The sequence below is a fragment of the Streptomyces sp. C10-9-1 genome (genome assembly GCF_024497955.1).
GTDB lineage: Bacteria > Actinomycetota > Actinomycetes > Streptomycetales > Streptomycetaceae > Streptomyces > Streptomyces sanyensis.
In genome coordinates, this window is record NZ_JANHKP010000005.1 from 114,191 (window position 1) to 170,564 (window position 56,374).

Genomic DNA, 56,374 nt, shown 5'->3' on the forward strand with positions numbered 1-56,374 from the left:
CGAGGTCGACGCCCCCGGGGAGCGGCAGCGTCGCCCGCCCGGTGGGCCCGAGGACGCCGACGGCGATGACGCGGGTGCCGGTGCGGTCCGTCAGCCAGACCTCGTAGTAGCCGTCGGTGGGCGGGAGCCGCTCGACCGCGAGGCGCATCCGCCGGTCCGGGCCCGGGCCCGTCTCCACGGTGACGGTGCCCGCGGCCCGGGTGCCGGACACCGCGGCCAGCACGTGGACGTCCCCGGGCTCCGCGGCCCTCTCCCCGCCACCGGCGGTCCAGCGCGCCGCCGCGCCGCCCGCCGCCGCACCCGCGGCGAGGCACACCGCGGCCAGGGCGAGCGCGCTGCGGCGCCGCCAGGTCCGCCCGGCCCGGGCCGCGCCCGGAGGCGGGCCGGGGGCGCGGGCGGGACCCGTCCCGGCGTCCTGCTCCGCGGCACCGGAAAGGCCCAGGTCGCGGGCGAGCGCGTCCCAGACACGGGGCGGCGGGGCGGTCAGGAGGTCCTCCAGCGTGGCGGCCCGGGCCGCCGAGGTCACCCGGCGCAGCCCGTCCAGCTCCGCGCGGCACCGGGCGCAGGTGCCCAGGTGCGCGCGGTCCTCGGGGGCAAGGGCCTCGGCCGCCCCCGGCCCGCCGAGGGCCAGTTCGAGGAGGACGCCCGGGTCCGGGTGGTCAGCCACGGCCCGTCTCCGCCGACGGCACCGGGCGCCGCACCGCCGCCGGGGGCCGGGCCGCGCCGGGGGCCGGCGGGCGCGGGCCCGCGGCCGGGGCGGCGGCCGCACCGTCCGGCTCAGCGGAGCGCATGCGCGCGGGGGCGCGGGGCCGGACCGGCCGGCCGGCCGGGGGCCGCGGTCCGGGGTTGCGCGGCCGGGCGGCGGCCGCCCGGGAGCGCCGCCGGGGTGCGGGGGTTCATCGCGTGACGTCCCTTCGTGGCCTACGGGCCCGGTCACGGGTCCTGCCACCTTCTTCCGCCGGGGGACGGCGGAAGGATGCGCCACGAGGCCGCGGAAGCGGCCCGACGGCAGCGGCGCGGCGCACCCGGCGGGTGCGCCGCGCCGCCCTCGGCGGGCTTCAGAGGTCGATCATGCGGAACACGAAGAACGCCCCGAAGAGCACGGCCCCGAGAGCGATGATCCCCAGCCAGAACCAGGGGTGCTCCCAGATGCCGCCGTCGCGCGGCTCCTCGTGCACCTCGGCGGTCGATCCCTCGGCGGGCGGCGTCTCCTCCGGCGGTACGAGCGGTTCTGTCATGGCCCCAGGATTGGGCCTCCGCAGCGGTCGCGCACCTCGGGCGCCGCCCCCGGCCGGTGGTCCGGTTCCGGAGCGCCGCGTTTGCCGGAGGGGGCGTCGGACACGGTCGGCGCGCACCGCGGGGAAAAACGACGCACTAACAGTGCAAGTTGTGCGGCGCGTCCGGTCACAGGACGGTGGAGGCGAACGCGAGGACCTGCCGGGTCCCGCCCGTCGCACGAGGAGCCACGCCATGGACCGGCACCGAACCGGACCGGCTCGACGGTCCGACGCCCGCACCGCCCCGGCCGCCGCCGGGCCCGGGAGCGCCCGCCCGGACGACGCCGCCGACGCGGCCCTGGTCCACGGGTTCGTGAGCGGCGACGAGGCCAGCATCGAGGCCGTGTACCGGCGCTGGAGCCCGCTCGTCCACACGATCGCCCGGCGCACGCTGGGCGACGACCGCGAGGCCGAGGACGTGACCCAGCAGGTGTTCCTGGCCGCGTGGAAGGGCCGCGGCGGCTACCGGCCCGGGCGCGGGGGCCTGCCCGGCTGGCTCGTGGGCATCACCCGCCACAAGATCGCCGACGCCCTCGCCGCCCGCACGCGGCGCACCGAGATCGCCCTGGCCAGCGCCCGCCGCGAGCAGGGGCCGTCCGGTGCGGCCCCCGGCGGCGCGGACGAGGCGGTCGACCGGGTACTCCTGCTCCAGGCGCTGGAGACCCTGCCCGCCGCGCAGCGCCGGGTCGTCGGACTGGCTTTCTACGGGGACCTCACCCAGACCCAGATCGCCGCGCAGACCGGTCTGCCGCTCGGCACCGTCAAGAGCCACGTCCGCCGGGCCATGCAGGTGCTGCGGAGGGCCCTGGAGGCCGGCACCGAGGGCACACCCGGTCCTCCGGTTCCGCGCTCCGCCGCCCCGGCGGGGACGGGGAACCGCACGGCGGCGCGCACCCACCGCACGGCCCGCGCCGCCTGACCGCCGCCGCAGCGCCGGGCCCCCGCGCAACCGCGGGGGCCCGGCGCTGCGGCGTCCCGGGGCGTGGCGCCGGTCCCCGGCGGTCGGCCCGGGACCGGCGCTCCCCCGCCCGCGGGCGGTCGGAGGCGGCGCACGGTCGACCGTGCGCCGCCGATCGGATAAGGGGTCAGGACGGCGAGGAGGCGGGCTCGGGAGGCAGCAGCACCGTGTCGACGAGGTGCACGGTGGCGTTCCCGGTCTCCAGGTCGCCGCAGACGACCTTGGCGGAGTCGTTCACGATGTAGGCCCCGTCCACCTCGTCGGTGGTCAGGTCCTCGCCCTGGAGCGTCTCGAAGGTGCCGTCGGCCAGGTCGCCGGGGGCGACCTCCTCGCCCACCACGTGGTAGGTGAGGACCTCGGTCAGCTGGTCCTTGTCGGCCAGCAGCGCGTCGAGATCGGCCTGCGGGACCTTCTCGAACGCCTCGTCGGTCGGGGCGAAGACCGTGATGTTCTCCGCGTCGTTCAGCGTGTCGGCCAGACCGGCCTGCTCGATCGCCGCGGTGAGGGTGGAGAGCTCGGGGTTGTTGGACGCGGCGGTGGCGACCGGGTCGTCGACCATGCCCTCGGCGCTGCCCTCGCCCTCCTGGGGAAGCGACGCGCAGGCGGGACCGACCGGCTCCGCGCGGACGTCTGCCTGTGCGGGCGTACCGAGCATCAGTGCCAGCGGGATCAGCAGGGTGCCGACACCCGCGGCCACGGTGCCGCGGCGGGTGAGGTTGGTGTTCATGGTTCCGCCCTTCCGGATCGCTGGAGCGGGCGCGGTACGCGGTGCGCCCGTCATGAGAGGTTCGCGGCCACCCGCGGCAACGGATGCCCTGTATGTTCGATTTCTTCCCTTCTCCTGCGATGCGGGGCCGGGGCCCGCCTCAGGAGCGCATCAGCGCCTCAAGCGAACCGACCGCCGAGCGCAGCCCCTGGAGGCGGCCGGTGCCCGGCGGCACCGCGGTTCCCGACCAGCCCGGGCCCGCCAGCAGCAGCGCAGGGCTCTCCCGCGCCCCGCGCACACCCCACTCCATGCCGGCCACCCACTGGACCAGCGCCCGGTCCGCCGTCGAGCGGGACTGGGCCCAGAGCACCACCGCCGACGGCCCCGTGCGGCGGACCGCCTCCAGCAGGGCCTCGGCCGGGAGCGCGGCCCCGTACATCCGGGCGGGCAGGCGCCGTTCGGCGAGGGCCGCGGCGAGGGCCTCCAGGGGAAGGCTGTGCTCCTCCCCGGGGACGCAGGCCAGCAGCGCGGGGGCGAGCGGGAGGGCGCCGCGGGTGCTGTGCGCACGCCGCACGGCGCTGGAGACGTGCCAGGAGAGCAGGTGCTCGACCTCGACGTAGCGCTCCCCCGACGTCGCCCACTTGCGGCCCACGGCGTGCAGGGTCGGGGCCAGCACCTCCTCCCAGGCGGTGACGATCCCGTACTCGGCGATGGCCGCCTCCAGGATCTCCTCCACCGCCGGCGCGTCGAGGCGCAGCGCGGCGCGGGCGAGACCGCGGCACTCCTGGCGGACGTTCCCGAGGGGGAGGGCGTTGCGTCCTCCGGGGCCGCCCGAGCGGATGGGCGCTCCCCCGGCGGGCGGCCCGCCCGCGGCGGCGGGCCCCGGCTCCCCGGCGGGCGCGGTGTCCTGGGCGAGCACGGTGTCCCCGGCGGGCGTGGCGGACCGCAGGACGGCGCGCGCCGCCTCGGCCGGGGGGACGCCCTGGGCGGTGAGCCGGCACATCTCCTCGATCCGGCCGATGTCCTGCGGCGTCCAGCGGCGGTGCCGGCCGTCCTGCCGGGTCGCGGGGCCGATGCCGTAACGCCGCTCCCAGGACCGCAGGGTGGTCGCGGCGACGCCGAGCCGCCGGGCCACGGCCCCGGTACTCAGCGAGAGGTCCCGGCCCGCGGGGTCGTCGGTGCCCATGGGACCAGCTTACGACGCAGCACCGCTGCAAACCGGCCGGTCCGCCCCGGCGGGAGCCGGGGCGGACCGCACGGCGCCGCTCAGCAGATGCGCGGCAGCTGCTCGCCCAGCGGCATGTCGACCACCCGCGTCCCGCCGAGACCGGTACGGGCGACGACCATGCCCGGGTGGTCCTCGACGGCCTCGCCGATCACCGCCGCCTCCCGCCCCAGCGGGTGGGACCGCATCGCGTCGAGGACCGCGTCGGCGTGCTCCCGGGGAACGAAGGCCACCAGCTTGCCCTCGTTGGCGACGAGCAGCGGGTCGAGCCCGAGGAAGGCGCACGCGGCGGCGACCGGTTCGGGCACGGGTACGGCCCGCTCCTCGATCACCACGCCGGTGCCCGAGGCCGCGGCGATCTCGTTGAGCGAGGCCGCCAGGCCGCCCCGGGTGGGGTCGCGCAGGACGTGGAGATCCGGTGTGACGGCCAGCATGGCGTCCACCAGACCACCGAGCGGCGCACAGTCGCTCTCGACGCCCACGCCGAACTCCATCCCCTCCCGGACGCTGAGGATGGCGATGCCGTGGGCGCCGACGGCGCCGCTGACCAGCACCGCGTCACCCGGCCGGACCCGCTGCGGACGGAGGTCCACCCCGGCCGGGATGAGGCCGACCGCCGAGGTGTTGATGTAGACGCCGTCTCCGTGGCCGGCCTCCACGACCTTGGTGTCGCCGGTCGCCACCTCGACTCCCGCGGCCCGCGCGGCGGCGCCCATGGCCCCGGCCACACGGCCGAGGACCTCCATCTCGACTCCCTCCTCCAGGATGAAGCCGCAGGAGAGGTAGGCCGCTCTGGCCCCTCGCATGGCGAGGTCGTTCACGGTGCCGTTCACGGCGAGGTCCCCGATGCTGCCCCCGGGGAAGAACAGCGGCCGCACCACGAAGGAGTCAGTGGAGAAGGCCAGCCGCGCACCGCCGAGCTCGACGGCGGCGCTGTCGCCGAGGCGGTCCAGCGCGGGGCCCCCGAACGCGGGGGCGAAGACGTGCTCGACGAGTTCGGCCGACATCGCCCCGCCGCCGCCGTGGCCCATCACCACGCGCGGCTGGTCGCGCAGGGGCGCCGGGCAGGTCCACCCGATCAGGTCGGGCCCGGCGTCCGGGGCCGCCGGAGCGTCCGGGGCCCGCGTCGCGTCCGCCGGGTCGCGCGGGGTCCGTGTCGTGGTCTCAGCCAACGGGGGCCTCCTCGGAGGGTGCGGTCGGCGGCACGGTCTCCAGCCGCCGGTACAGGTAGTAGGCGGCACACGCCCCCTCGCTGGAGACCATGGTGGCGCCGAGCGGGGTGCGCGGGGTGCAGGTGGTGCCGAAGGCCTCGCACTCGTGGGGCCTGAGCTTGCCCTGGAGCACCTCGCCGCTGCGGCAGGCGGCCGGTTCCCGGGTGTCGATGCCGGTGACGCTGAAGCGGTGCTCGGCGTCGTACGCGCGGTAGCGCTCGGACAGCCGCCAGCCGCTGGACGGGATCACCCCGATGCCCCGCCACGCGCGGTCGGTGACCTCGAAGACGTCGTCCAGCATGGCCCGCGCCGCGGGGTTGCCCTCGGGACGCACGGCGCGCGGGTAGGCGTTGTCGACGGTGTGCTCCCCGCGCTCCAGCTGGCGGACGGTGCGGCGCACCCCTTCGAGGATGTCCAGGGGTTCGAAGCCGGTCACCACGATGGGCACGCCGAAGCGGTCGGCCAGGTCCGGGTACTCCGCGGTGCCCATCACGCTGCACACGTGCCCGGCCGCCAGGAAGGCCTGCACCCGGCAGTCGGGCGACTGCATGACCGCCTCGATGGCCGGAGGCACCCGCACGTGGGAGACGAGGAGGCTGAAGTTGCCGATGCCCAGCCGCCGGGCCTGGTGGACCGCCATCGCGTTGGGCGGGGCCGTGGTCTCGAAGCCGATGCCGAAGAAGACCACCTCGCGGTCGGGGTTCTCCCGCGCGATCCGCAGGGCGTCCAGGGGCGAGTAGACGACGCGCACGTCGCCGCCGGCGCCGCGCACCTGGAACAGGTCCCGGCCGGTACCCGGGACCCGCAGCATGTCGCCGAAGGAGCAGAAGACGACCCCCGGCCGGGAGGCGATCTCCAGGGCCTTGTCGATGACCTCCAGCGGCGTGACGCAGACCGGGCAGCCGGGCCCGTGGATCAGCTCGACCTCCGGGGGCAGGAGCTGGTCGATCCCGTGGCGGATGATGGTGTGGGTCTGGCCTCCGCAGACCTCCATCAGGGCCCACGGCCGGGTCACGGCGGCCCTGATGTCGTCGAGGAGCCGACGGGCGAGGGCGGGGTCCTGGAACTCGTCGATGTACTTCACCGGCCCGCCTCGCCTTCGGCGGGCCGCGCGGCGGGAGCGGCCCCGGGAGTGGGCCCACCGGTGAGTCCGGCCTCGGCCCGGGCGTTCTCCCAGGGGTCGCCGAACTCCTCCTGGAGCAGGCCGAGGTTCTCGAAGAGGGCCAGCGTCTGCCGTGCGGACTCCTCGTCGAGCCGCTGCAGGGCGAACCCCACGTGGACGATGGCGTACTCGCCGACCCTCAGGTCGGGCAGGTACTCCAGGCAGACCTCCTTCACGACGCCGCCGAAGTCGACGGTCGCCATGCGGGTGCCGTCCCGTTCCTCGATGCCCAGCACTCTGCCGGGTACCGCCAGGCACATGTGCCTCTCCTCGCTCTCGCCTTGCGTGGGATGCCGTCAGCCGCCGCCGGTGGGCCCGAGGGCGGCCACGGCGAGCTGGCCGAGGGCCAGTCCGCCGTCGTTCGGGGGGACGCGCCGGTGGCGCAGGACGGTGAAGCCGTCCTGTTCCAGGCGGTGTGCGCAGGCAGAGCTGAGCACCGCGTTGGCGAACACCCCTCCGCTCAGGACGACGGTCCGGAGCCGGTACCGCTCGCGGGCCGCGCGGCAGGTGTCGCGCACCAGCTCGGCGACGGCCGCGTGGAAGCGCGCGGCGATCAGGCGGGGCGGGGCCGCGGCGCGCAGGTCGCGGACCACGCCCGCCAGGACGGGGCCCGGGTCCGCGGTGAGCGCGTCCCCCTCGCGGCGGGCGGGGCGCAGGGCGAAGGCGTAGGGGTCCGCGTCCGCCGCCGGCCCGGGCAGGCCCCCGTCGCACGCCGCGGCCTCCAGCTCGATCGCCGCCTGGGCCTCGTACCCCGCGCTCTGGCAGACGCCCGCAAGCGCGGACACCGCGTCGAAGAGCCGGCCCATGCTGGAGGTGGGGACGCAGGCCACGCCGCGCTCCAGCTGGCGTGCCAGCAGCTTCAGTTCTCCGGGCGGGCAGGCGGCCACCGGGGGCAGGTCCGCGTCCCACGGGATACCGGCGGCCCGCAGGTGTGCCAGTGCCATCCGGTAGGGGCGCCGCACCGCCGTGTCCCCGCCGGGCAGGGGCACGTAGCCGAGGTGCGCGTGGCGGGTGAAGCCGCCGTAGCCCGCGATCAGGAACTCCCCGCCCCACACGGCCCCGTCCGTGCCGTAGCCCGTGCCGTCGAAGGCGACGCCGATGACCCGGCTGCCCGGTGGGAGCCGGTGCTCGGCCATCGCGGAGGCGACGTGGGCGTGGTGGTGCTGGACCCTGGTGACGGGGCGGCCCGCCGCGTGGCGCACCGACCAGCGGGCCGAGCGGTAGGCGGGGTGGAGGTCGGCGGCCAGCGCGGTCGGACGGACGCCGGTGAGGTCCTCCAGAGTCGCCTCGGCCCTCTCGAACACGCGCTGGGTGCCGAGGTCGTCCATGTCCCCGACGTGGGCGGAGAGCCAGGCCCGCTCGCCGGCCCCCAGGCAGAAGGTGTTCTTCAGGTCGCCGCCGACCGCGAGGGAGGGGGGCACGGGCGCGGGCAGCTCCACCGGGAGCGGCGCAAGGCCGCGCGAGCGCCGCAGCACCGTCTCCCGGCCGTCCACGACCCGGACGACGGAGTCGTCGCAGGGCACCTGGATGGGGCGGTCGTGGGTCAGCCAGGCGTCGGCCAGGCCGACGAGGCGGTCCAGGGCCTCGCGGTCGCCGGTGACGATGGGCTCTCCCGCGAGGTTGCCGCTCGTCATCACCAGCAGCCGCGGCCCGGGCGGGTCGCCCGGGAGGCCGAGCAGCAGGTGGTGCACGGGCGTGTAGGGCAGCATCACGCCGAGGTCGGGACTGCCCGGGGCGACGCCGCCGGCCGGCTCGGGGGCGTCGCCCCGGGCGCGCACGGCGGGGGTCCTGTGCCGGCGCAGCAGCACGATCGGACGGACGGCCCCGGTGAGCACCCGGCGCTCCTCGGGACCGAGGCGGACCAGGTGCGCGACGTCCTCGGGTGTCCGGGCCATCAGGGCGAAGGGCTTGCCGCCCCGCTCCTTGCGCCGGCGCAGTTCGGCGACGGCCGCCGCGTTGGCGGCGTCGCACGCCAGGTGGTAGCCGCCGAGGCCCTTGACGGCGAGCAGGCCCCCGGCGGCGAGCAGCCGGCGGGCCGCGGCGACGGCGGCCTCGCCGGCCGCCGCGGCCGGGGCCCCCGGCCCGGTGAGCAGCACGAGCCGGGGGCCGCAGGCGGGGCAGGCCACGGGCTGGGCGTGGAAGCGGCGGTCCCCGGGGTCGGCGTACTCGCGGGCGCAGTCGGCGCACATCGGGAAGCGGGCCATGGTGGTGTGCTGCCGGTCGTAGGGCAGACCGGTGACGATGGTGTAGCGCGGGCCGCAGTTGGTGCAGGTGATGAAGGGGTGGCGGTGGCGCCGGTCCCCCGGGTCGGCCAGCTCGGCGAGGCAGTCGGCGCAGGTGGCCGTGTCCGGGGGGACCAGGGTGCGCACGGACGCGGTCCGCGGCGAGGGGCCGATCGCGAACCCGGCGCCGCCCGTCGGGGCGATCGCCACCTGGTCCACCCGTTCCACCAGGGCGAGCGGCGGGGCGTCGGAGACCAGGCGCTCGCAGAACCGGGCCACCGCCTCCGGGGCGCCCTCGACCTCGGCGACGACCCCGTCACCGGTGTTGGCGACGTGCCCGGTCAGCTCCAGCGACACGGCGAGGGTGTGGACGAACGGGCGGAAGCCGACGCCCTGGACGACGCCGCGCACGGTCACCCGCCGGCGCTCCGCCTCCGGGCCCGTGGCGGTGGTGGGGGACGCGGGAGTCACGCGTGCTGGTGGGCGTGGCCGTGGGCGCGCGGGGCCTCGTCGTCGGCGTGCCCGTGGCCGCGCCCGTCGGCGTGTTCGTGGCCGTGCCCGTCGGCGTGTTCGTGGCCGTGCCCGTGGCCGTGCCCGTCGGCTTGCCCGTGGTCGGCCCGCGTGCGGGCCATCACGGGCGTGTGGACGGGCGCGCCCCCGGCGGCCGCGAGGGCGCGCTCCAGCAGGGTGCCGATCCCGGACCCGGTGCGGGCGGAGGTCAGCCGCACCTCGACCCCGGGGTTGACCCGCTCCACATGGGCGCGGAAGGCCGCCTCGTCGAAGCCCACGGCCTCGGCGATGTCGGTCTTGGTCACCAGGACGAGGTGGGCGAGGCCGAAGGCCGTGGGGTACTTGAGGGGCTTGTCCTCCCCCTCGGTGACGGAGGCGAGGACCACGCGCAGGCTCTCCCCGAGGTCGTAGGAGGCCGGGCAGACGAGGTTGCCGACGTTCTCGACGAACAGCAGCCGCGTGTCCGCCGGAAGCCACCCCTCCAGGTGGCCGCCGAGCATGGCCGCCTCCAGGTGGCACAGGCCGTCCGTGAGGACCTGCCTGACCGGCGCGCCGGAGCGGGCGAGGCGGGTGGCGTCGTTCTCGGTGGCGAGGTCGGCCGTCAGGGCGGCGACGGGAACACCGCGCTCCCCTGCCAGTGCGAGTTCGGCCTCCAGCAGCTCCGTCTTGCCGCTGCCCGGACTGGAGAGCAGGTTGACGACGGTGGTGCCGCGCGCGGTGAGCCGGGCGCGCAGCCGCTCGGCGGTGGCGTCGTTCTTGGCCAGGACCTGTGTGCGCAGGTCGACGGATCGGCACATGGTTCAGCTCTCCTCGGGAACCCGGGGGCGGCCGGTGGCCGCAGGGCGGGGCGCGCCCCAGTGGACGTCGGCGATGCGCAGCTCGCGGCCGGACAGCAGGTCCTCGGCCGGTGTGCCGCAGTCGGGGCAGCAGAGGTCGGGGGGCATGCCCACGGCCCACTCGCCCCCGCAGGGAGTGCAGCGTGCCCGCCCCGGGACGGTCTCGGCGATCAGCTCGGCGCCCTCCAGCACGGTGCCGGCGCAGGCGAGGCCGAAGCAGAAGGACAGGGCGTCGGGGACCACGCCGGCGAGCTCGCCCACGTGCAGGCGCACGGATGCCACGCTCTCCGCGCCGTGGGAGCGCGCGGCCTCCTCGACCTGGTCGACGACCGCGAGCGCGAGGGACATCTCGTGCATCGGGGGTGCTCCTGTCCGTGGGGGCGCCCGCTCCGCCGCGCAGCGGGCGGGCGGGCGCGCCCCATTCAAGGGCGGGCGGGGCCGGGCGGTCTGCCCGGCGCACCGGCGGGGGCCGGGGAGCTACCCGTTCGGAGCAGGCGGGGCGTCGGCCGCGTTCGGCTTCACATGCGGCTGATGCGCAGGTAGCGCCTGATGTCGGGCAGGTTCGCGGCGACGAGCGCGGCGAGGGCGGCCGCGGCCGCCGCGGCGATGACGCTTCTGTTCACGGTTCCTCCTCAGGGGGCGGCCGGGCCGGCCGCGGGCAGGGTGGTGGCGGTGTCGACGAGCTCGCGGACCGTGCGCACGGCGCGGGGCACGGCTGCGCGTACCGCCTCGCTGAGGCCGATCCCCTCGTCGAGGCAGGCGGGTTCGCAGCCCACGACGAGGATGCGGGCCGGGGGCGCCGTGCCGGTCCCGGCGCCGAGGGTGCCGAGCAGGGCGAGGACGGTGCCGGGGGTCATGCGGTGCCCGTCCAGGGGCGCGCCGCCGGGCGGGGTGTCGGCCTCGGCGTCCTCGATGACGTAGAGCGTGCCGGGGGCGCCGCCGCGCGCGGTGGCGTCGAGGAGGACGGCGGTGTCGTAGCCCTCCAGGAGCTGGTAGGCGAGGTGGACGCCGCGGACGCCGGCGTCGACGGCCTCCACGTGCGGGGGCAGGGGCCCCGCGGACAGCTGCCGCACGGCCTCGACGCCGAAGCCGTCGTCGCCGAGGAAGATGTTCCCGATGCCCGCGACCAGGGTCCGGGGGGCCGGTGCGCTCATGCGTCCTCCTGCTCGGGGTGGGCGACCTCGTCCGGCTGGAAGTACAGGTACCGGCCCTGCTCGCGCCGGATGTCGGCACCGGGGTCGCCCTCCACGGTGACCGCGAGGTGGACTCCCCCGTCGACGTCGTGGACGACGGCCTCCACCAGGGCGGTGCGGCCGTGCAGGAACGCGTCCTGCGCGTCGGTGCGGCGGCGTCCGGGGCGCAGGACCACGCGGTTTCCGGCCCGCACGGGGCGGTCGCCGACGAGCACCTCGTCCGTCGCGGGGTCGACGCCCGCATCGCTGCCGGGGTCCCACCAGGGCGTGTCCGGCCGGGCGGTGCCCGGCGGGGCGAAGGGGTCCTCGGCGGCCTGCGGCGGTCCGGGAGCGGGGCCGAGGGTGCGGACGGCACCGTGCAGCCGGTCGAGGACCTCGGGCGGCAGGGAGTCGGCGAGGTCGATGACCGCGGCCGCCCGGGCGTCGGTACCGCGCGCCTCGCGCTTCTCCCGGTCGGTCAGGGCCGCGGTGCGCAGGGCGAGGATCTCGTCGATCTCGGTGGCGTCGTAGAGGGCGCCGGGGCTCTCCGGCGCGATGGCCGGGTGGTCGTCCAGGATGATCGGCGAGGACAGCACGAGGTCCGCGCGCCCGGGCTCGCCCGCGAGGACGGGCCAGGTGTGCAGGTTCCGGCAGGCGGCCACCGCCGCGCCCGCCCACTGCGGCGGGTCGGTCATGGAGAGGAACGCGCCGCGGTCGAGGTGGAGCAGGAGGTGGGCGGCGATCAGGGAGTGCGGCAGGGCCGCGTCGCGCGCCTCGGCGGAGTGCGGCGACCAGCCGCTGGTGTTCTCGACCAGGGCGGTGAGCCTCAGCACCCGGTAGGGGCCGGGGAGTTCCTCCGCGGTGAGCCGCAGCCGCGCGCTGACGGCCTCGCGGCGGCGCAGCAGGCGCCCGGCCTCGGTGCCGTCCTCGGCGCGGACGGTCTCGGTCTCCTCCTCGGCGGGCCGTGCGACGGGGACCTCCAGCCCCCCGCCGGTGAGGTCGCCGACGGGGATGGTGACGTCGACCCGCTCCTCGACGCCCTCGTCCCAGGCCGTCAGCACCCGGTCGGCAAGGGCGAGTTCGGGGACGGTCTCGTACCGGCCGCCGCCCGCGGCGCGCTGGACCGTGCGGCGCTGGGCGCGCAGGAAGCGCAGCTGGACGGCGAGCCGGGCGCCGGGCCGGGGCTCCATCAGGCACTCGGTGTGCTGGAACTCGTACTCGTCGCCGCGGGCCGCCCACGCGGGCGGGACCAGGACCCCGAACTGCCAGCGCAGGCGGTTCTTCGCCGCGGAGGCGCGGTAGGGGTAGAGGACGTAGCCCTCGAACAGGACGGCGTCGGCGACCTGGCGGGCGTGGGCGAGCCGGGCCTCGGTCTCCTCGGCGAAGGCGGCGGTCGTCATCGTGCCGGGGTCCTTTCGTACCGGGCCGGTGCGGCGCCCTCCGAGGGGGGCGCCGTGGCCGGCGGGGCGCCCGGGGCGGGAGCCTCCAGCAGGTCGCGGACGGCGGCCTCGGCGGACGGCAGTGCGCGCCGGGAGCGGTGGGCGAGGAGGGCGGCCATGGTGTCGGAGGACAGCCGGATCCAGCCGCAGCCGGGGAAGTGCTGCTCGATCATCTCCCGCCAGGTGGCGGCCGGCAGGGCGAAGGCGGCCTCCCGGTCCCAGGGCACGGGTTCGACCCGGAACCCGGCCGCCCCGGTGAAGGCGGTGCCCGAGAACAGCATCAGCAGGGGTACCTCGCCGCCCTCCAGGGCGTCCGCGTACCGGGTCGCGGCGACGTCCATGTCGTAGGTGCAGGGCACCACGAGGTCGGTCTCGGTCTCCCCGGTGAAGCCGGGGACCATCAGCGACACCTGGGCGAACTGGAGGGGGTTGAGGGTGGTGCCCCAGCGGGAGCGCTCGCCGAAGAGGTCGGTCAGCCCACCGGTCGCCTCCCCCTCGCCGTAGGCGCGCCGGGACGGTTCGATGCGGATCTGGCAGCGCAGGGCGAGGGCGTGGACGGGGGACGGTCCGTCGGCGGTGATGCGCAGCCGGAACACCAGGGTCGGCCCGGCGGCGTAGCGGTCCGCACGGGCTCCGGTGCAGGTGAAGGTGAAGGCGGTCATGGGCGGGGCGCCCCCAGGGTGCGGGCCGTGCGTCGCACCTCGGCGAACAGGCCGTCGACGGCGGCGCGGGCCTCCGCGCCGCCGTCGAAGCCCCGCCACAGCATCCGCATCCGGCCGGTGAGTTCGTAGGCGAGGTCGACGGGGACGAGGTGGCACTCGGTGTGCCCGTCGGTGCGGCGGACCAGTACCGCCTCGGTGTCGGGGGCGAGTTCGCCCGCCAGGCGGGTGGCGTCCAGGACGGCCCGTTCCCCCTCCGGCTCCAGCTGGTGCTCGGTGGCACCCGCGGGGCTCGGGTAGAGGGCGACCAGGCGGTCGAGCGCGGTGTTGCGGAAGAAGAACACCATCCCCACCGGGATGCCGAGGCGGTCCCACAGGCCGTCGTCGAAACCGTGGCCGGGATCGCTGAGCCGGCGGTCGGGCACGGCGCGGAAGCGGCCCCCGGCGGCGCCCGGGCGGTCCATCAGCAGGGCGCAGTCGGCGCAGGCGCAGGCCAGGGAGCGCCGGTCGGTGTCGACGAGGTGGCGGTGGTCCTCGGGGACGGCGCCGCCGCACAGCTCGCAGGTCTCGGGGGCGGGGGGCCGCGGTGCGGTGAACCGGCGCAGGCCGCGCGGCTGCCGGGCCGCCGCCCCGGCGGCGGCCCGGAGGGGGTGCGGCGCGGTCACCGGGCCGGTCCCGGGGAGCCGCCGCCGGGGCGGGTGCCGATCTGGAGGAGGGGCGTCTGCCGCGGCGTCTCGGCGATCTCGACCCCCGCCACCTCCGGGGCGAAGCAGGACAGGGCGTCGGCGGCGGCGCGGTGCGCGGCCTCCCGGGTGGAACCGCAGCCGCAGCCGCCCTCCCCCGCGGGCTTCAGCCGCAGCACGCCGGTGGCCGGGTCGTGGCCGTCGACGGCCAGCGGGCGTCCCGGGAGGGTGTCCAGGGCCCGCTCGACGCGGGCGGCCAGGTCCTCGGGGTGGAGGTCGTGCAGCACGAGCATCCCGGCCACGAGCCCGTCGCCCAGGAGCGGTTCGAGGGGGCCGGGACCGGCGTCGGGGCCGGTGCGGCGCAGCAGGTCCACGGCGCGGGCCAGGCCCGTGCCGTAGAAGTCCATGAGCACGCGGACGAGTTCCTCGGCGGCGGCGCGGGCCTGCTCGTCGCCCGAGGCGGCGAGGCGTTCGAGGACCTCGTCCACGCGGCGTCCCGCCTCCTCCGCGGAGAGGGCGGGTGCGGCGGAGGGCGCCGGTGCCGTCTGCGCGGGGGCGCTCATCCGCCCAGTCCGCTCAGACCGGTGGGGACGTGCATGGTCTTGACGGTCCTGCCGCCGCCGACGTACATGTGCACGCCGCAGGGCAGGCACGGGTCGAAGCTGCGCACCGCGCGCATGATGTCGATGCCCTTGAAGTTCTCCGGGGTGTTCTCCTCGAAGATGGGCGTGTTCTGCACGGCGTCCTCGTAGGGGCCGGGGGTGCCGTAGGTGTCGCGGGTGCTGGCGTTCCAGGGGGTCGGCGGGTACGGGTGGTAGTTGGCGATCTTCCCGTCCCGGATGACCATGTGGTGCGAGAGCACGCCGCGGACGGCCTCGGTGAAGCCGCAGCCGATGGACTCGTCGGGGACCTCGAACTTCTCCCAGGTCTGGGTGCGCCCGGCGCGGACCTCCTCCAGTCCCTTCTCGGCGCAGTGCAGGGCGACGGCCGCGGCGTACGCCTGGAAGTAGGTGCGGGCGCGGTTGCGTTCGAGGGCGTTGGACCACTGGGGGATCCGCCACTCGAAGCTGGTCTCCGGCTTGGTCATGGTGCGCGGCAGGTTGATGACGACGCTGTGCCCGGTGGCCTTGACGTAGCCGACGTCCACGAGCCCGGACAGGGCGGTGGACCACAGGCGGGCGAGGGGGCCGCCCCCGGTGTCGAGGGGCAGGTGGTCCTTGCCGTCGAACCAGCGGGGGGACATCACCCAGCTGTACTTGTCCTGGAAGTCGCGCTTCTGGGGGGCCGGGATGGTGTGCTGGTTCCAGGGGTGGCGCGGGTCGACCGGGTTGCCGAGCGGGTCGTGGGTGACGAACTGCTCCTGCCCGGCCCAGTCCTCGTAGTACGAGGACCCGAGGAGGATCCGGATGCCGAGGTTGATCTCGGTGAGGTCGTTGGTGACCAGCCTGCCGTCGACGACGACTCCCGGGGTGACGAGCATGCGCCGTCCCCAGTCGCTCATGTTGGCGTAGGTGAAGTCGCAGTGCTCGGGGTCGTTGAGGGCTCCCCAGCAGCCGAGCAGCACACGGCGGCGGCCGACCTCCTCGTAGCCGGGCAGGGCCTCGTAGAAGAAGTCGAACAGGTCGTCGTGGAGCGGGACGACGCGCTTCATGAACTCGACGTAGCGCATCAGTCGGCTCATGTAGTCCGTGAACAGCTGCACGGAGGCGACGGTGCCGGTGCCCCCGGGGTAGAGCGTGGAGGGATGCACATGGCGGCCCTCCATCAGGCAGAACATCTCCCGGGTGTAGCGGCTGACCTGGAGGGCCTCCCGGTAGAACTCGCCTTCCAGCGGGTTGAGCGAGCGCATGATGTCGGCGATGGTGCGGTAGCCGTGCTCGGCCGCGTGGGGGGCCTCGGTCCGCTCGGCGAGTTCGAGGACCCCCGGGTTGGTCTCGCGGACCATGCGCTCGCAGTAGTCGACCCCGACCAGGTTCTCCTGGAAGATGTTGTGGTCGAACATGTACTCGGCGGCCTCGCCGAGGTTGATGATCCACTCCCCCAGGTGCGGGGGCTTCACGCCGTACGCCATGTTCTGCGCGTACACCGAGCAGGTGGCGTGGTTGTCCCCGCAAATCCCGCAGATGCGGCTGGTGATGAAGTGGGCGTCGCGCGGGTCCTTCCCGCGCATGAAGACGCTGTATCCGCGGAAGACCGAGGACGTGCTGTAGCACTCGGCGACCCGCTTCTGCTTGAAGTCGATCTTCGTGTGGATGCCGAGACTGCCCACGATCCGGGTGATCGGATCCCAGGACATCTCCACCAGGCCGCTCGGGTCGCCGGCCGCTTTCGTCGTCGGTGCCATCGTGCGCTGTGCCCTTCGTCAGGAGGCGGGGTGGGGGGAGGGGGACGGGGTGCGTCGGGGGGCGGTCACCACGGGGGGCGGTAGCCGGTGGTGAGGCGTTCGCCGGTGTGGCGCCACCTGGGCTCCTGGTCGACGGTCCGCGCAGTGAGGGACCGCAGGCGCCGGATGACCGCGCCGTAGGCGCCGCTGGCCGTGCTGGAGACCTTGCCGCCGGGCGGCTCGTCCATGAACGGCATGAACTTGTCGGGGAAGCCGGGCATGGTGCAGGCGATGCAGATGCCGCCGACGTTGGGGCAGCCTCCGACGCCGTTGATCCAGCCCCGCTTGGGGACGTTGCACTTCACGACCGGGCCCCAGCAGCCGAGTTTGACCAGGCACTGCGGGGAGTCGTACGCGTGGGCGAACTGGCCCTGCTCGTAGTACCCGGCGCGGTCGCAGCCCTCGTGGACGGTGGCGCCGAACAGCCAGGTGGGGCGCAGCTTGTCGTCCAGCGGGATCATCGGGGCGGCGCCGGTGGCCTGGTAGAGCAGGTAGGTGAGCGTCTCGGCGAAGTTGTCGGGCTGGATCGGGCAGCCCGGCACGCACACGATCGGGATGCCGGCCTGCGACTTCCAGTCCCAGCCGAGGTAGTCGGGCACGCCCATCGCTCCGGTCGGGTTGCCGGACATGGCGTGGATGCCGCCGTAGGTGGCGCAGGTGCCGATCGCGACCACGGCGAGGGCCTTGGGGGCGAGCCGGTCGATCCACTCGCTGGTGGTGATGGGCTGGCCGGTGCCGGGGTCGTCGCCGAAGCCGCACCAGTAGCCCTCCGGCTTGATGGACTCGTTGGGGATCGAGCCCTCGACGACGAGGACGAACGGTTCGATCTCGCCGCGCTCGGCCTTGAAGAACCACTCGATGAAGGTGTCGGCGCCGCCGACCGGACCGCACTCGAAGTCGATGAGGGGCCAGTGGACCTGCACCTCCGGCAGGCCGGGCAGCGCACCGAGGACGATCTCCTCGATGCTGGGCTGCATGGCGGCGGTCAGGGCGACGGAGTCACCGTCGCAGCTGAGGCCGGCGTTGATCCAGAGGATGTGGACGGGCGGCTGCCCGTCCGCGGAGGCCGACGACTCCGCTCCGGTCGTGGTCGTGGTTTCAGCGTGCATGGACGCCTCCTGGCGCGGCTGTGACGCCCCCCTCCAGCGGTTGGTCATCTCTCTTGCTAACAGCCGCCCTCCGCTCGGGCCACCGCAGCGGCGGGCGGCCGCTCGCCCCGGACGAAGGCCCTCCGCAGTGCGTGGTAGGGGGCGTGCGGGTCGTCGAAGACGCGGTTCATCCGGGCGGACTCCTCTTCCCGGAAGGCGGCGAGGGGCTTCGCGGCCTCCTGCGCCTCGCGGTCCGCCTTCTTCGCGACGATGCGCCGCCGGGTGGCCGGGAGGGTGGCCAGGCGCGCGGCCGATCGGGTGATCCGGGCGGGGAAGGCGCCCGGCCCGCAGTCGAACACCTGGTCCACCAGGCCCATGTCCCGTGCCGCGGCGGCGGTCACCGGCTCGGCGCGGCCGGTGAGGCGCTCGGCGCGCTCCGGGCCCACCCGGCGCGGCAGGGAGTAGGTCCAGTACTCCGAGCCGTACAGGCCCATGCGGCGGTAGTGGGGGTTCAGGACGGCCCCGGAGCGGCACCAGACCTCGTCGGCGGCCAGCGCGAGCATCACTCCCCCGGCGGCCGCGTTGCCGCCGAGAGCCGCCACGACCAGCCGGTCGGTGGTGGTCAGCACCGCCTCGACCAGGTCGTTCATGGCGTCGAGGTTCTCCCGGGAGGCCGCCGCGGGATCGGCCGCGGCCTCGATGACGCCGAGGTGGATGCCGTTGGAGAAGAAGTCCCGCCCGCCCCCCAGGACCAGCACCGCGGTCGGCCGTTCGCAGGCGGCGCGGTAGGCGGCGAGCAGGCGGCGGCACTGGCCGGTGCCCATCGCGCCGCCGGCGAACGAGAACTCCAGCCGTCCGACGGGGCCGTCCTCGTGGTAGGCGATCTCCCTCCAGGTGCGGCCCGGTCCCGGCCGCAGGGGCGCGGGCACCTCCGGCAGCGGGGGCAGCCGGTCACCCAGGGCGAGCACCGCGGGCAGCTTCAGGCCCGCGGGGCCGCCGGGCAGGCGCCTGGGCCGCAACTGCGGGATCCAGACGGCCCCGTCGCGGGTGGCCCGGCAGACGGCACCGCAGCGGGTGGCGAGCAGCTCGCCCGGGCGGCCGCGGAGGGTGTCCTCCGGGTGGCCCCCGTGGAGGTACCACTCGCCGCCCAGCAGGCTGTCCAGCACACCGGGACGGGAGTCGGCGGCGCGCAGGGCCCGCACCACGGACTCGGTGCCGTCGGCGGCCCAGTCGATCGCCCGGCGCTCCTGGCGGAGGTAGGGCCGGGTGCGGTGGCCCGAGGGCTGCCGCGGGAGGGGGCGGTGGGAGGGGGAGGCCGCGCGCTCCACGGCGGCGAGGACGGCCGCGACGGCCGCGTCCGCCACCTCGCCCCGGTAGAGGTCGCTCTTGGCCAGCGGGGGCAGCGGGCACGGGGCCCAGGCCCACACCGTCCCCGCGTCCATCTCCCCGGAGGCCTCCAGCACGGTGGCGCCCCAGGTGCGGGCGCGGTCGTGGACGGCCCAGTCGAGGCTGGAGGGGCCCCGGTCGCCCGGGGGTCCGGGGTGCACCACCAGGCAGCGGTGGCGGCTCCACACCGCGCGCGGGATGCGCACGGTCAGCATGGGCGCCAGGACGAGTTCGGGGCCGTGGTCCCGCACGGCGCGCTCGATGTCCGCACCGTCGCGGACGACCTCGACGGCCGTGCGGTGCCCGCGGTCGCGCAACTCGGCGTGGACGCGCTGGGAGAGGCTGTTGTAGGCGTTGGCGACGAGCAGGATGCGCATGGCCCCTCCGGCTCCGGCGGAACCGGCCGGAGGGCTCCGGCCGGCCACCGCGATGGTGGGGCACGGGCCGCGCCGCCTGCGGGACACACGTCGGACGGTTCACCCGTTCGTGGACGACGGAGGCCCGTATTCCGTCATGTGCCGCAATCCGGGGCCGCTGCGCGCCGGGGCGGCGCGACCGGAGCGCCGGCGCCCCAGGACCGCACGGGACACGTCTCCCGGCGCTGCGGGGACGGCCGCCCCCGGGCGGGCGCACTCAGGCCGGCCACCCGCCGGTTCGTACGCCCTCCCCCGAGCGACCTGCCGGGCCGCTGCTCAGAGCGGACTGTCGGCCGTCAGGCGGTGCGTCGCGTCGAGGCACCACCGGCGCACCGAGGGCCACGGTCCGTACCCGTCCGCCACGGCGAGGTGCCCGGCACCCGGCAGCAGGTCCACCTCGCAGCCGAGCGGGCCCGCGTAGGCCTCCGCCGCCCCCTCGGGCGCGTACGGGTCGTCGTCGGAGCACACCAGGCGCGGCGGCGCGGCGGAGAGCCCGAGGGAGGCGAGGTCCAGCACACCGGGGGTGAACGGCGCGATGGCGTCCCAGGAGAAGGCCGACGGGCCCGGCGGTGCGACGAGCAGCAGCCGGTCGGCGGGCGGACCGCCGGGGCGGCCGGCCGCGAGGTGGAGCCAGGCGAGGCAGCCGAGGCTGTGGCACACCACGACCCGCTCCCCCCGCATCATCCCCAGTTCGGCCTCCACGGCCTCCGTCCAGGCGGCGGGCGAGGGCCGGTCGGGGTCCGGGAGCTGGGGGTAGAAGACCTGCTCGCCGCGGCCGCGCAGCCACTGCGCGAGGTCGTGCTGCCAGTGGTCCTCGGGGCGGCGGTTCTCGACGCCGTGCAGGATGAGGAAGGTGCGCTGCCACATGCGCCGCACTCTACAAACACCTGCCCGCCCCCCGGCGCGCGGGGCGCGCACGCGGCCGCCCGGGGGCGGGGCCGTGCGGCTGACATCGACGCGGTGCGCCTCAAGAGAGCACCGCCCCGGGCCGAACCAAGGGGTGACGACGATGGAGCCGCCGGACAGCGAGGAGCAGAGCACATGGCGGAAGCAGCACAGGGAACACCGGTCTGGGCCGACGCGACCTTCCCCGACCTCCGGGCCGCCAAGGAGTTCTACGGCCGGGTCCTGGGATGGACCTTCGGCGAGCCCGCCCCGGAGTACGGGGGCTACACGCAGGCCTACGCGGACGGGCGTGCCGTCGCGGCGCTGGCGCCCCCGATGGAGGGCCAGGACACGGCGGCGCCGCCGCTGTGGACGCTGTACCTGGCGTCCCCGGACGTGGCCGCGACCGCCGAGGACATCCGGCGCAACGGGGGCCACGTGGTCCTCGACCCCATGGCGGTCGGCGAGTTCGGCTCGATGTGCCTGGCCACCGACCCGGGCGGGGCGCTGTTCGGCGTCTGGCAGCCGGGCACGCACCGGGGCTTCGAGGCACGGGAGGTCCCGGGCGCCTACGCCTGGGCCGAGGTCTTCACGCGCACCCCGGAGCAGTCGGACGCCTTCTTCACCGGGGTCTTCGGGTACACCCGGAGGGTCATGCAGGACCCGCAGGTCGACTTCGCCGTCTACGGTCCCGGCGAGGGCGACCCGGTGCTCGGCCGCATGACCATGGGCGAGGGCGCCTTCCCGCCGGAGGTGCCGTCCTACGTGCAGGTGTACTTCGCCGTGCAGGACTGCGACGCCGCCGTCGCCGCGGCCGAGGAGGCGGGCGGACGCATGGTGTTCGGGCCGCTCACCACGCCCTTCGGGCGGTTCGCCGCCCTCCTCGACCCGCAGGGCGCCGCGTTCGCCGTCATCGACCTCGCGGCGGCGGACGGGGAGCGGCCCGCGTTCGGCTGAGGGGCCCCGGGCCCGCTCCGCGGCCGGCGCGTCCCGCGGCGGGCGGGGGCGCGGGCTCAGCCTGTTCGGGTGGCAGCGGCCGGGCGAGGTGAACCGCCCCCGCCGCCGTGGCAGTCATGCACCAGGCGCTTGCCGCCGTGGCGCAGTGGAACACGGCGGCACGGCGGACCTGACACACAGAAGGAGCTTCTCCATGGGCCACGGTGGCGACGTGATCGACGAGCTGTCTGCCGACCTGCGGGAAATCGAGGACCTGTTCACCCGGATCGGCGGCCTCGCGCCCGGCGACGAGCGCCTGCGCGGGCTCGCGGACCGGCTCACCGGCGAACTGGTGCGGTACGCCGTGACGGAGGAGGAGTACCTGTTCCCGGCGGTGCGCCGGTTCGTGGACGACGGCGACGACATGGCCGACCAGGAGCTCGCCGACCGCGCGGAGACCGACCGGCTGATCCGGGAGCTGGAGAGCTGCCCGCCCGCCGACGCCCGCTTCACGGCCCTGGTCGCCTCGCTCGGGGCCGCCACCGAGCGCCTGGCCTCGGAGCGCGCGGGCCGGCTCTTCCCGCTGCTCTCGGAGTCCTGCCCGCCCCGGATCCTCGGGGAACTCGGGGAGCGGGTGCGCGCCTCCCGCGAGCGGCCCGGGCAGTCGCCGGTCCCCCGCCCGGTGGGTGTGCTGCTGGGCGCCGGAGCGGGCGCCGTCGTCCCGCTCCCGGAGGGCGGGGAGCCGGACGTCCGCGACTGACCGGACCGCGGGCCCGGGGAACCGGGGCGGCACCCGGCCCCGGGGCCCGCTCCGCCCCGGGCGAACAGGCGTGCCCCGGACATGCGGGCGTGCTTGGCTGCGCTCATGAGGATCCTGGTACTGGGCGGCACGGCATGGCTGGGCCGCGAGATCTCCCGGCAGGCCGTCGACCGGGGGCACGAGGTGGTCTGCCTCGCGCGCGGCGCGAGCGGCGCGGTGGCCGAGGGCGCCACCCTGCACGGCGCGGACCGGGGGGTGCCGGGTGCCTACGCGGCCCTGGCCGCGAGGCGCTGGGACGCGGTGGTGGAGGTGTCCTGGCAGCCGGCCTTCGTCCGGGAGGCGCTGGAGGCCCTGGCCGCGCAGGCGTCCCACTGGACCTACGTCTCCTCGTGCAGCGCCTACGCCTCGCACGCCCAGCCCGGCGCCGACGAGTCCGGCGCGCTCCTCCCGGCCACCGGGCGGGACCGCGTCGGGCGGGAGCTGTACGGGGAGGCGAAGGTCGCCTGCGAGCAGGCGTGCGCCGAGGCGGTGGGCGACAGGCTCCTGGTCGCCCGGTCCGGGCTGATCGGCGGTCCGGGCGATCCGAGCGACCGCTGCGGGCACTGGGTGGCACGCGCCGCGCGCGGCCCCCGGGAGCCCCTCCTCGTCCCCGACGCGCCCCGGTCACCGACCCAGGTGGTGGACGTGCGGGATCTGGCGGCCTGGCTCCTCGACTCCGCCGAGGGCGGACGCACCGGGGTGTACGACGCCGTGGGCCCGGTGGTGCCTTTCGGCGAGTGGCTGGATCTCGCGCGGAGCGTCGGCGGGCACACCGGGCCGGTGGTCCCCGCGCCCGCAGCCTGGCTCAGGGAGCAGGGGGTCGCCGGGTACATGGGACCGGAGTCGATGACGATGTGGCTGGACGAGCCGGGCTGGGAGGGCTGGTCCGCCCGCAGCGGTGCCGCCGCTCTCGCCGCGGGCCTGCGCCACCGGCCCCGCGGGGAGCTCGTCGCCGACACGCTGGGGTGGGAGCGGGCCCAGGGGCTCGGCCGGGAGCGCCGGGCGGGCCTGAGCCCGGGCCGGGAGCGGGAGCTGCTGGCCGCACTGGGCCGCTGAGGGGCCTCGCCCCGGCGGGGTGCCGGTCAGCGGGCGGACGGCGGGGCCGGAAGCGGCTGCTCGGTCCAGATGGTCTTGCCGGACGCCGTGTAGCGGGTGCCCCAGCGCTCGACGAGCCGGGCCACGATCAGCAGCCCGCGGCCGCCCTCGTCCTCGGCCGAGCTGTGGCGCAGGTGCGGGGAGGTGTGCGTGGTGTCCGCGACCTCGCACAGCAGGGCGCGGTCCCGGATCAGGCGCAGCTGGAGGGGGCCCCCGGCGTGGCGCACGGCGTTGGTCACCAGCTCGCTGACCACGAGTGCGGAGGCGGGGGCCAGTTCCGCGAGGCCCCAGCGGGTGAGCCGGGCGGTGACCAGCGAGCGCGCACGGCCGGCGGAGGCGGGCTCCGCGGGCAGGTCCCAGACGGCGACCCGGCCGGCGTCCAGCTCCCTGGTGCGGACCAGCAGCAGAGCCGTGTCGTCGGCGGTCCTGCCGCCGGGCCGCAGCTCGTCCAGGGCCCGGTCGCAGAGTTCGCCCAGGTCGGCCGAGGGGTCGCCGAGGACCCGGCCCAGGGCTCGCAGACCCTGCTCGATGTCGCGGTCGCGGACCTCGACCAGTCCGTCGGTGAACAGCGCGAGGAGGCTGCCGGCCGGAAGCTCGAAGGAGGCGGCCTCGAACGGCAGGCCGCCCAGGCCCAGCGGGGGGCCGGCCGGCAGGTCGGGGAAGCGGTAGGAACCGTCCCGGTGGACGATCACCGGCGGCAGGTGACCGGCGCGGGCCATGGTGCAGCGCCGCGACACGGGGTCGTAGACGGCGTACAGGCACGTCGCCCCCGTGGTGACGTCCGGGTACGGCACGTCGGCCGCCGCGCCCGCGCCCGCGCCGGTCCCGCGGCCCAGCAGGTCGTCCAGCCGGGTGAGCACCTCGTCGGGTGCCAGGTCCAGGGTGGCGAGGGCCTCCACGGCCGTGCGCAGGCGCCCCATGGTGGCCGCGGCCGGCAGGCCGTGCCCGACCACGTCGCCGACGACGAGCCCGACCCGCGCGCCGGAGAGCGGGATCACGTCGAACCAGTCGCCGCCCACGCCCGCGACGTCGTCCGCGGGCAGGTAGCGACCGGCGACGTCGACCGCCGACTGGTCCGGCAGCCGCTGCGGCAGCAGCTGGCGCTGGAGGGCCAGGGCGGCGGCGCGCTCGCCGGTGAAGCGCCGCGCGTTGTCGATGCCGAGGGCCGCCCGCGAGGCGAGCTCGTCGGCGAGTCCGACGGCGTCGGTGTCGAAGAACCGCAGGCTGCCGGAGCGCAGGAAGGTGACGAGGCCGAGCAGCGTGCCGCCCCTGCGCAGCGGCACCACGAGGGTGTCCTCGGCGAGGACGTGGCCGCCCGAGGCCAGGCAGCGCCGTTGCGGCGAGCCCTCGGGGTAGGAGACGCGGCGCGGGGGCCCGGTGCCGGCGGAGGCCGCCGCGGACGGCGTCTCGGAGCGGGCGGCGACGCGTACCCACGTTCCGCCGGCTCCCGGTGCGGGCGCCCCGCCCGCGAGGACGGCCCCGTCGAGGTCGACGGTGACGGTGGAGGCGAATCCGGGGACGGCCACGTCCGCGACCGCGCGGGCGGTGGAGGCCACGTCCAGGGAGGTGCCGATGCGCCGCCCCGCCTCGGCGAGCAGCGCGAGCCGGTTCTGCGCCTCGTAGCGGGGGGTGATGTCGAAGGCGTCCTCGCACACGCCCAGCACCCTGCCCTCGGCGTCCTGGAGCCGGTAGTAGGAGCAGGACCAGACCCGGTGGGTGTCGGGGTCGCTCGGCAGCCGGGAGCGGAAGTGGAGGTCGACGAAGACCTCGCCGTCGTCGATGACGCGCCGCATGGCCTCGGTCAGGGTGCGCGGGCCCCGGGAGCCGAGGAAGGCGCCGTCGGGGTAGAGGTCCTCGGCGTGCATGCCCCGGTAGTCGGCGAGCGGACGCCCCACCTCCCGGTCGTGCGCGGCGTTGGCCCACGCCAGGCGCAGCCCGCGGTCGTAGACGGCGAGGCCCAGGGGCGACTGCGTCGCGAGTCCGTCGAGCAGGGCGAGGCGCGCCTGGGACAGGCGCCGCTGCCGGTACTCCTCGACCAGCAGGACGCGGGAGGCGGGGCCCGGCCCGCTGAGCGGGAACTCCGTGGCGGCCACCCGCACGGTGCGCCCGTCGCGGTGGTGCGCCGCGCGCGGCGTGCGGCCCTCCCCGGCGGCGGGTTCCCCGCCCGGGGGGTCGAGGAAGGCGGAGACGGGGCGGCCCACCGCCTCGGCGGCGGTGTGGCCGAGCAGGTCCTCGGCGGCCGGGCTCCAGCCGATGACGCGGCCCCGGGCGTCCAGGACGAGGGCGGCCGCCGCGGGGGGCGCGACGGGGTCGCGCGGCTCCGCGCCCGGCGGCGCGGCCCGCGCGGTCCGCACGCCCGCCGCGGGCCGGGGGTCGGCCGGTGCGGGCCCGGAGCGCTTCACCCACCCAGAATCCGCCCCGTCCGCACCACCGCACAAGCCGTGCCGGTGCGGTCTGCGGGGCAGCGGCTCACCCGGGCACGCCGCGTCGCCCGCAGCGGCTCCCCGGGCGGGCCCGCAGGCGGCGCCGGGCGGGCCGGGCCCGCGCGGGCGGCGGCGTCCGCCCCGCCGGGGACCGCGCGCCCCGCGCCGGCCGCGCCCTCCGGTGTGCGGAGCACCGGTCCCGCCGCCGCAGGCGGCCCGCTCCGGTACGCCCACGAGGGTGAACCCGGCGGCGCCGGAGCGCGGAGCGCCGTGCCCGGCCGCGGACCGGGGGCCTTCGGAGCACCGCCGCGGCGCGCACCCGGCCGGGACGGGCACGCGGCCAGGGTGTCGTGGTCCGGGCCCGACCGGGGCGGCGGGCGGCGGGCCCGGCGGGGCGGGTCAGGCTCCCGGCAGCGCCTGCTCCGCCCAGATGGTCTTGCCGGTGGGGCCGTAGCGCGTTCCCCAGCACTCGGTCAGGGAGGCCACGAGCAGCAGCCCGCGACCGCCCTCGTCGTAGATCCGCGCCCGGCGCAGATGGGGTGCGGTGCTGCTGCCGTCGGACACCTCGCACACCAGGGAGGTGTCCCGGATCAACCGCAGCCGAATGGGCGAGCCACCGTAGCGGATGGCGTTGGTGACCAGTTCGCTGACGACGAGTTCGGTCGTGAACACCGCGTCCCCGAGTCCCCATTCCTCCAGCTTGGCGGCGGCGAGGTGGCGCGCCCGGGAGACCACCGAGGGGTCGGAGGCGAGCTCCCAGGAGGCGTGGCGGTCGCCCCCGAGCCGGTTCGTGCGGGCGAGGAGGAGGGCCACGTCGTCGTCCGGGCGCTCCGGCAGCAGCGCCTTGACCACGGCGTCGCAGGTGTCGTCGAGCGATCCCGCGGGCCGGGCGAGGGTGTCGCACAGCAGCTCCAGCGCCGTGTCCCTCTCCCGTTCCGGCGCCTCGAGCAGGCCGTCGGTGTACAGGGCGAGCAGACTGCGCTCGGGCAGCTCCAGCTCCACCGACTCGAAGGGCAGGCCCCCGACGCCCAGCGGCGGTCCGCCCGGCAGCGCGACCGGGGAGGTCGTGCCGTCGGGCCGCACCAGCACGGGCTCGGGGTGCCCGGCCCGGGCCAGGGCGCAGTGCCCGCTGACGGGGTCGTAGGTCACGTAGAGGCAGGTGGCGCCGGCGACCGAGGAGCCCTCGGCGTCCACGGCCTCCTCGCGGTCCAGCTTCAGGACGAGGTCGTCCAGCTGGGTCAGCAGCTCGTCGGGCGCGAGGTCGACGTCCGCCAGGGTCCGCACCGCGGTCCGCAGCCGCCCCATGGTCGCGGACGCCTGGACCCCGTGGCCGACCACGTCGCCGACGACCAGGGCGACCCGGGCCCCGGAGAGCGGGATCACGTCGAACCAGTCGCCGCCGATTCCCGCACCGGTGGTGTTGGGCAGGTAGCGGGAGGCGACGTCGACGGCCTGCTGGCGGGCCGCCCGGCGGGGCAGCAGGCTGCGCTGGAGGGCGAGGGCGGTGGCGTGCTCCCGGGTGTAGCGCCGGGCGTTGTCGACCGCCACGGCGGAGCGCGCGGCGAGGTCCCCGGCGAGCAGGACGTCGTCGTCGTCGAAGGGGTCGGGGTTGCGGTGCCGGGAGAAGACCGCCACGCCGAGGGTGACGCCCCGGGCGGTCAGCGGGGCCGCCACGGTGGCGTGGATGCCGTGGGTGAGCATGCTGGCGTAGCGCTCGGGCTCGGTCTGCTCCCACAGCCGCAGCGCCTCCTCGCCGAGGTCCCAGCGGCGCGCCTCGCCCTGGAGCAGGATGCGGCCGAGGACGGAGTTGCGGTCGTGCTCGTGGTGCTCGCCGAGGGTGACGACCGCCTCGGGGCAGCCCGGCAGCACGGACTCCTGCGCGACCCTGCGGAAGACGAGGGCGGAGCCCGGGGCGGGTGGCCGCGGCTCCTCCCCCGCGAGGACCGGCGCGAGCAGGTCGACGGTGACGAAGTCGGCGAAGCTCTCGGTCGCCAGCTCGGCCAGCTCCTCCGCCGTCCGGCCGACGTCCAGGGTGGTGCCGATGCGGACGCTCGCCTCGTCGAGCGCGGTCAGGCGCTGGCGTGCGCGGTACTGCTCGGTGGTGTCCAGGGTCACCACCGAGCAGCCGTGGACGCGCCCCGTGTCGTCGGAGACCGGGGAGAGCACGGCGACCCACACGCGCTCGCCGGCGCCGTTGCGCCCCAGGTAGGTCTCGAAGGAGAGGGTCTCGCCGGACTCCATCACCTGCAGCATGGCGGCCTGGAGGCCCCCGCCCGCGCCGCCGACGACCTCGGGGCCCATCTCGCCGGGGGTCAGGCCCACGAGGTCGGCGAGTTCCCGGTCCACCACCCGCAGGGCGGCGGGGTTGGCGGTGACCAGGCGGCAGCCCCGGTCGAAGTAGGAGACGGGCACGGGCAGCTGCTCCAGGATCGAGCGGGGCAGCGCGGCGGCGTCGGCGGCGCCGCCCGCCGGGTCGCCGGTGAGACCGCTTCCCGGTCCGTCCATCGGAGCCACCTTTCGCCCTTCGCCGCCGGGAGCGCCCTCGCCCGGGGCCGGTCGCGGCCCGTTTCCCAGCATGCGCCCCGCCCCGGGGAGGCTCAACCAGTCCGCGCGGCGGCGGGTCGCGGGGATCAGCGGCGCAGGTCGGCCTCCGGGCCCATGACGATCACCGGGAGCCCGGCCGGGTCCAGGGCCCGCAGCAGCTCGCGCATGTGCTCCAGGGCCAGGGAGATGCACGCCTGGGTGGGGCCCTGGTGGTCGACGTGGATCCACACGCCGCCGCCCCTCTCCTCGCCCAGCGGCCTCTCGGTGTCCAGCGGGGTCGTGCCGGGGACGCGGTTGTAGTCGATGGCGACCACGTAGTCGAAGGAGCCCTCCAGCGGCTCGCCGAGGAACCCCTCGCCGGAGACGTCGAAGTCCTCGTCCTGGTCGTAGGGCAGCAGGGTGCCGGGATCGGGCAGCCGGCCGCCCGCGTCGCCGAGGCCGAAGACCCCGACGGGGGTGCGCAGATCGCCCTCGGTGTGGTCGGGCGTCCAGCCCCGCAGGGCGTTGTGCGCGGGCCAGGGGCCGAGCACACGGGTCCAGGGGGCGTCGGCGTCGGCGCGCTCGTAGAGGACCGCCTCGGCCGTGTGGGTGTCGCGGGTGGCGCCGGTGACGACCAGGGCCTGGAGGGTGCCGTCGGTCAGGGCGGCGCCGGTCTCGGGACCGACGCCGGGCAGGCCGCGCGGGGCGGGGGCCGGGGAGGCGGGAGAGGGGGAGGCGGGGGCGCCGGGCGGCCCGGACAGGGGACGGGGCGGTGGCGCGGAGGAGGAGGCGCAGCCCGCGAGCAGCAGGGCGGCGCACACGGTGGGGGCCAGCAGCCGTGATGCGGCGAGGCAGACGGGCATGGGGCGGTGTCCTCCGCGGTCGTGGACGAGGGGTGCGGGCGATGCGTACCCGCAGGTGCGGGTGGCCGGTCGCCTGCGCGGGCGGCTCACTCCTAGGGGCGCATACGGGCGCGCCCGTATGCGCCAACGCCGGGGACCGTGCGGGTGGGCCCCGAAATCCCCTGTGACCGCGGGCCCGGGCGCAGTAGCATCGGGCCCATGCGACGACGACATTGATCCACGGCCCCTGGTCCTTCGACGGCCTCCCGCGGACCGCCGCACGGGTGAGCTCCCGGCGTCCGCTGCCCGTCGTCAAGAAGGACCTCGTCCATGCTCACCGTTTCGTCGCGCCCTCCTGCCGCCGTCCGTCGGCTGGAGCGGCGGCTCTCCCTCTACGCGGGGCTGGAGGACTTCGTCCTGCTGTACCCGCTGTACGCACTGCTCTTCGCCGAACACGGCCTGTCCACGGCCGAGATGTCCTCGCTGTTCGCCCTGTGGTCGCTGACCGCGCTGGTGGTGGAGGTCCCCTCCGGGGTGTGGGCGGACCTGGTCTCGCGCCGTCTGCTGCTGGTGCTGGGGCCGCTGCTGACGGCCACCGGCTTCGCCCTGTGGGCGCTGCTGCCCTCCTACGCCGCCTTCGCCGGCGGATTCGTCCTGTGGGGCGTGGGCGGGGCGCTGCGCTCGGGCGCCTACGAGGCGCTGGCCTTCGAGGAACTGTCCCGGCTGGGCGCCGGCACGCGCTACGCCCGTGCCATGGGCCGCGCCTCGGCCTGGAGCATGGCCGCCACCGCCGCGGCGACGGCCGCGGCCGCACCGGTGGCGGGTTTGTGGGGCATGCCCGCGGTGGCGGCGGCGAGCGTCGCCGCCTGTCTGCTGTGCGCGGTCGCGGGCGCCGCGCTGCCGGAGCACCGGGCGCCGGAGGGCGGGGCGGACCGCTCCGGCGGTGCGCCGCTCCCGGCGCCCGCCGGGGAGGGGCCGGGAACGGCCCGTCCCGCGGGCGCCCCGGGGCCGGGCGGCGGGTGCACCACCGGCGCGGCGGCGACGGCCCGGGGGCTGCGGGCCGTCGCCGTGCTCCGCTCGGGTGCCGCCGAGGTGCGCGGGACGCCCCGGGTCCGCCGGGCCCTGCTGCTGGTCGTCGCGGTGACGGCGGTCTGGGGCGCCCTGGACGAGTACGTCCCGCTGCTGGCCTCGGCTACCGGCGCGCCTCCCGCGGCCGTCCCGCTGCTGGTCCTGCTGGTGTGGACGGGCGTGACCGCCGGCGCGCTGCTGGTGGGGCCGGCCATGAGCCTGGGCCCGCGGGCCCTGGGGGCGCTGCTGGCCGCGGGCGCGCTGGCCACGGCCGCGGGCGCGCTGTGGGGCCGCCCCGCCGGGTTCGTGGGGGTGGCGGCGGGCTTCCTGGTGTTCCAGCTGGTGGACGTGGTGGCCGACGCCCGGCTCCAGGCGGCCGTCAGCGGCCCGGGGCGTGCGACGATCACCTCCCTCGCGGGCCTGGGCAAGGAGGGCGCGACGCTGGGGGTCTTCGGTGCCTACGCGGCACTGTCCTCCCAGGCCGGCCACGGCCCGGTGTTCGCCCTGCTCGTCGTGCCGTACCTGCTGGTGGCGCTGGTCCTCGGGGTACGCCCCCGCGGCGCGGGCGGGACCGCGGTGCCCGGGGAGGCGGACCGGGCGGCTGCCGGGGACGCGGGCCCCGCGGTGCCCGGCGGCACGGGCCGGGCGTCCTGAGCCGGGCCGGACGGACCGGGCGCGGCCCCGCCGTCGGAGCGGCCGCAGGGGCCGCGCCCGGTCACCCGCCGGTGCCGGGCGGGCCGCGTTCCCGGCCGCGGCGCGGCCGGGGCCGGTGCCGGCCCTGGCCGATTCCCGTCCCCCGGGGGCGGGTGGCTGGGATGATCCTGCGCACGGGGCCGGGCGCGCGGTCCTGTCCGGGTGCGAGCGGGGGGTGGCGTGATGCGCCGGGAGGGCACGGTGGCGGGGGCGGCGGGCACGGGGCCCGGGGCGGAGGACGATGCGGTCCACTTCGTGGACCGGTTCCCCTTCGACTGGCAGGACCCCGCCTCCCGCGAACTGAGGGACCTGCTGGCCTCCGTCCACTTCCGCGAGGAGCCGGTCGTCGCCCTCGCCCAGGAGGCCGGGATCCGGCCTGCCTCCCTCCACTGGGGCCGCCCCATGGACGCGGTGTGGCACGAGCTGATCGAGACCGCCCGCCGGCAGGACCGCCTCCGGGCGCTGCTGGAGCGTGTCACCGCGGGCCCGGACGCGGCCCTGGCCCGGCGCGTGGGCGAGCTGCTGCGGTCCCGGCCCGTGGTGGAGGCCGCCCCGCCCGCGCAGGACCCGGAGGCCCTGACGGCACAGGCCCCGGACGCCGCCGAGCGCCAGATCCTGCGCACCGCCTCCTACCTGGACGTGTCCTTCCTGCGGCGCGGTGTGGAGGTCGCCTCGTCCGTGGCCCGCCTGCTGGTGTCCTTCGCGGACGGCTCCACCTACCACGCGACGGCCTTCAGGATCGCCGAGGACACCCTGCTGACCAGCCATCACGTGCTCTTCGACGCGCCGGCCCGCGGGGGCGGGCGGGCCGTCGCGGCCGAAGCGTGGTTCGGGTACGAGAACGACGCGGAGGGGCGTGTGCGCGCCCATGTCCCCGTCCGCTGCCTCACCGACTCGGTCGCCGGCGACGCGGAGGAGGACTGGGCGGTGGTGCGGACGGCGGAGCCGGTGCCGGAGGAAGCGGCGGTGGTGGACCTCCCGCGCAGCGTGCCGGTGGCGCGCGGGGACCGCGTCTACATCGTGCAGCACCCGCACGGCGGGGTGAAGAAGCTCGCCGCGCACCACAACGTGGTCCGGTACGCGGACGACTCCGTGGTGCGCTACTGGACCGACACCGACCACGGCTCGTCGGGCTCCCCCGTCTTCGACCGGCACTGGCGGCCCGTGGCGCTGCACCAGCGCTGGGTGCGCGTCAGCCCCCAGGGGGCGCCGCCGGAGTACGTCAACCAGGGGGTGCGCATCGACCGGATCGCAGCCGGACTGGAGCGGGCCGGGTGGACGTGAGAGCGTGCTGAACCTCGACGCACGCGCCTTCGCGCGCTGGGACGCGGACACGGTGGCCCTGCTGAAGGCGCTGACGGACCTCTTCCCGGAGACGGGTCCGATCAAGCGGCTGGTCCAGGAGGGCGGGCTGCGGCTCGCCCGGTTCCACTGGGACCGCCCCGCGGACGACCTCTGGCCGGACGTGCTGGAGGCGGCGGCCGCCGAGGGGCTGCTGCGGGGGCTGCTGCTGCGGGTCGCCGACGACCCGTCCAGCCGCGTCCACCACCCGCTGCTCAGGGAGCTGCTGCACCGCGAACAGCCCGCAGGCGGCGTGGACCCGTGCCAGGTCCGGTTCATCGACCGCACCGTGCCCAAGGCGTTCCTCGACCGCAACGCGCTGCGGGGGCACCTGCGGGAACTGCTCCACGACAACGGCAGCAGGGTCCTGGTGGTCAGCGGCGACCGGTTCACCGGGAAGTCCTGGACCTGGGACCTGATCGTGCACGTCCTCGGGGAGCTGGGCCGGGGCAGCTCGTACCTCATCGACCTGGACGCCTGGGAGGGCACCCCGGCCGGGCCCGCCGACGTGATGGGCGAGATCACCGACCAGCTGGGCTGGGAGCGGGCCGCGGTGGACCCGCACGAGGCGGAGGACACCAGCGCCCGGAACCTGCTCAGCAGGTTCAAGGGCCGCATCCGCGGCTGCGCCGACGAGCCCTGGTTCGTCTTCGACGGACTGGACGCCCACTACCTGACCCCCTCGGCCCTGCGGATGATCGAGGGCCTGGCCCTGGCGGCGGAGCGGCGGGAGGCGGGCGGGCGGATGCGTGTGGTGCTGATCGGCTACGAGCGGGAACTGCCGGCGCAGCTGGCGCAGTCCGTACTGCACGAGAGGCTGGGGCACCCGGGGGTGGACGACCTGCGCGACTTCTTCGACCGCGTCGCCGCGTCCCGGGGGTACCGGCCGGACGGCGAAGCGGTCGACCTGTTCGTGGAGCGGGTTCTGGAGGAGTCCATGGGGGAAGAGGAGTCGGTGGGGGAAGGGGACCGGAGGGGCGCCCTGCCCATCGGGCGGGTGTCCCGGGCCGCCGCGGCGCACGCCCGGCTGCTGCTGTCCCATCTGCCCGCCCCGGCAACCCGGGAAGGGGGAGCGCCGTGAGTGAGCCCCGCGCACTGACGGCAGCGGATGTCCGGGCCCTGCTCGGCGGCCCCGGCGGCACACAGCGGACGGCGCGCGGCGCGCCCGGCGAGCCCGGGAAGGAGGCCCCCACTCCGGCCCGCTGGTCGCTGCGGGAGGCCCTGTGCCTGCTCGGCTCCTTCGACGAGGCGGCGCCCGAGCGGGTCGCCCACGGCGCCGCGGCCGGGGGGCCGGGCGAACTCAGCAGCGCACTCCGTGCGTTGCTCCGCCACGACTGCGACCGGGTCAGCACCCGAGCGGGCCGGCGCCTGCGGCTGCGCGCCGAGGTGCGCGCGGCCGCGCTGGAGCGGCTGAGGACGCCCCGGCGGATGCGCGAGGCGCTGAGCCGGGCCCCCGAGGACCCGTCCGACCCCGCGCGCGCCTGGGCCGGGCGGCTGCTGGCGGGCGACCTGCCGGACGGGGGCGGTGACGGCCTGGCGGAACTCCATGCGGCCCTGACCGTGACCGGCTGGTTCGCCGGGGCACCGCGCGCCCGGGAGGCGCTGGCGCTGCACGGGCGGGTGCTCCCGGACACCGGCGGGGTGCGTGCGCGGATCGAGGTCGCCCGCCTGGTCCAGCCGCTCTCGGCGCTGGCCGGCGAGGGGTTCGTCGGCAGGCGCCGCGAGCTCCGGGCCCTGGCCGCGCACGCGCGCGTCCCGGCGGCGGGGGCGCCCGGGGGCTCGGGCACGGACCGGTCCTCGCGCCTGATGGTCCACGGCCCGGGCGGTATCGGGAAGTCGAGCCTGGTCGCGCGCTTCGTGCTCGACCACGTCGGTCCGGGGCCGACGGTGCGGCTCCCGTTCGCCTACCTGTCGTTCGACCGCGCCGACCTGCTCCCGCAGCAGCCGCTGACCCTGCTCGCCGAGGCGGCGCGCCAGCTGGGCGTGCTGCGTCCCGCCGTCGCCGCCGAGGCGCGGGCCGTCGCCGTCCTCGCCCACCGCACCCTGCTCGCCGACCGGACCGCCGAGGACGAGAGCTCGCGGACGCTGTCGGGGCGGCGCGGGGGCCACGACCGCGACGAGCGCCGGCTGGTGGAGCGGTTCGCACGGCTGGTGGCCGCCGCAGCGCCGCCGGAGGCGCAGGGGCCGGGCCCCGTGCTGCTGGTCCTGGACACGCTGGAGATCGCCCAGCGGCACGGGGCGACGGCGATGGCGCGCCTGACGCACTTCCTCGACGCCCTCCAGGACGCCTGCCCGCAGGTCCGCGTCGTGCTGGCGGGCCGCGCGCCGCTCGACGACGCCTCACGGCGGACCCGGCGCCTGACGCTGAGCGGCTTCGAGCCCGCGTTGGCGCTGGGCTTCCTGCGCGAGCACATCGGCTCCCCGGCGGTGCCGGTGGACGAGGCGTTCCTGTCCTCGGTGGTGACGCTGTACGGCACCAACCCGCTGAGCCTGAAGCTGACCGCCGAACTCGTCCGGCGCCTCGGGCCGGAGGGGCTGACGGATGCCGCGGCGCGCCGGGAGCTGACCGAGGCCACCGGGGCGGAGCAGTTGCAGGGCATGCTCTACCGGCGGATCCTCGACCACCTCGACGGGGAGGACCTGCGGCGCATCGCCAACCCCGGCCTGGCGGTCCGCCGGGTCACCCCGGAGGTCATCCGGAAGGTGCTGGCCGGGCCCTGCGGCCTGGGACCGGTGGACTGGGGACGGGCAGAGGACCTGTTCGCGGCGCTGAAGGCCGAGGCCTCGCTGGTGGAGCCGGCTCCGGACGGCGGCGCCGTGGTGCAGCGCCACGACGTGCGCGGCGCCATGCTGCCCCTGCTGCGCCGGGACTCGGCCGCGCAGGTGCGGGAGATCGACCGGCTCGCGGTGGAGTACTACGCGGCCGCGCAGGAGCGCCGGCCGGACCGGGCGGTGGAGCTGCGGGCCGAGGAGCTCTACCACCGCCTCGCGCTGGAGCAGGAGGCCGCGGTCCTGGACGGCCGCTGGCTGGACGAGGCGGGGCCGCTGCTGGACTCCGCCCTCGACGAGCTGCCGGAGCGGTCGAGGGTCTACCTGTCCGACCGGCTCGGCATCACCGTCCCGGCAGCCCTGCGGGAGCGGGCCGACGAGGTGACCTGGGCCCGTCAGGCTGCCCGGGAGGCCCAGGCGCTGCTCGGCGACGGGCGCCCCGAGCAGGCCCTGGCGCTGGTGTCGGAGCGGCCCGGGGTGATCGGGCACCGTCCGGAGCTGGCGGTCCTGCGACTGCGGGCGCTGGCGGCGCTGGGCCGGGCCCGGGAGGTCCGGGCCTCGGTGGGGGCCGCCCTTGACGCGGCGGCGGCCCGGGACCCGGCCCTCACCGGGGAGATCGCCCTGCTCGGGGCCCGTGCCGAGGAGGACCTGGGCGACTTCGGGGCGGCGCACGCACTGCTGCGGCGGGTGCGGCGGGCGGCGGAGCAGCAGGGCGACCGCGTGCTGGCGCTCCGGGCGCTGACGGCCTCGCTGCGGCTCCACCGGCGGGGCGGCAGCGCCTCCTCCCCGGCCGCTGAGGAGGTGCGCGGGGAGCTGGTGGCCGGCGTGGCCGCGGCGGGCGACCGCACCCTGGAGCGCCATCCCTCGCTGCTGCGGGACCTGGCGGCCGAACTCGGCGACCGGCTGCCCCGGCTGGTGGCCCTCGCGGTGCGGGTGCTCGGGGTGGACTTCGAGGGCCCCATGGGGCGGCAGCTGTCCCTGCGGCTGACCGCGCACGACGTGCCCGGCTCCCCCGGCAGCGACCCGGGCGGCCCCGGCGGGGACGGGGACCGCGGCCGGGAGCGGGGCGGGGCACCCGGCGGCGGGCCGGAGCCGGACGGCGCTCCCGGGGAGGGCCGGCGCTGGCCGGGGAGCGGCAACTCCCTGGAGCAGGGGGCACGTGTCTCGGCCATTCTGGGCGCGGGCGACACGCGGCGCGACGTCTGGAACGACGCCCTGGTGGACGCGTACCGGCACGAGGCGGACCGGGCCTCGCCCCTGCCCTCTTCCGGGCGTCCGGGGCCCTCCGTCACCTGGGACGCCGTGGTGGTCGTGCCGGGCCTGCTGGGCAGCGTGCTCCGGGAGCGGGAGACCGGCCGCCTCCTCTGGGGCGGGCAGCCCTCCGGGCTGGTGCGCGACTGGTGCGACGGGACCGCCGCCGAGGCGCTGCGGGTCGCCGACGAGGAGCGTGCGGGGGCGTCCCGCACGGTGGCGGCGGGGCTGGTCGGCTCCCCCGTCTGGGCTCCCCGCATCGGCGGGTGCGAGCCCTACGGCCCGCTGCTGGGCGCCGTCCGCGAGCGGGTGGTCCACCCCGATGCCGTGCTGGAGTTCCCCTACGACTGGCGTCTCGCGGTCGAGCGCTCCGGCCGCCTGCTCGCCGGGGCCGCGCGGCGGCACCTGCGGCGGTGGCGGGCCCGGGCGGAGGCGCTGCGCGCCCCGGGGGCCGGGCCCGGGGAGAGACGCCCACCGCGCCTGGTGCTCGTCGCGCACTCCCAGGGCGGGCTGGTGGCCCGGGCCGCCCTGGAGGCCGATCCGGACCTCGCCCGGGACACCCGGGTGCTGGTCACCCTGGGGACGCCGTTCGACGGCGCCCCGGCGGTGGCGGCGTTCCTCGGCGACCGGGGCGACGGGCCGCCCGGGCACGAGCGGTTCCACGCCGCGGCGCTGACCATGCCCGGGCTGTACGACCTGCTGCCGAGGACGGCGTGCGTGGAGCGCGACGGACGCCTGACGGCGCTGACCGCGGCGGATCTGGCGGCCGCGGGCGCCGACGCGGACCTGGCCGCCGCCGCCCTGGCCCCGCGTGCCGCGGGGGCGGGTGTGCGGCGCCCCGACCACCGGGGCGTGGCGGGCACGGGCCAGCCGACGGTGCAGAGCCTGCTCCTCGCCGCGGGCCGGGTGCTGGCCCTGGAGGACACCCTGCGGACCCGGCCGGACGGTTCCGTGACGCGGGATCCGGCGGGGGCGGCGGCGCGATGGGACCGCGGCGGGGACGGGCTGGTGCCCCGGGACGCCGCCGCCTGGGAGGGGTCCCCCGTGGAGCAGTGCTATGTGACGGCACGTCACGGTGCACTGCACACGCACCCGGTGGCGCTGCGGTACGTGGCCCGGGTGCTCACCGAGACCCCCGGGGTCCCGGTCGACCCGGCCGAGGTGGGAGGGGTGGTGGCGACGTCACGGGATGTCGCACCGCCCGGTGCCGCCCGCACCGACGGGGTACTGGCGGCGATCGGCCTGCCGGGCACCGGGCCGGCCGTCGGGCTGCGGGTGCCGGAGCGCGTCGCTCCCGGCCGGCCCTGGACGCTCAGGGTGACCGGGCCCGCGGCACTGCGCGGGATCCGGTGCGCGGTGCAGGACGCGGCGACGGGGCGGACCGTGGTCACCCCGCGGCTGCGCGGAACGGAGGGCGGACTGGAGGGGTCGGTGGTACTGGTGTCCTCCGGCCTGTACCGCGTCGTGGTGGAACGGGAGGGGGCGCCTCCCGTGACCGAACTGGTGCTCGCCGCCGCGGCCGCACCGGCGGCGTGGCCCCCTGGGGGGTGAACAGCGCTCCGTCGGCCGCCGCGTCGCGGGGCGGCCCGCGGCACCCGCGATGCGGCGGTGGGGCGGCCCGCACCGCGCCGGTGGGGCCTGATGTGCGAAGAGGCCGCCCCGGATGCCAGGATGCAGGTATGAGCAATGTGTACTTCGACATCACCATCAACGACGAGCCCGCGGGCCGGATCGTCTTCGCCCTGTTCGACGACGTGGTCCCGAAGACCGCGCAGAACTTCCGCGAGCTCGCCACGGGCAAGCACGGCTTCGGCTACGAGGGCTCGTCGTTCCACCGGGTCATCCCCAACTTCATGCTGCAGGGCGGCGACTTCACCGCGGGCAACGGCACCGGCGGCCGCAGCATCTACGGCGAGAAGTTCGCCGACGAGAACTTCGAGCTCAAGCACACCAAGCCCGGCCTGCTGTCGATGGCCAACGCCGGTCCGAACACCAACGGGTCGCAGTTCTTCATCACCACCATCGTGACCGGCTGGCTGGACGGCAAGCACGTCGTCTTCGGCGAGGTCGTGGAGGGCATGGACCTGGTCAGGAAGATCGAGGCCCTGGGCTCCGACAGCGGCCGCCTCGGCGCCAAGGTCACCATCGCCAAGTCCGGCGTCGTCGAGGGCTGACCCCGTCGCACCGCACGCGGGCCCGGCAGGACTGCCGGGCCCGCGGCGCGCGGCCGGGCGGGCGGCGTCGGCTCAGTCCGTCGGCTCCTCCGGCTCGGGTGCGTCCTCGATGCCTCCCTCCGGCCGCCGCGCGGCCGGGCGGGGCCCGGCCCCGGCCTCGTCGACGTCCGGGACGTCGCCGCCGCCCTCGGAACTCTCCCCGGCCCGGGGCGCGCCCGCGCCGGGTTCAGGCCGCTCGGGCTCCCAGGGGTCCTCGGCCCCGGCCTGCTGGTCGGGCAGGTCCCGCGGCAGGGGATCACCCCCTCCGCCTTCGAACCCCTCCGGACGGATGTCCTTGGACTGCCCTGTCATGGTGCTCCTCCCTTCGCCGTCGGGCACGGAGCCACGGGTACCCGTCCGCACGGCTTCCACGCGCCGCCCGGACCGGGGACCTGCCCCGCGGCGGCGCCGCCCGGCGGCCGGGGCGGGGTGGCCGAGTCCGTGTCCGGCCGCACCGCGCATGGGCCATAATTCTCCGGTGAACGACGATCAGGCCCTCCGGCGCGTGCGCGGCGGCGGGCGCCCGGCCCGGACCGCCGGCCCACGGGGGCGCGGCGCGGGCGCGGGGGACGGCTGGCCCCGGTGGCGCGAGGACCATCCGGAGACCTCCTTCGGCGGTCTGCCGTTCGTGCTCGCCACCGTGCGGATGACGGTGCCGGCGGGCCGGCGGTGGCAGCAGCACCGCCTCGTCGAGAACGACCGCCTGAGAACCCGGCTGGTACCGCTGCTCGGAGCGCTGCCCATGAGCCACTCCCTGCTCCAGGAGCCGCACGGAGGCCAGCACTGCCGCTACGGCGCGGGCGGCCCGGTGCTCTGGCAGGACACCGACCCCGACCGCTGGCCCAACACCCTGTACCGGCAGTTCGAGGAGACCGACGGGCCCCGCAGCGGTCTCGGGGAGCTGAGGGTGACGCTCCGTCTGGAGACCAGGGACGGCCTGGTCGGCACCGCGGAGCGCACGATAGCGGAGTGCAACGTGCGGGCCGACGGCCGGCTGCTGCTGGTGCAGATCCCCGACCGCCTCTCCGCGGCCGGCTGACGGCGGGCTGACGGCGCCTCGGCCCGCTTCGGCGGGCGGCGGCCTCAGCCAGCGGCCCCGGGCCCTCCGGTCCGGCCGCCCAGGCGGTCGGCGGCCGGGGGCCGGACGGTCACGGCCCGGGGCGCCGAGCCGTTGTGCCAGACCACCCAGTTCTCCAGCGAGACGCGGCAGGCGTGGTCGAGATGGCGCAGCCCCGAGAGGTCGAGCTCCACCTCGCGCTCCCGGGACAGCTCCTCCAGGCGCTCCATGATCGACGGCAGCCGGAGGAAGGTCGCATGGCCTCCGAGGGACACCACCCGCCTGCCGCCGGTGAGTTCGCGCACCTCGATGGTGATGTGGGACGTCTCCCACGCCGTCTTGACGACCGCGAGCAGCAGACCGGCGACGACGCACTGGAAGAGGTCGGTCACGACCACGGCGACCGCGGTGGCCACCAGTACGGCGGCCTCGCCCCGCTGGTGGCGCAGCAGCGGCGCCAGCTCCTTCACCGGCACGAGCTTGCAGCCCGCGTGGACCAGCACCCCCGCCAGGGCGGCGAGCGGGATGACGCCGATCACCTGCGGCAGCAGCGCGGCGAACAGCAGGAGCCACAGCCCGTGCAGGACGCGGGAGAGCCGGGTCCTGGCACCGGCCTGCACATTGGCCGAGCTGCGCACGATGACCGCGGTCATCGGCAGCGCCCCCAGCGCCCCGCAGAGCAGGTTTCCGGTGCCCTGGGCGACGAGCTCCTTGTTGTACTGCGTGCGCGGGCCGTTGTGCATCCGGTCCACCGCGGCCGCGCTGAACAGGCTCTCCGCGGAGGCGATCACCGTGAAGGCGAGGACGGTGCCGATCACCGCGAGGTCGGCGAGGCGGCCGAGGTCGGCCACGCCGGGCGGGTCGACGGCCGCGAGCAGGCCCTGCACCTCGACTCTCGCCACCGGGAGGTCGAGGAGCACGGTGGCGGCCGTGGCGAGCGCGACCGCTGCGAGGGGGCCCGGCAGCAGCCGGAGGCGGGCCGGGAGGCGGGGCCAGAACAGCAGGAGCGCCACGGTGCCGGCGCCGACGAGGAAGGGGGTCGCCGCGGCCGGGTCCGTGGCGACGGTGGCGGCCAGCCGGGGCAGACCGGTGATCTTCCCGATGCTGCCCGAGGGCTGGGGGGCGTCGGCGAGCGCGTAGAGCTGGCCGAGGACGATCACCAGGCCGATGCCCGCGAGCATGCCCTGGACCACGGCCACCGAGATGGCACGGAACCAGCGGCCGACGCGCAGCAGTCCGAGCACGACCTGCAGGAGCCCGGCGGCCAGCACGATGGCGCCGAGCGTCGCGAGCCCGAAGTCGTCCACGGCCTGGTAGACGAGCACCGTGAGCCCGGCGGCGGGTCCGCTGACCTGGAGCGAGCTGCCGGGCATCAGCCCGACGACGAGGCCGCCCACGATGCCCGTGACGAGCCCGAGTTCGGCGGGGACGCCGGAGGCCAGGGCGACTCCGACGCACAGGGGCAGGGCGACGAGGAAGACGACGAGGGACGCGAGGACGTCCCGCACCGCGGTCCGGCGGTCGGCCGGGAAGGGGGGCGGGGAGGGCAGGAAGGACATCGAGACGGAATTCCTCGCTGTGCGGCCGACATGGGGGGCGGTTCTTCTGCCCGGCACGGCAGCTACGGCGCCACGGCAGACGAAAAGACTTCGGAACTCTGACCGACATGCATGTCGCGCAATTCCCTCGACCCCTTCGACCAGCAGGAACGGAGTGAACTATGCGAACAGAAAGGCGAGTCGAAGCGACCGGCACCGACGGCACCGACGCATATTTGACCCTAGCATTACCCTTCCTTTGGGGAATCAAAATGCGCCATGGATTTCACGGGTCGATTACCGCGGAGTATTCACGGGAAATTCGAACGCCTGGAGGGGCGCGTCCCCCGCCGGTGCGGCGCGCGGCACCGGCGCGCGGGAGGGCCGCCCGCGTCGTGCGCGGGGGCCGAGGGGCGCGGTGCGGGCGGGCACCGGCTCACGGAGACGGCTGGAGCGCGGTCCGGAGCACCCGCGGGGGCGGGGGAACCGCCCCGGACCGGGCGCCCGCGGCCTCCGGCCGGTCAGCCGTCCTGCGCGGCCCGGCCCTCCTCACCCCGGACGGGGCCCGCGTACGGCCACAGGTGCGCCGCCTCGCCCGGCGCAAGCTGGTCGACCACCTCCGCGAGCTCCACGCACGCCTCCTCGATCCGCCGGCGCACGTTCTGCTGCTCGGTGACGATCGCGGCCAGCAGCAGGGCGCTGAGCGCCGCCGCGCCGTTGAGGACCTGCAGGACCACCATCACCTCCAGCAGCGAGCGGTCCTCGAAGGGGCCCGTGCCCGTGGTGGCGGCGCTGATCGCGAACACGGACACCAGCAGCATGCAGGGGGCGGAGCCGGGGAGCTGGAAGCGGAGCGCCGCCCAGATCAGCACCGGGAACATCAGGAAGAGCAGCGAGGGCACCGTGCGGGTGGCCACCCAGCACACGACCACCGAGGCGGCGCACAGGGCCGCCGCCTCGGACCACCACCAGGGCCTCGGGTCCCGCGGCAGCCGCGCGCGGCGCAGGACCAGCAGCAGCGGGGTGACCACGAGCACGCCCATCGCGTCGCCCGCCCACCACGCCGCCCAGATCGGCCAGAACTCTCCGCCCGACAGCGCTCCGCTGAGCACCAGCGTCCCCGCGCCGAAGGTGGCGCTGATCAGCATCCCGCCGAGGGCACCGGCGAAGACGAGGGCCACCCCGTCGCGGAGCCGGTCCAGCTCGGGCCGGAAGCCGACGCGGCGCAGGAGCAGGTAGGCCGCGATCGGGGCCAGGGTGTTCCCGACCAGGATGCCCAGGCTGGAGAGGCCCACGCTGGAGATCGTCGCGATCACGGCGAGAGCGCCCAGCGCGATGCCGGGCCAGGCGCGGATCCCCAGCCACAGCAGGCAGCTCAGGGCGATGCCCGTCGGCGGCCACAGCGGGGAGACGACGGCTCCTTCCACCACCACCTGCTCCAGCAGGCCGATCCGGCCGCCCGCCCAGTAGGCGGCGGCGACCACGAGGATCCGCAGCACCTCTGCGGCCGGACGTCTCAGTTGCTCGCTGCGGATCACGCATGTCATCACACAACGCCGGAGGCCGCGAGGCGGGGTGACACGCGCTGCCGACCCGAACCGCCCCTCCCCCGGTGCCACACGCCCGCCCGCGGATCCGGGCGGTCGGCGGGACTCAGGCCCGCTCCTCGCGGGGGTCGTGCAGCAGGACCAGGACGGCGGCGTCGTCGACATGGTCGGTGCGGGCGGCGACCCCCATCACCCGGGCGGCCAGCTCGCCGGCGGGCAGCCTCCCGCGCACGGCCTCCCGCACCAGGGCGGCGACCGCGTCCAGCCCCTCCTCGATGGAGAACGAGGGACCTTCCACCACCCCGTCGGTCACCATCACGAAGGCGCCTCCGTCGGAGAGCGCGCGCCGGGCGACCGGATAGACCTCCCCGGGCAGCACACCGAGCGGGACGCCCGTCTCGTCCTCGACGACCCCGCAGTCGCCGCGGGAGCCGGCCCAGACGGCGGGCACGTGCCCGGCCCTGGCGCTCTCCAGGACCCCTGTCCGCGGGTCGTAGCGCAGGAAGCTGCAGGTGGCGAAGAGCCCCTGGTCCACCGAGACCAGCAGGTCGTTGGCGCGGGAGAGGATCTCCCCCGGGTCGACGGTGGCCGTGGCGACCGCCCGGAGGCCTATCCGCACCTGCCCCATGAAGGCGGCCGCCTCCACGTCGTGCCCCTGCACGTCCCCGATCGAGCAGCCGATCGAGCCGTCGGGGAGGAGGAAGGCGTCGTACCAGTCGCCTCCGATGTCCAGGCCGTTGCGAGCCGGGGAGTAGCGGGCGGCGACCCGCAGCCCGGGGGCCGAGGGCAGCGCGGACGGGAGCATCGAGCGCTGCAGGGCCTCGGCGAGCTCGACGCGGGCCTTCTGGCTCTCCGCGCTCTTGCGCGCCCGGTCCGTCAGCCGTCCCAGAGCGGTCAGCAGGTCGTCTGCCGTGGCCGATCTCGGGTGTCGTCGCCGGGTCATGGCCCTCTCCGCGGCACCTTCGACTCCTCCTGGCCCGGCCCCCTCGGCGTGGCGCGGACGTCCCGGCCGGCCAGGGGCCCCGCGGCCCGGGGCCAGTATATTTGCGCGGCCCCGCGGGCGCCGGGCGAGCGCTGCGGCCCCTTGCGGGGCCGCCGTGCGAACGGCCCCCGGACCGCCCCCGGCGGCGCGGGCGCCGGGGTCGTCCGTCCGGGTGACGGAACTCCCGGGCACGGCCGCGGGGGCGCGGGCCGATGCGGGGCACGGGCGGAGCGTGGCGCGGACCGTGCGGCGGGGCGCGGGCGCCCGGGGATACTGGCGGGTCAGGACCGACTCACCGACCACGAAGGGCGGATGCATGCTGGACGGCGCACGGGGAGAGGGCGCGGCGAGGGGGGCGGCGGAGCGGCACGCCGTCGTCGTCGGGGGGAGCATCGCGGGGCTGCTGACGGCCCGGGTGCTGGCCCGGCACGCGGACCGGGTGACCGTGGTGGAGCGGGACCGCTTCCCGGACGGCGCCGAGCCGCGTCCCGGGGTACCCCAGGGGCGCCATGCCCATGTCCTGCTGGAAGGCGGCCAGCGCGCGCTGGACGAACTGCTTCCCGGCTTCACGGCGGAGCTGGCCGCCGCCGGGGCGCCGCGGGTGGGCATGCCGGCCGACATGGTGCAGTGGCAGAACGGCCGCTGGGTGCGCCGCACCGCGGCGACCTCCCACCTCTACACCGGGTCGCGGGCGCAGCTGGAGCACCTGGTGCGGGCCCGGGTGCTGGCCGACCCGGCCGTCACCGCCGTCACCGGTGCCGAGGCGGTGGGCCTGACGGGCGACGCCCGGCGGGTGACGGGGGTCCTGCTGCGGGAGCGCGGCGGGGGCGGCGCGGAACCGGAGCGCCTCCCCGCCGACCTGGTCGTCGACGCCTCGGGGCGCGGCACCCGGGCGGCGCACTGGCTGCGGGGCCTGGGGGCCGAACCGCCGGCGGAGGAGACCATCGACACGGGCCTCGCCTACGCCTCGCGCGTGTACCGCGACAAGGGCGGGCACCTGGGCACCCACGCGCAGGCGTACTACGTCCTCCCCGGCCCGGACCAGGTGTACGCGGGCGGGGTGCTGCCGCTGGAGGACGGCCGCCACCTGGTCGTCCTGTCGGGTCTGCGCGGCGACGAGCCGCCGACGGACGAGGAGGCGTTCACCGCGTTCGCGGCCCGGCTGCCGCATCCCTTCATCCACGACTGGCTGCGCGAGGCGGTGCCCGAGACGCCGCCGTACGGCTTCCGCCGCACGGCGAACGTGCGGCGGCGCTACGACCTGCCCGGTCGGCGCCCGGCCGGGTTCCTGGCCACCGGGGACGCGCTGTGCACCTTCAACCCGGTCTACGGCCAGGGCATGGCGGTGGCCGCGCTGGGGGCCCTGGCGCTGCGCGGGGCGCTGGAGGATCCGCGCCGGGCGGCGACGACGCGCCGGGTGCAGCGCGCGCTGCTGGAGGCGTCGCGGCCGGCGTGGGACATCTCGGCGGGCGCCGACCGCCGGATGCCCGGCGCCCTCGGCACGGCGGTCGCGACTCCCGCGGCGGACCGGGCGGCGGGCTGGTACCTGGACCGGATCCAGCGCCGCTACCAGGGCGACCCGGTGGTCGGCCGGGCGTTCCGCTCGGTGCTCACGCTGACCGCCCCGGTGAGCGCGCTGTTCGCTCCCGCGGTGGCCCGGGCGGTGCTGTTCGGCCCCGAGCCGGCCACGCCCCAGGGGCCGCCGCTGCGGGCCGAGACGGCGGGCTGAGCAGGCGGCGGGGGCCGCACCCCGGGCGCGGCGCCGGGGCTGCGGATCCGCCCGGCCCCGTGGGCGGCGCGGGGTGCGGAGCCGCCCGCGGCGGGCACGGATCCGCCGGGATCCGGCCGTTGCCCGGGCGGAAGGCCGCTCCCGGGACACGGACGGAGGCGCGCCGGGAGGTCCCGCGCCGCCCGTTCGGGCACGGCGAAACGATACGGCGCCCTGCCCGGCGGCGGGCCCCCGGAGCGTGCGTGACCGTTCGGGCACCGCGGCCCGATCCGCGCGCCGCCCGGCCGCCGGCCGTGACCCGGTACGCGGCCCGGCGTTGAGACGGGTGCCCCTGTCCAGCGCAGTGCGAGAAGGGCCCGTGAGCAACCTTCGACCGTACTTCTCCGCCGACTTCACCTCCGCCGGCCAATGGGTGGCGGGCCGGTCCTGGGCGTATCCCGGGGGCGGGCCGCGCAACCGGGCCGACAACAAGCTGGACCACCTCGTGGACGACCCCGCCTACTGCCGCGAGGGCGAGTTCCGGGCCACCCGGCGCACGGACGGCTACTGGGACGCGGGCCTGCTCACCACGGAGGGCAGTGACCAGGGGTTCCACCTGCGGACGGGCGACGTCCTGGAGACCCGGGTGCGGCTGCCCGTCGAGACGGGCGCCTGGCCCGCGGTCTGGACCTGGCGCGACGGCGGCAACGAGGTGGACGTCTTCGAGTACCACCCGGACAACCCCGACCTGCTGGAGCTCACCAACCACGTCCGCCGCCGGCAGCGCTACTACACCCACCCCGAGATCGCGCCCGGGGCCTGGGTGGACCTGCGGGTGTCCTTCGGGGCGTGGTCGGTGACCTGGTGGGTGAACGGCCGCCGGGCCTTCTCCGACTGGCGGGGCGTGGGCCGCAGCTGGCGTGCGGCGATCATCGTGAACCTGTCGGTCTGCGCGGGCCGGTACCACCCCGCGCCGGATCCCGACGTCACCGAGATGTCGTACACGGTGGAGTACCTGCGGGTGTACCGCCGGTGACGGGGGCGGCCGGGGACCGCCGCAGCGCGGAGGGGCTGGTGCCGAACCAGCGGGCGACGGCCCGGCGCAGGGCCCGCGTGTCCCCGAAGCCGAGCCGGGCGGCGACCTGCGGGAAGGGGAGGTCGCCCGTGGTGATCAGCTCCTCGGCCCGCACCAGGCGCACGGAGTCCACCAGGGCCTGGTAGGTGGTCCCGTGGGCGGCGAGCCTGCGGCGCAGGGTCCGCTCGCTCATCCCGCGGGCGAGGGCCTGCCGGGCCAGGGTGGGGACCCGGGGCAGGCTGCGGGCCACGGCGACCTCCACCTCCTGCACGAGGTCCTGGTCGCGGCGGTCGCGGGCCCGGGCGGCGTCCAGCAGGCGGACGGTCTGCGCCAGCGCGTAGGCGTCGGCTCCGGGCAGCGGGTGGTCCAGCCAGGCGTCGGGGAAGTCGAGCCGGTCCTCCCGGGCGCCGAAGGCGACGGGGCAGGCGAACCACTGCTCGTACCGGGCGCCGTACGCCGGACGGGAGTGGCGGACGCTGACGGCCCGGGGGGCGAAGCAGGGCCCGAGGGCGTCCCTGGCCAGCGCGACGATGCTGCCGAACGCCTCCTCCAGGAGGAAGGCGCGCAGCACCGAGTCGCTGAACCGGGGTGCGGCGAGGACCGCCGCGCCGCCGGGAACCGCCCGGAGGCGGTAGTCGAGCATCGACCCGCTCGCCCCGTGGTGGCGCAGTCCGAGCTCCAGGGCGTCGCGCAGGGTGGGGCTGGCGAGGAGGGCGAAGCCGACCAGCCCCCAGGAGGTGGCGCGCTGCCGGCGTGCGACGGCGAGTCCGAGTCCGGGGTCGCCCAGTTCCCGGATCGCCTCCCGGATGACGGAGCTGGCCTGCCGGTAGGAGATCCGGCGGCCGACCAGTTCGAGGTCGCTGCCGCAGAGGCCGACGCGCTCCAGCGCGGGACCGAGGTCGCAGCCGCGCCCGGCGGCGACCAGGACGAGGTGGCGCAGCAGGTGGGGGGTGAGGGTGGCCGATCCGTGGCGCGGGTCGGCGGGGGCGGCGTCCGGCAGGCGGGACGCGGCACGCGCGGCCGCCGGGTGCGCGTCTCCCCCGGCCGGGGCGGGGCGTGGTCCGCGCGCGGGGCCGTCCATGCGCCACCACCTCCGGGCGGCCACTGTAGGGGCCTCGGGCCGGAGGGGACAGGGGCCGTGGCCGACGAGGTCCCGTTACTGGCCGGTCGGGCCCTCTCCGGACGCCCGGTCCGGCCCTACCGTCTGTCGCACCCGTGACCCGTGGCCCGCCCCCGGGTCCCCTGCATCCGTCTGTGAGGGAGAAGGCATGCGGTCCCCCACCCCACGCTCACGAGCGGTCTCCCTGCTGCTCTGCACCGCCCTCGGTGCCCTGTCCCTGGCCGCCGCTCCCGCGGGAGCGGCACCCGCCGCCGAACCCCCGCCCGCCGAGGCCGAACCGTACCTGGTCGGCCGGGGCCTCGCCGACGTCACCGGCGAGGCGGCCGAGGTCGGCATGATGGGCTACTCCAGCTTCGAGCAGAAGGCCACCGGGATCCACCAGCGGCAGCGCTCCCGGGCCTTCGTCGTCGCCGACCCCGCCTCGGGCGAGCGGGTCGTCCATGTCACCGCCGACCTGGGCATGGTGTTCCAGTCCGTCCAGCAGGGCGTGCTGGCACGGCTGGCGCAGCGGTACGGCACGCTGTACTCGGAACGCAACGTCCTGCTGTCGGCCACCCACACCCATGCGGGCTCCGGGGGCCACTCCCACCACCTCGCCTACAACCTGGCCTCCCTCGGCTTCCAGCGGGCGACCTACCGCGCGGTCGTCGACGGGATCGTGGAGTCGATCGCCGAGGCCCACGCGGACCTGCGGCCGGGCAGCGTCCATCTGGGCCGGGCCGTGCTCACCGACGCGAGCGCCAACCGCTCGCGTGCCGCCTTCGCGCGCAACCCGGCGGCGGACCGGGCGGCGTTCCCGGACGCCGTCGACCCGTCGATGACGGTGCTCCGCTTCCGCCAGGGGGGCACCGACGTGGGGGCCCTCAGCTGGTTCGCCACCCACAACACCTCCCTCACCAAGGGCAACACCCTGCTCAGCCCGGACAACAAGGGCTACGCCTCCTACGCGTGGGAGCGCGAGGCCGGGGAGGGGTTCGTGGCCGCGTTCGCCAACACGGCCGCGGGCGACCTCTCGCCGAACCTCAACCTGAGGCCCGGGTCCGGCCCCACGGAGGACGAGTTCGCGAACACCCGCATCATCGGCGAGCGCCAGCTCGACGCGGCGCGGGAGGCCCACCGGACGGCCGGCCGCCCGCTCGCGGGCGGTGTGGACTCCCGGATGCGGTACGTGGACATGGAGCACGTCACGGTCTCGGGCGCCTACACGCCCGACGGACGGGAGCACCGCACCTGCCCGGCGGTGGTGGGGGCCTCGACCCTGGCGGGCAGCGTCGAGGACGGACCGGCCGTCCCCGGCTTCACCGAAGGCATGAGAAGCCCGGTGGCGCAGCTGCTGGAGCCCTTCCGCGTCGACCCGCCCGCATGGCTGGTGGGCTGCCAGTACCCGAAGGCGTCGCTGGTGCCGACCGGGCTGGTCAACTCGGTCGTGCCGGCGACGCCGCGGATCCTCCCGCTGCAGATCCTGCGTATCGGCGGGCTGTACCTGGTGGCGGGCCCGGCCGAGTTCACCGTCGTCTCGGGCCTGCGGATCCGTCGCACCGTCGCCGCGGAACTGGGCGTGCCGCCGGAGGACGTGGTGATGCAGGGCTACGCCGGTGCCTACAGCCAGTACGTCACCACGCCCGAGGAGTACGACCTCCAGCACTACGAGGGCGGCTCGACGCTGTACGGACGCTACACGCTCCCGGCGTACCAGCAGGAGTACGCGAAGCTGGCTGCGGCGCTGCGCGGGGGGAGGCCGGTGGACCGCGGGCCGGTGCCGCCGGACCTCTCGGACCGCCAGGGCACCCTGCAGACCGGGGTGGTGATGGACAGCCCGCCGTGGGGGAGGTCCTTCGGCGAGGTGCTGCGCGCGCCGGCGGACGCGTACCCGCGGGGGGCGACGGTCACGGCGGAGTTCGCCACCGGCCATCCGAAGAACGACCTCCACCGCGGGGGCACCTTCCTGGAGGTGCAGCGCCGGGTGGACGGTGCCTGGGTGCGGGTGCTGGACGACGGCGACTGGGACACCACCTACCGCTGGGTGCGGCTGAACGCGCTCACCGGGACGTCCAAGGCGGTGGTGAGCTGGCGGATCGCGCCCGGCACCCCGGCGGGTACCTACCGGATCGTCCACCACGGGGACGCGAAGTCCCTGTTCGGCGGGGTCCGCGCGTTCAGCGGCGCGACGGCCGGCTTCCGGGTGGGCTGAGCAGGCCGCTCCGGGCGGCCGGGAGCCCTCCCGACCGCCCGGACCGGGGCCGTACCCTGGAACGCATGACCGAACGCAAACCGCCCGGAGTCAGTTTCGAGTCATGGGTCGACCGGCAGATCCGGCAGGCCACGGAGCGCGGGGAGTTCACGGACCTCCCCGGCTTCGGCAAGCCGCTGCCGGAGAGCGGGGCCCCGTACGACGAACTCTGGTGGATCAAGGGGAAGATGCACCGCGAGGGTCTGGCGGTGCTGCCGCCCGCCCTGGCCCTGCGCAAGGAGGCCGAGGACGCGAAGGAGAAGGCGATGGCCGCCCCCACCGAGGCGGCGGCGCGGCGGATCGTGGCCGAGATCAACGAGAAGATCACCACCGCGATGCTCCGGCCGCCGCCGGGGCCCCCGCTGGGGCTGCGCCGCTTCGACGCCGACGCGGTGGCCGAGGAGTGGCGGCGCGCCCGGGAGTGACCCCGCACCCCGCGGAGCGGTGCGCCGTGCCGGCCGTGCGGCCGGGACGGCGCACCGGCTGACGCACCCCCGGGCGCCCGGGGGTGCGTCAGCCGGGTTCGGCGGCCAGCCATTCGGCCACGGTCCGGGCGAGGGGCTGGCCCGTGTCCAGTTCCACGAAGCCGAACTGCCCTCCCTGGTTGCACTCCAGGAACCACCAGGTGCCGGTCTGCTCCTCCTCCGCGAAGTCGAAGGCGCCGTAGGCGAGCGAGGCGTGCCGCTTGTACCGCTCGACGGCGCGGGCCACCTGGGGCGGGACGTCGACCGGCTGCCAGCTGTGCCCGGTGTCCCCGAACCGCCCGTCCACCTGCCCCGCCTCGGCGGTCTTGCGCGCGGCGAAGTGGGTGTCGCCGACGCTCGTCAGCCGGATGTCGGCGCGCTTGGCGATGTAGCGCTGGAAGAGGGTCGGCCCGGCGGCGACCCCGGAGAAGTCGGCGTCCGGGGGCACCAGCGTGGTCGGCAGGGCCATGGGAGGGTCGCCGGGCGACTTGCCGGAGACCGACTTGACCACCACGTGGCGGTACTGCTCGGCGAACCGCCGGGCCATCGCGGGATAGGTCGTCACCAGGGTCGCGGGCACGGGGAAGCCGCTGCGGTGGGCCACGCGCATCTGCCAGGTCTTGCGCCGTGCGCGGGCCGCCGCGCTCGGATGGTTCATCCAGCGGGCGTCCGTCGAGTCGAGCATGCCGTAGAGGGCGTGGTCGGTCTCCTCCGCCAGCCAGGCGGAGGGTTCCTCCGCGTGTGCGGCGGCCCCGCCCGGCCTGCGGACCCAGACCGAGCGCAACGCGTCGACGCTGGCCACGCGGCCGCCCGTGGACAGGTACCCCCGGAACTCCCCGCGGACGTACTCGGTGGACAGGGCCACCTCCCCCGGCAGGTCCGCCGGGTCGAACCGCACCAGCGGCACGCCCAGCTCGTGCAGTTCGGCCACCACGAGGTCCGCGGTGACGTCCTGTGCACTCGTCAGTACCAGTACGGTCACGGGGCCCCGTCCGTCCGGTGGGCCGAGGGGGTGTGTCGGGCTGCGGACGCACGCGCCGCAACCCGGGTCTGTCTGCTCATCTGCGGTACGCGTTCGTCAGTCGTCGAAGTGGGTGGCCGAGCCGGCCTTGGAGGTGGTGGTGCCGGCCGCGGCCAGCAGGGCGCGGTCCAGGATCGCGGGACGGCCGTCCGCCAGCACGTTCAGCTGGAGTGCGGCGTCGTAGGAGTAGGTGGCCAGCGCCGGGGCCTGCTCGGCCGGCCGTGCGTAGTTCCACGCGAACGGTTTCATCTGCTGCTTCCTCCCCTGCCCGCGCACCAGCTCGGGCTCCTCATGTGACAGTACGTGGCAGCTTTGCCACACCCTCAACACATAGAGTGACACTGTGAAGGTTCTTCATCGAAAGACCTTCAGATCCGAACATCTGGACCGGCGGTGACATGCCCCGCCGACGCCAACCAGACAGACGCATCAGGAGCCTCAGGAGTTTCAAGTTCTGGCCAAGACGTGACGCAGACGACACGACATTGGCCGTAAACCAGCGCAAAGGGCTCGCCGAACGGCGGTACGACCCCTCCTCCTCCATGAACGGCGGCACCCTGAGGACGTGTCAACCCGCTTGCACGCCAGCCTTGTTGGGTGGCGCGAAGAAGACGTCCCATCCGCCGCACCGGTCGCACCACGGGCCCGCGGCACCGGCGGGCGCCGCCCCGCAGGTGCCGCGGGGCCCCCGGGGCCCGGCCGGCCGGGCGCCCCCGGGGCGTGTTGCCCGCACCCGGCCGGGCCGCACGGGCACGATGGGCCGGTACGCGGACCGGAAGCGCGGCCGGGCCCGCCGAGACCGGACCGGGCCGCCGGAACACGAGGAGCAGCCGTGGACTGCGCAGGACTGCTGGAGGACGCCTTCGCCCGGGTGCACGAAGCCGTGCACGAGGCCGTGGAGGGGCTGGACGAGGAGGCTCTCGCCGCCGCCCCCGGCCCCGGGGCCAACCCGATCGCCTGGCTGGTCTGGCACCTGACCCGCATCCAGGACGACCACGTCGCGGACGTCGCCGGGCGGGAGCAGCTGTGGACCGCGCAGGGCTGGGCGAACCGCCTCGACCTGCCGCTCCCGCACACGGACACCGGCTACGGCCACACGCCCGACCGGGTGGCCGCCGTGCGCGCCGGGGCAGGGGAGCTGCTGGGCTACCACGACGCGGTGCACACCGCGACCCTGGAGTACGTGCGCACCCTGGGCCCCGCCGACCTGGACCGGGTCGTGGACACCGCCTGGACGCCCGCGGTGACCCTCGGAGTCCGGCTGGTCAGCGTGGTCGCGGACGACCTCCAGCACGCGGGCCAGGCCGCCTACGCCCGCGGGCTCCTCGAACGCGGCACCCGTACCTGAGCGCACCCGGCCGCCGCGTCCGCCGGGAGCCGGCGGGCGGGCGGCGGCGGCCACCCGGTGCGCCCGCCGGGTCACCGGGCGCACCCGGCGGCCCTCTCACTGGTCGGCACCGCCGGGGAGTGGCAGGCTGAGACGGGGGTGTCTGCCCGAGGATCCCGGGAGGGCCCATGGGACGGGACGTCCCGGCGCTGGTCTTCACCCGCGAGGACCGCCGCCGGTACCGGAACAAGATGCAGGCGTGCCTGGACACCCTGGCGCAGATGCTGCGCGGGGCCCGCTTCGACGTCGAGCGCCCCCAGGTGGGCCTGGAGATCGAGCTGAACCTCGTGGACGGCTCCGCCGAGCCCGCGATGCGCAGCACCGACGTGCTGGAGGCCATCGCCGACCCCGCGTGGGCGAGCGAACTGGGCCGCTTCAACCTGGAGATCAACATCCATCCGCGGCGGCTGACCGCCGGCGGCCCCGACTCCTGGGAGCAGGAGATCCGCGACGCGCTCAACCACGCCGAGGACCGCGCCTCCGGCGTGGGGGCCCACCTGGCGATGATCGGCATCCTGCCGACGCTGCGCCGCGAGGACGTGGGCGCGGCCGCCCTCTCCGAGGACCCCCGCTACCGGCTGCTGAACGAGCAGGTGTTCGCGGCACGCGGCGAGGACCTGCTCATCGAGGTCAACGGCGTCGACCGGCTGCGCACCTACGCCGACACCATCACCCCCGAGGCGGCGTGCACCAGCACCCAGTTCCACCTCCAGGTCGCCCCCGACGACTTCGCCGCCTACTGGAACGCCGCCCAGGCGATCGCCGGCGTCCAGGTGGCGCTCGCCGCCAACTCCCCGTTCCTCTTCGGCAGGGAGCTGTGGCGCGAGACCCGCATACCGCTGTTCGAGCAGGCGACCGACACCCGGCCGGAGGAGATCAAGGTGCAGGGTGTGCGCCCGCGGGTGTGGTTCGGGGAGCGCTGGATCACCGGGGTCTTCGACCTGTTCGAGGAGAACGTCCGCTACTTCCCCGCCCTGCTGCCGGTGTGCGAGGACGAGGACCCGGCCGAGACCCTGGACGGGGGCGACGTCCCCGCGCTCGGCGAGCTGACCCTGCACAACGGGACGATCTACCGGTGGAACCGCCCGGTCTACGCCGTCGACCACGGCAGACCGCATCTGCGCATCGAGAACCGGGTGCTGCCCGCCGGCCCGACGGTGGCGGACATCCTCGCCAACGGCGCGTTCTACTACGGGCTCACCCGTGCCCTGGTCGACGAGGAGCGCCCGGTGTGGTCCCGGATGTCCTTCCAGGCGGCCGAGGACAACCTGCACGCGGCGGCGCGGTACGGGATCGACGCCGGGCTGTACTGGCCGGGCATGGGCGAGGTGCCGGCGCCGGAGCTGGTGCTGCGCCGGCTGCTGCCGATGGCGCACCGCGGTCTGGAGGCGTCCGGCATGGACGCGGCCTGGCGCGAGCCCCTGCTCGGCGTCATCGAGCAGCGGTGCGTCACCGCGCGCAACGGCGCCGTGTGGCAGACGGAGATGTACCACCGCATCGAGCGGTCCAGCCGGGTCGACCACCATGAGGCGCTGCGGCGGATGACGGGCCAGTACCTGGAGTACATGCACCTCAACGCCCCCGTGCACACCTGGCCGGTGGACTGAGGGCGCCCGCGGGCCCCGGGCGCGCCCGGGGCCCGCGCCCGTCCGTCAGACGAGGACGTCCTTGCAGTACTTCACGGAGCCGGTGGCGGCCACATAGCGGGCCGGCACCCAGACCCTGCGGGCGTCGCGGACCAGATACCAGAGGTCGTTGCCCGCGATGGCCTGGGCACGCACCCTGCACACCAGGCCGACCTTGGCTCCGTGGCGCAGCGTGCCCTTCACCGCCGAGTCGGTGCTCGGGAACATCCGCTGGTTCAGTCCGCTCACCGCGGTGACCGTGCCGTAGGGCTTGGCCGGCGTCGCCGCCGGGGCCGCGGCCTGGGCGGGCACGGAGGCGGTGAGCGCGAGGACGCCGAGGGCGGTCGCGGCGACCCGGGCCGCCGGACCCCGCCAGGACGGACGGCGCTTCGGGGCAGTGGACATGATCATCGGCTGACTCCAGTCGGTGGACGCGGCCCCCCACTTCCGCGCCCGACCCTAGAGCGCCTTCGGCGCCCGCGGGCGCCGACCCGCGCACGGCTCGCGCGGGCATCGCCCCGAGGGGCGAATCCGGGCGAAGAACCGCGGGCCCGGCGGGTGTTCAGCGGTGCTGCCCCTCCCTCTCGTGCGCCTGCGCCGCGATGACCGCGGCCTGCACACGGCGCTCCACGCCCAGCTTCGACAGCAGGCGGGAGATGTGGTTCTTCACGGTCTTCTCCGACAGGTAGAGCCTCCCCCCGATCTCGCTGTTGGTGAGCCCCTCACCGACCAGGTCCAGGACCGCGCGCTCGCGCTCGGAGAGCGCGGACAGGCGCTCGTCCTCGTCGCGGTGCACCACCTCCGGCCCCCGCAGGGAGGCCATCAGGCGGGCCGTGGTGGCCGGGTCGAGCATGGACTGCCCGGTCGCCACGGTGCGCACCGCCGCGACGAGGTCGGTGCCCTTGATCTGCTTGAGCACATAGCCCGCCGCCCCGGCCATGATCGCGTCCAGCAGGGCGTCCTCGTCGTCGAACGAGGTCAGCATCAGGCAGGCGAGGCCGGGCATCCTGGCCCGCAGCTCGCGGCAGACCGTGATGCCGTCGCCGTCGGGGAGCCGCACGTCGAGCACGGCGACGTGCGGGCGCAGCGCGGGCCCCCGCGCCAGGGCCTGCTCGGCGCTGCCGGCCTCGCCCACCACCTCGACGTCCGGCTCGGCGTCGAGCAGGTCGTGCAGTCCGCGGCGCACCACCTCGTGGTCGTCCAGGAGGAAGACCCTGATCGGAGTCTGCTCCGAGAAGTGCGGTACGTCGGTCATCGCTGCTCCCTGCGGATCGGGCCCGTGAGTCGAGGATGACCCGGCCCCGGAGGCCCGCGACAGGGCCGAACGGGCCCCGTTCCGCCCGGCCCGGGCCCGGACGGCCCGCTCCGCGGCCCGGACGGCCCTCCCCCGGGGAACGGGGCGGTGGGACCGTCGAGGGGGGACGCGGGTCCGGAGGGCCGGCCACCGGCCGGGCGGCCCGGCCCCGGCGATCGGAGGTGCGCCATGCGTCATACCGTCACCGCGGGCGTCGACGGCTCCCCCGAGAGCCTGGCGGCCGCCGCATGGGCGGCGGAGGAGGCCGAGCTGCGCGGACTGCCCCTGACGCTGGTGCACGCGGGAGGCGCCCCGGCCCCGCGCACCGGTCTGCCGGAGGTGGACGTCCCCGCGGGGCGCCACGCCCGGGCTCTGGAGGTGGCGGTGCGCGAGGTCCACGCGGCCCGGCCCGGCCTGGAGATCGTCCGCACGGCGGTGCCGGACCCGCCGGGCGAGACGCTGCCCGAGGCCGCCCGGGATGCCGTGCTGCTGGCCCTCGGCTCACAGGGCTTCTCCGGCTTCACGGGCTATCTCCTCGGCTCGGTGGCGCTGGACGTCGCCGCACGCAGCACCGTTCCGGTGGTCCTGGTGCGCGGCGGCCGGCCCGTGGCGGCCCGCTCCGACCGGCCGGTGCTGCTGGGCCTCGACCTGGACTCCGCGGACACCGAACTCGTCCGCTTCGCCTTCGACGCCGCGTCCGTGCACGGGGCGCCGCTGGAGGTGCTGTACGCCTGGCGGCCGTCCCCCCGCCGCCCGCACGGGCGGGCGGACGCCGAGCCGGCCCTGCCCGAGGATCCCGGTGGCGGTCAGGAGGAGGCCCTGGCCGCCGCCCTGCGGCCGTGGCGGGACGAGTTCCCCACCGTGCCCGTGTCCCTGCACCTCGCGGCGGGCAGCGCGGCCCACCGCCTGGTGCGCGCCTCCGAGCGGGCGGTGCTCCTCGTACTCGGGCACCGGGAGAGCGCCGGGCAGCGCCTGGGGCCCGTGACCCACGCGGCCATCCACCACGCCCCCTGCCCGCTGGCGGTCGTGCCGCACGGCGCGCGGGCCTCGGCCGACCGGCCGGGGCCCCTTCCCGGGCAGGGTGCGCAGCCGGACGGGTGAGCGGGCAGGGGGCCGGGCGCAGGCGTGACGCGCCCCGGGGCCCCCGCCCCGCCC

49 protein-coding genes (1 of these 49 only partly in view) are annotated in these 56,374 nt (G+C 76.4%); 17 read left to right on the top strand and 32 right to left on the bottom strand.

The window, feature by feature from the left end; genetic code table 11:
* Positions 1–667, bottom strand: the 5' portion of a protein-coding gene (locus NPS70_RS08645) for an anti-sigma factor (RefSeq protein WP_256523487.1). 95 nt of this gene lie to the left of the window's left edge; the window shows 667 of its 762 coding nt (coding positions 1–667); the start codon lies at positions 665–667; its stop codon lies beyond the left edge, outside the window.
* A gap of 391 nt (positions 668–1,058) precedes the next feature.
* Positions 1,059–1,238, bottom strand: a complete 180-nt coding sequence (locus tag NPS70_RS08650; RefSeq protein WP_256523488.1) for a DUF6480 family protein — start codon at positions 1,236–1,238, stop codon at positions 1,059–1,061.
* 232 nt (positions 1,239–1,470) lie between these two features.
* Between NPS70_RS08650 and NPS70_RS08655 the strand changes: the two genes are divergently transcribed.
* On the top strand, positions 1,471–2,196 hold the full coding sequence (locus NPS70_RS08655; RefSeq protein WP_256523489.1) for an RNA polymerase sigma factor: 726 nt from the start codon (positions 1,471–1,473) through the stop codon (positions 2,194–2,196).
* Positions 2,197–2,362: 166 nt separating this feature from the next.
* Here the strand turns inward: NPS70_RS08655 and NPS70_RS08660 are convergent, their stop codons facing one another.
* The 18 genes from NPS70_RS08660 to NPS70_RS08740 form a co-directional block, all read right to left on the bottom strand.
* Complete coding sequence (locus NPS70_RS08660) at positions 2,363–2,962, bottom strand: fasciclin domain-containing protein (RefSeq protein ID WP_256523490.1); 600 nt, start codon at positions 2,960–2,962, stop codon at positions 2,363–2,365.
* 139 nt (positions 2,963–3,101) lie between these two features.
* On the bottom strand, positions 3,102–4,127 hold the full coding sequence (locus tag NPS70_RS08665) for a MerR family transcriptional regulator (RefSeq protein WP_256523491.1): 1,026 nt from the start codon (positions 4,125–4,127) through the stop codon (positions 3,102–3,104).
* Positions 4,128–4,207: 80 nt separating this feature from the next.
* On the bottom strand, positions 4,208–5,248 hold the full coding sequence (gene hypE, locus NPS70_RS08670) for a hydrogenase expression/formation protein HypE (protein ID WP_256523710.1): 1,041 nt from the start codon (positions 5,246–5,248) through the stop codon (positions 4,208–4,210).
* An 82-nt stretch (positions 5,249–5,330) separates the two neighbouring features.
* The gene (gene hypD, locus NPS70_RS08675; protein WP_256523492.1) at positions 5,331–6,461 is read right to left on the bottom strand and encodes a hydrogenase formation protein HypD; all 1,131 of its coding nucleotides are present in this window, start codon (positions 6,459–6,461) and stop codon (positions 5,331–5,333) included.
* Complete coding sequence (locus NPS70_RS08680) at positions 6,458–6,799, bottom strand: HypC/HybG/HupF family hydrogenase formation chaperone (RefSeq protein WP_256523493.1); 342 nt, start codon at positions 6,797–6,799, stop codon at positions 6,458–6,460. Before NPS70_RS08680 ends, hypD begins: the two co-directional genes overlap by 4 nt.
* A 36-nt stretch (positions 6,800–6,835) precedes the next feature.
* A complete protein-coding gene (gene hypF / locus NPS70_RS08685; protein WP_256523494.1) occupies positions 6,836–9,232 on the bottom strand; it encodes a carbamoyltransferase HypF in 2,397 nt (798 codons plus the stop codon).
* Complete coding sequence (hypB, locus tag NPS70_RS08690) at positions 9,229–10,068, bottom strand: hydrogenase nickel incorporation protein HypB (protein ID WP_256523495.1); 840 nt, start codon at positions 10,066–10,068, stop codon at positions 9,229–9,231. Before hypB ends, hypF begins: the two co-directional genes overlap by 4 nt.
* 3 nt (positions 10,069–10,071) lie before the next feature.
* The gene (locus tag NPS70_RS08695) at positions 10,072–10,464 is read right to left on the bottom strand and encodes a hydrogenase maturation nickel metallochaperone HypA (RefSeq protein WP_256523496.1); all 393 of its coding nucleotides are present in this window, start codon (positions 10,462–10,464) and stop codon (positions 10,072–10,074) included.
* A gap of 161 nt (positions 10,465–10,625) precedes the next feature.
* Positions 10,626–10,730: a hypothetical protein gene (locus NPS70_RS28860; protein WP_374211966.1), complete on the bottom strand. Its 105-nt coding sequence runs from the start codon at positions 10,728–10,730 to the stop codon at positions 10,626–10,628.
* A 9-nt stretch (positions 10,731–10,739) separates the two neighbouring features.
* A complete protein-coding gene (locus tag NPS70_RS08700; protein ID WP_256523497.1) occupies positions 10,740–11,261 on the bottom strand; it encodes a hydrogenase maturation protease in 522 nt (173 codons plus the stop codon).
* Positions 11,258–12,679, bottom strand: a complete 1,422-nt coding sequence (locus NPS70_RS08705) for a hypothetical protein (RefSeq protein WP_256523498.1) — start codon at positions 12,677–12,679, stop codon at positions 11,258–11,260. Before NPS70_RS08705 ends, NPS70_RS08700 begins: the two co-directional genes overlap by 4 nt.
* Positions 12,676–13,380, bottom strand: coding sequence for a DUF6084 family protein (locus NPS70_RS08710; RefSeq protein ID WP_256523499.1), 705 nt, complete (start codon positions 13,378–13,380; stop codon positions 12,676–12,678). Before NPS70_RS08710 ends, NPS70_RS08705 begins: the two co-directional genes overlap by 4 nt.
* Positions 13,377–14,042, bottom strand: coding sequence for a DUF5947 family protein (locus NPS70_RS08715; RefSeq protein ID WP_256523500.1), 666 nt, complete (start codon positions 14,040–14,042; stop codon positions 13,377–13,379). Before NPS70_RS08715 ends, NPS70_RS08710 begins: the two co-directional genes overlap by 4 nt.
* Positions 14,039–14,623, bottom strand: coding sequence for a hypothetical protein (locus NPS70_RS08720; protein ID WP_256523501.1), 585 nt, complete (start codon positions 14,621–14,623; stop codon positions 14,039–14,041). Before NPS70_RS08720 ends, NPS70_RS08715 begins: the two co-directional genes overlap by 4 nt.
* Complete coding sequence (locus NPS70_RS08725) at positions 14,620–16,404, bottom strand: nickel-dependent hydrogenase large subunit (protein WP_256523502.1); 1,785 nt, start codon at positions 16,402–16,404, stop codon at positions 14,620–14,622. The genes NPS70_RS08720 and NPS70_RS08725 overlap by 4 nt, the downstream gene beginning before the upstream one ends.
* Before the next feature lie 65 nt (positions 16,405–16,469).
* Positions 16,470–17,552: a hydrogenase expression protein HypE gene (locus NPS70_RS08730; protein ID WP_256523503.1), complete on the bottom strand. Its 1,083-nt coding sequence runs from the start codon at positions 17,550–17,552 to the stop codon at positions 16,470–16,472.
* 56 nt (positions 17,553–17,608) lie between these two features.
* Positions 17,609–19,294, bottom strand: a complete 1,686-nt coding sequence (locus NPS70_RS08735) for an enoyl-CoA hydratase-related protein (RefSeq protein WP_256523504.1) — start codon at positions 19,292–19,294, stop codon at positions 17,609–17,611.
* 315 nt (positions 19,295–19,609) lie between these two features.
* Positions 19,610–20,200 (bottom strand): alpha/beta hydrolase, encoded by a 591-nt coding sequence (locus NPS70_RS08740; protein ID WP_256523505.1) that lies wholly within the window; start codon positions 20,198–20,200, stop codon positions 19,610–19,612.
* A 174-nt stretch (positions 20,201–20,374) separates the two neighbouring features.
* Between NPS70_RS08740 and NPS70_RS08745 the strand changes: the two genes are divergently transcribed.
* The 3 genes from NPS70_RS08745 to NPS70_RS08755 all read left to right on the top strand — a co-directional run bounded on the left by NPS70_RS08745 (position 20,375) and on the right by NPS70_RS08755 (position 23,009).
* Positions 20,375–21,175, top strand: a complete 801-nt coding sequence (locus NPS70_RS08745; RefSeq protein ID WP_256523506.1) for a VOC family protein — start codon at positions 20,375–20,377, stop codon at positions 21,173–21,175.
* Positions 21,176–21,368: 193 nt separating this feature from the next.
* A complete protein-coding gene (locus NPS70_RS08750; protein WP_256523507.1) occupies positions 21,369–21,914 on the top strand; it encodes a hemerythrin domain-containing protein in 546 nt (181 codons plus the stop codon).
* 105 nt (positions 21,915–22,019) lie between these two features.
* Positions 22,020–23,009 (top strand): NAD-dependent epimerase/dehydratase family protein, encoded by a 990-nt coding sequence (locus NPS70_RS08755; RefSeq protein ID WP_256523508.1) that lies wholly within the window; start codon positions 22,020–22,022, stop codon positions 23,007–23,009.
* 26 nt (positions 23,010–23,035) lie between these two features.
* On the opposite strand, the gene NPS70_RS08760 is transcribed toward NPS70_RS08755, so the two are convergent.
* From NPS70_RS08760 to NPS70_RS08770, 3 genes are all read right to left on the bottom strand, one after another.
* Positions 23,036–25,450, bottom strand: coding sequence for a SpoIIE family protein phosphatase (locus NPS70_RS08760; RefSeq protein WP_374211967.1), 2,415 nt, complete (start codon positions 25,448–25,450; stop codon positions 23,036–23,038).
* 420 nt (positions 25,451–25,870) lie between these two features.
* On the bottom strand, positions 25,871–27,976 hold the full coding sequence (locus NPS70_RS08765; RefSeq protein ID WP_256523509.1) for a SpoIIE family protein phosphatase: 2,106 nt from the start codon (positions 27,974–27,976) through the stop codon (positions 25,871–25,873).
* Positions 27,977–28,101: 125 nt separating this feature from the next.
* On the bottom strand, positions 28,102–28,857 hold the full coding sequence (locus NPS70_RS08770) for a hypothetical protein (RefSeq protein WP_256523510.1): 756 nt from the start codon (positions 28,855–28,857) through the stop codon (positions 28,102–28,104).
* A gap of 309 nt (positions 28,858–29,166) precedes the next feature.
* On the opposite strand from NPS70_RS08770, the gene NPS70_RS08775 reads away from it, so the two are divergent.
* The 5 genes from NPS70_RS08775 to NPS70_RS08795 all read left to right on the top strand — a co-directional run bounded on the left by NPS70_RS08775 (position 29,167) and on the right by NPS70_RS08795 (position 38,132).
* A complete protein-coding gene (locus NPS70_RS08775; RefSeq protein ID WP_256523511.1) occupies positions 29,167–30,558 on the top strand; it encodes an MFS transporter in 1,392 nt (463 codons plus the stop codon).
* A gap of 222 nt (positions 30,559–30,780) precedes the next feature.
* A complete protein-coding gene (locus NPS70_RS08780; RefSeq protein WP_256523512.1) occupies positions 30,781–31,881 on the top strand; it encodes a trypsin-like peptidase domain-containing protein in 1,101 nt (366 codons plus the stop codon).
* A gap of 4 nt (positions 31,882–31,885) precedes the next feature.
* The gene (locus NPS70_RS08785; RefSeq protein ID WP_256523513.1) at positions 31,886–33,019 is read left to right on the top strand and encodes an effector-associated domain EAD1-containing protein; all 1,134 of its coding nucleotides are present in this window, start codon (positions 31,886–31,888) and stop codon (positions 33,017–33,019) included.
* Entirely contained in the window at positions 33,016–37,509 is a 4,494-nt protein-coding gene (locus NPS70_RS08790) for an AAA family ATPase (RefSeq protein ID WP_256523514.1), read from the top strand. The genes NPS70_RS08785 and NPS70_RS08790 overlap by 4 nt, the downstream gene beginning before the upstream one ends.
* A 128-nt stretch (positions 37,510–37,637) precedes the next feature.
* On the top strand, positions 37,638–38,132 hold the full coding sequence (locus NPS70_RS08795) for a peptidylprolyl isomerase (RefSeq protein WP_256523515.1): 495 nt from the start codon (positions 37,638–37,640) through the stop codon (positions 38,130–38,132).
* Positions 38,133–38,204: 72 nt separating this feature from the next.
* On the opposite strand, the gene NPS70_RS08800 is transcribed toward NPS70_RS08795, so the two are convergent.
* Positions 38,205–38,483 (bottom strand): hypothetical protein, encoded by a 279-nt coding sequence (locus tag NPS70_RS08800; protein WP_256523516.1) that lies wholly within the window; start codon positions 38,481–38,483, stop codon positions 38,205–38,207.
* Positions 38,484–38,649: 166 nt separating this feature from the next.
* Here NPS70_RS08800 and NPS70_RS08805 point away from each other — a divergent pair, with 166 nt between their 5' ends.
* Positions 38,650–39,210, top strand: coding sequence for a hypothetical protein (locus NPS70_RS08805; protein ID WP_256523517.1), 561 nt, complete (start codon positions 38,650–38,652; stop codon positions 39,208–39,210).
* 44 nt (positions 39,211–39,254) lie between these two features.
* Here NPS70_RS08805 and NPS70_RS08810 read toward each other — a convergent pair whose 3' ends face one another.
* The 3 genes from NPS70_RS08810 to NPS70_RS08820 form a co-directional block, all read right to left on the bottom strand.
* Positions 39,255–40,787: a SulP family inorganic anion transporter gene (locus NPS70_RS08810; RefSeq protein ID WP_256523518.1), complete on the bottom strand. Its 1,533-nt coding sequence runs from the start codon at positions 40,785–40,787 to the stop codon at positions 39,255–39,257.
* Positions 40,788–41,287: 500 nt separating this feature from the next.
* Positions 41,288–42,304: an MASE1 domain-containing protein gene (locus tag NPS70_RS08815; protein WP_256523519.1), complete on the bottom strand. Its 1,017-nt coding sequence runs from the start codon at positions 42,302–42,304 to the stop codon at positions 41,288–41,290.
* A 115-nt stretch (positions 42,305–42,419) separates the two neighbouring features.
* Positions 42,420–43,256 carry a PP2C family protein-serine/threonine phosphatase gene (locus NPS70_RS08820; RefSeq protein WP_256523520.1) on the bottom strand — a complete coding sequence of 279 codons (837 nt, stop codon included), beginning with the start codon at positions 43,254–43,256 and terminating at the stop codon, positions 42,420–42,422.
* A gap of 355 nt (positions 43,257–43,611) precedes the next feature.
* Between NPS70_RS08820 and NPS70_RS08825 the strand changes: the two genes are divergently transcribed.
* Entirely contained in the window at positions 43,612–45,024 is a 1,413-nt protein-coding gene (locus NPS70_RS08825) for an NAD(P)/FAD-dependent oxidoreductase (protein ID WP_256523521.1), read from the top strand.
* 358 nt (positions 45,025–45,382) lie between these two features.
* A complete protein-coding gene (locus tag NPS70_RS08830; RefSeq protein WP_256523522.1) occupies positions 45,383–46,039 on the top strand; it encodes a beta-glucanase in 657 nt (218 codons plus the stop codon).
* Here the strand turns inward: NPS70_RS08830 and NPS70_RS08835 are convergent.
* On the bottom strand, positions 45,990–47,159 hold the full coding sequence (locus NPS70_RS08835; protein ID WP_256523523.1) for an AraC family transcriptional regulator: 1,170 nt from the start codon (positions 47,157–47,159) through the stop codon (positions 45,990–45,992). The two genes, NPS70_RS08830 and NPS70_RS08835, sit on opposite strands and share 50 nt — an antisense overlap.
* 187 nt (positions 47,160–47,346) lie before the next feature.
* On the opposite strand from NPS70_RS08835, the gene NPS70_RS08840 reads away from it, so the two are divergent.
* Both NPS70_RS08840 and NPS70_RS08845 read left to right on the top strand, forming a co-directional pair.
* Complete coding sequence (locus NPS70_RS08840; protein ID WP_256523524.1) at positions 47,347–49,389, top strand: neutral/alkaline ceramidase; 2,043 nt, start codon at positions 47,347–47,349, stop codon at positions 49,387–49,389.
* 65 nt (positions 49,390–49,454) lie between these two features.
* Entirely contained in the window at positions 49,455–49,853 is a 399-nt protein-coding gene (locus NPS70_RS08845) for a DUF1992 domain-containing protein (RefSeq protein WP_256523525.1), read from the top strand.
* 88 nt (positions 49,854–49,941) lie between these two features.
* Here the strand turns inward: NPS70_RS08845 and tgmB are convergent, their stop codons facing one another.
* Positions 49,942–50,874 carry an ATP-grasp ribosomal peptide maturase gene (gene tgmB, locus NPS70_RS08850; protein ID WP_256523526.1) on the bottom strand — a complete coding sequence of 311 codons (933 nt, stop codon included), beginning with the start codon at positions 50,872–50,874 and terminating at the stop codon, positions 49,942–49,944.
* A 96-nt stretch (positions 50,875–50,970) separates the two neighbouring features.
* On the bottom strand, positions 50,971–51,162 hold the full coding sequence (gene tgmA, locus NPS70_RS08855; RefSeq protein WP_256523527.1) for a putative ATP-grasp-modified RiPP: 192 nt from the start codon (positions 51,160–51,162) through the stop codon (positions 50,971–50,973).
* Positions 51,163–51,745: 583 nt separating this feature from the next.
* Here tgmA and NPS70_RS08860 point away from each other — a divergent pair.
* Together NPS70_RS08860 and NPS70_RS08865 are read left to right on the top strand one after the other, a co-directional pair.
* The gene (locus NPS70_RS08860) at positions 51,746–52,261 is read left to right on the top strand and encodes a DUF664 domain-containing protein (RefSeq protein ID WP_256523528.1); all 516 of its coding nucleotides are present in this window, start codon (positions 51,746–51,748) and stop codon (positions 52,259–52,261) included.
* Positions 52,262–52,428: 167 nt separating this feature from the next.
* A complete protein-coding gene (locus NPS70_RS08865; protein WP_256523529.1) occupies positions 52,429–53,907 on the top strand; it encodes a glutamate-cysteine ligase family protein in 1,479 nt (492 codons plus the stop codon).
* Between the two features lie 45 nt (positions 53,908–53,952).
* Here the strand turns inward: NPS70_RS08865 and NPS70_RS08870 are convergent, their stop codons facing one another.
* Together NPS70_RS08870 and NPS70_RS08875 are read right to left on the bottom strand one after the other, a co-directional pair.
* Positions 53,953–54,336, bottom strand: a complete 384-nt coding sequence (locus NPS70_RS08870) for an SH3 domain-containing protein (RefSeq protein WP_256523530.1) — start codon at positions 54,334–54,336, stop codon at positions 53,953–53,955.
* A gap of 151 nt (positions 54,337–54,487) precedes the next feature.
* A complete protein-coding gene (locus tag NPS70_RS08875) occupies positions 54,488–55,180 on the bottom strand; it encodes a response regulator transcription factor (protein WP_256523531.1) in 693 nt (230 codons plus the stop codon).
* 228 nt (positions 55,181–55,408) lie between these two features.
* On the opposite strand from NPS70_RS08875, the gene NPS70_RS08880 reads away from it, so the two are divergent.
* On the top strand, positions 55,409–56,320 hold the full coding sequence (locus NPS70_RS08880) for a universal stress protein (protein WP_256523532.1): 912 nt from the start codon (positions 55,409–55,411) through the stop codon (positions 56,318–56,320).
* The last annotated feature ends 54 nt before the right edge of the window (positions 56,321–56,374 follow it).

Bases quoted from the DNA above. Each gene is read 5' to 3' on its own strand.
- NPS70_RS08650 (WP_256523488.1), bottom strand. From the start codon at position 1,238: ATGACAGAACCGCTCGTACCGCCGGAGGAGACGCCGCCCGCCGAGGGA.
- NPS70_RS08655 (WP_256523489.1), top strand. From the start codon at position 1,471: ATGGACCGGCACCGAACCGGACCGGCTCGACGGTCCGACGCCCGCACC.
- NPS70_RS08660 (WP_256523490.1), bottom strand. From the start codon at position 2,962: ATGAACACCAACCTCACCCGCCGCGGCACCGTGGCCGCGGGTGTCGGC.
- NPS70_RS08665 (WP_256523491.1), bottom strand. From the start codon at position 4,127: ATGGGCACCGACGACCCCGCGGGCCGGGACCTCTCGCTGAGTACCGGG.
- NPS70_RS08680 (WP_256523493.1), bottom strand. From the start codon at position 6,799: ATGTGCCTGGCGGTACCCGGCAGAGTGCTGGGCATCGAGGAACGGGAC.
- hypB (WP_256523495.1), bottom strand. From the start codon at position 10,068: ATGTGCCGATCCGTCGACCTGCGCACACAGGTCCTGGCCAAGAACGAC.
- NPS70_RS08695 (WP_256523496.1), bottom strand. From the start codon at position 10,464: ATGCACGAGATGTCCCTCGCGCTCGCGGTCGTCGACCAGGTCGAGGAG.
- NPS70_RS08700 (WP_256523497.1), bottom strand. From the start codon at position 11,261: ATGAGCGCACCGGCCCCCCGGACCCTGGTCGCGGGCATCGGGAACATC.
- NPS70_RS08705 (WP_256523498.1), bottom strand. From the start codon at position 12,679: ATGACGACCGCCGCCTTCGCCGAGGAGACCGAGGCCCGGCTCGCCCAC.
- NPS70_RS08710 (WP_256523499.1), bottom strand. From the start codon at position 13,380: ATGACCGCCTTCACCTTCACCTGCACCGGAGCCCGTGCGGACCGCTAC.
- NPS70_RS08720 (WP_256523501.1), bottom strand. From the start codon at position 14,623: ATGAGCGCCCCCGCGCAGACGGCACCGGCGCCCTCCGCCGCACCCGCC.
- NPS70_RS08725 (WP_256523502.1), bottom strand. From the start codon at position 16,404: ATGGCACCGACGACGAAAGCGGCCGGCGACCCGAGCGGCCTGGTGGAG.
- NPS70_RS08730 (WP_256523503.1), bottom strand. From the start codon at position 17,552: ATGCACGCTGAAACCACGACCACGACCGGAGCGGAGTCGTCGGCCTCC.
- NPS70_RS08735 (WP_256523504.1), bottom strand. From the start codon at position 19,294: ATGCGCATCCTGCTCGTCGCCAACGCCTACAACAGCCTCTCCCAGCGC.
- NPS70_RS08740 (WP_256523505.1), bottom strand. From the start codon at position 20,200: ATGTGGCAGCGCACCTTCCTCATCCTGCACGGCGTCGAGAACCGCCGC.
- NPS70_RS08745 (WP_256523506.1), top strand. From the start codon at position 20,375: ATGGCGGAAGCAGCACAGGGAACACCGGTCTGGGCCGACGCGACCTTC.
- NPS70_RS08750 (WP_256523507.1), top strand. From the start codon at position 21,369: ATGGGCCACGGTGGCGACGTGATCGACGAGCTGTCTGCCGACCTGCGG.
- NPS70_RS08755 (WP_256523508.1), top strand. From the start codon at position 22,020: ATGAGGATCCTGGTACTGGGCGGCACGGCATGGCTGGGCCGCGAGATC.
- NPS70_RS08765 (WP_256523509.1), bottom strand. From the start codon at position 27,976: ATGGACGGACCGGGAAGCGGTCTCACCGGCGACCCGGCGGGCGGCGCC.
- NPS70_RS08770 (WP_256523510.1), bottom strand. From the start codon at position 28,857: ATGCCCGTCTGCCTCGCCGCATCACGGCTGCTGGCCCCCACCGTGTGC.
- NPS70_RS08775 (WP_256523511.1), top strand. From the start codon at position 29,167: ATGCTCACCGTTTCGTCGCGCCCTCCTGCCGCCGTCCGTCGGCTGGAG.
- NPS70_RS08780 (WP_256523512.1), top strand. From the start codon at position 30,781: ATGCGCCGGGAGGGCACGGTGGCGGGGGCGGCGGGCACGGGGCCCGGG.
- NPS70_RS08795 (WP_256523515.1), top strand. From the start codon at position 37,638: ATGAGCAATGTGTACTTCGACATCACCATCAACGACGAGCCCGCGGGC.
- NPS70_RS08800 (WP_256523516.1), bottom strand. From the start codon at position 38,483: ATGACAGGGCAGTCCAAGGACATCCGTCCGGAGGGGTTCGAAGGCGGA.
- NPS70_RS08810 (WP_256523518.1), bottom strand. From the start codon at position 40,787: ATGTCCTTCCTGCCCTCCCCGCCCCCCTTCCCGGCCGACCGCCGGACC.
- NPS70_RS08820 (WP_256523520.1), bottom strand. From the start codon at position 43,256: ATGACCCGGCGACGACACCCGAGATCGGCCACGGCAGACGACCTGCTG.
- NPS70_RS08825 (WP_256523521.1), top strand. From the start codon at position 43,612: ATGCTGGACGGCGCACGGGGAGAGGGCGCGGCGAGGGGGGCGGCGGAG.
- NPS70_RS08835 (WP_256523523.1), bottom strand. From the start codon at position 47,159: ATGGACGGCCCCGCGCGCGGACCACGCCCCGCCCCGGCCGGGGGAGAC.
- NPS70_RS08840 (WP_256523524.1), top strand. From the start codon at position 47,347: ATGCGGTCCCCCACCCCACGCTCACGAGCGGTCTCCCTGCTGCTCTGC.
- NPS70_RS08845 (WP_256523525.1), top strand. From the start codon at position 49,455: ATGACCGAACGCAAACCGCCCGGAGTCAGTTTCGAGTCATGGGTCGAC.
- tgmA (WP_256523527.1), bottom strand. From the start codon at position 51,162: ATGAAACCGTTCGCGTGGAACTACGCACGGCCGGCCGAGCAGGCCCCG.
- NPS70_RS08865 (WP_256523529.1), top strand. From the start codon at position 52,429: ATGGGACGGGACGTCCCGGCGCTGGTCTTCACCCGCGAGGACCGCCGC.
- NPS70_RS08870 (WP_256523530.1), bottom strand. From the start codon at position 54,336: ATGATCATGTCCACTGCCCCGAAGCGCCGTCCGTCCTGGCGGGGTCCG.
- NPS70_RS08875 (WP_256523531.1), bottom strand. From the start codon at position 55,180: ATGACCGACGTACCGCACTTCTCGGAGCAGACTCCGATCAGGGTCTTC.
- NPS70_RS08880 (WP_256523532.1), top strand. From the start codon at position 55,409: ATGCGTCATACCGTCACCGCGGGCGTCGACGGCTCCCCCGAGAGCCTG.